Annotated in this window: 52 protein-coding genes (1 of these 52 only partly in view); 29 read left to right on the forward strand and 23 right to left on the reverse strand. The window is 62.7% G+C overall.

Annotated elements, in window-relative coordinates; all coding sequences use genetic code 11:
* Window positions 1-649 precede the first annotated feature (649 nt).
* Both AC1DLT_RS19690 and AC1DLT_RS19695 read right to left on the reverse strand, forming a co-directional pair.
* Window positions 650-1,213 (reverse strand): YdeI/OmpD-associated family protein, encoded by a 564-nt coding sequence (locus tag AC1DLT_RS19690; RefSeq protein ID WP_477487846.1) that lies wholly within the window; start codon window positions 1,211-1,213, stop codon window positions 650-652.
* 108 nt (window positions 1,214-1,321) lie between these two features.
* Window positions 1,322-1,651: a hypothetical protein gene (locus AC1DLT_RS19695; protein ID WP_477487847.1), complete on the reverse strand. Its 330-nt coding sequence runs from the start codon at window positions 1,649-1,651 to the stop codon at window positions 1,322-1,324.
* A 536-nt stretch (window positions 1,652-2,187) separates the two neighbouring features.
* On the opposite strand from AC1DLT_RS19695, the gene AC1DLT_RS19700 reads away from it, so the two are divergent.
* Complete coding sequence (locus tag AC1DLT_RS19700; protein ID WP_247039640.1) at window positions 2,188-2,490, forward strand: BrnT family toxin; 303 nt, start codon at window positions 2,188-2,190, stop codon at window positions 2,488-2,490.
* Window positions 2,474-2,752: a BrnA antitoxin family protein gene (locus AC1DLT_RS19705; RefSeq protein ID WP_040124488.1), complete on the forward strand. Its 279-nt coding sequence runs from the start codon at window positions 2,474-2,476 to the stop codon at window positions 2,750-2,752. Before AC1DLT_RS19700 ends, AC1DLT_RS19705 begins: the two co-directional genes overlap by 17 nt.
* Before the next feature lie 187 nt (window positions 2,753-2,939).
* Here the strand turns inward: AC1DLT_RS19705 and AC1DLT_RS19710 are convergent, their stop codons facing one another.
* The 4 genes from AC1DLT_RS19710 to AC1DLT_RS19725 all read right to left on the reverse strand — a co-directional run bounded on the left by AC1DLT_RS19710 (window position 2,940) and on the right by AC1DLT_RS19725 (window position 8,649).
* The gene (locus AC1DLT_RS19710) at window positions 2,940-5,156 is read right to left on the reverse strand and encodes an FAD-dependent oxidoreductase (protein WP_477487848.1); all 2,217 of its coding nucleotides are present in this window, start codon (window positions 5,154-5,156) and stop codon (window positions 2,940-2,942) included.
* A 175-nt stretch (window positions 5,157-5,331) separates the two neighbouring features.
* Window positions 5,332-6,540 carry an acetyl-CoA C-acetyltransferase gene (locus tag AC1DLT_RS19715; protein WP_477487849.1) on the reverse strand — a complete coding sequence of 403 codons (1,209 nt, stop codon included), beginning with the start codon at window positions 6,538-6,540 and terminating at the stop codon, window positions 5,332-5,334.
* 55 nt (window positions 6,541-6,595) lie between these two features.
* Window positions 6,596-6,787 (reverse strand): AbrB/MazE/SpoVT family DNA-binding domain-containing protein, encoded by a 192-nt coding sequence (locus tag AC1DLT_RS19720; protein ID WP_477487850.1) that lies wholly within the window; start codon window positions 6,785-6,787, stop codon window positions 6,596-6,598.
* Window positions 6,788-6,855: 68 nt separating this feature from the next.
* Complete coding sequence (locus tag AC1DLT_RS19725) at window positions 6,856-8,649, reverse strand: acyl-CoA dehydrogenase C-terminal domain-containing protein (RefSeq protein WP_477487851.1); 1,794 nt, start codon at window positions 8,647-8,649, stop codon at window positions 6,856-6,858.
* Window positions 8,650-9,142: 493 nt separating this feature from the next.
* Between AC1DLT_RS19725 and AC1DLT_RS19730 the strand changes: the two genes are divergently transcribed.
* The 3 genes from AC1DLT_RS19730 (at window position 9,143) to AC1DLT_RS19740 (ending at window position 15,044) form a co-directional block, all read left to right on the forward strand.
* Complete coding sequence (locus AC1DLT_RS19730) at window positions 9,143-13,066, forward strand: peptidoglycan-binding protein (RefSeq protein WP_477487852.1); 3,924 nt, start codon at window positions 9,143-9,145, stop codon at window positions 13,064-13,066.
* Window positions 13,067-13,314: 248 nt separating this feature from the next.
* The gene (locus AC1DLT_RS19735; RefSeq protein WP_040124482.1) at window positions 13,315-14,241 is read left to right on the forward strand and encodes a sulfite exporter TauE/SafE family protein; all 927 of its coding nucleotides are present in this window, start codon (window positions 13,315-13,317) and stop codon (window positions 14,239-14,241) included.
* Entirely contained in the window at window positions 14,241-15,044 is an 804-nt protein-coding gene (locus AC1DLT_RS19740; protein ID WP_477487853.1) for a TIGR02186 family protein, read from the forward strand. Before AC1DLT_RS19735 ends, AC1DLT_RS19740 begins: the two co-directional genes overlap by 1 nt.
* Here AC1DLT_RS19740 and AC1DLT_RS19745 read toward each other — a convergent pair whose 3' ends face one another.
* Window positions 15,045-15,563 carry a winged helix-turn-helix transcriptional regulator gene (locus tag AC1DLT_RS19745; RefSeq protein ID WP_477487854.1) on the reverse strand — a complete coding sequence of 173 codons (519 nt, stop codon included), beginning with the start codon at window positions 15,561-15,563 and terminating at the stop codon, window positions 15,045-15,047.
* Between the two features lie 94 nt (window positions 15,564-15,657).
* Between AC1DLT_RS19745 and AC1DLT_RS19750 the strand changes: the two genes are divergently transcribed.
* The 5 genes from AC1DLT_RS19750 (at window position 15,658) to AC1DLT_RS19770 (ending at window position 20,022) form a co-directional block, all read left to right on the forward strand.
* Window positions 15,658-16,218: a dihydrofolate reductase family protein gene (locus AC1DLT_RS19750; RefSeq protein ID WP_477487855.1), complete on the forward strand. Its 561-nt coding sequence runs from the start codon at window positions 15,658-15,660 to the stop codon at window positions 16,216-16,218.
* 90 nt (window positions 16,219-16,308) lie between these two features.
* The gene (locus AC1DLT_RS19755) at window positions 16,309-18,099 is read left to right on the forward strand and encodes a chloride channel protein (protein WP_477487856.1); all 1,791 of its coding nucleotides are present in this window, start codon (window positions 16,309-16,311) and stop codon (window positions 18,097-18,099) included.
* A gap of 72 nt (window positions 18,100-18,171) precedes the next feature.
* Window positions 18,172-19,131, forward strand: a complete 960-nt coding sequence (locus tag AC1DLT_RS19760; protein ID WP_477487857.1) for an alpha/beta hydrolase family protein — start codon at window positions 18,172-18,174, stop codon at window positions 19,129-19,131.
* Window positions 19,132-19,216: 85 nt separating this feature from the next.
* Window positions 19,217-19,654, forward strand: a complete 438-nt coding sequence (locus AC1DLT_RS19765) for a universal stress protein (protein WP_477481933.1) — start codon at window positions 19,217-19,219, stop codon at window positions 19,652-19,654.
* A 116-nt stretch (window positions 19,655-19,770) separates the two neighbouring features.
* Window positions 19,771-20,022 (forward strand): hypothetical protein, encoded by a 252-nt coding sequence (locus AC1DLT_RS19770; protein WP_041364525.1) that lies wholly within the window; start codon window positions 19,771-19,773, stop codon window positions 20,020-20,022.
* A 244-nt stretch (window positions 20,023-20,266) separates the two neighbouring features.
* Here the strand turns inward: AC1DLT_RS19770 and pdeM are convergent, their stop codons facing one another.
* Together pdeM and AC1DLT_RS19780 are read right to left on the reverse strand one after the other, a co-directional pair.
* Window positions 20,267-21,007, reverse strand: a complete 741-nt coding sequence (gene pdeM, locus AC1DLT_RS19775; RefSeq protein ID WP_293404566.1) for a ligase-associated DNA damage response endonuclease PdeM — start codon at window positions 21,005-21,007, stop codon at window positions 20,267-20,269.
* Window positions 21,008-21,039: 32 nt separating this feature from the next.
* Entirely contained in the window at window positions 21,040-23,562 is a 2,523-nt protein-coding gene (locus AC1DLT_RS19780; protein ID WP_477487858.1) for a ligase-associated DNA damage response DEXH box helicase, read from the reverse strand.
* Between the two features lie 95 nt (window positions 23,563-23,657).
* Between AC1DLT_RS19780 and AC1DLT_RS19785 the strand changes: the two genes are divergently transcribed.
* Both AC1DLT_RS19785 and AC1DLT_RS19790 read left to right on the forward strand, forming a co-directional pair.
* A complete protein-coding gene (locus AC1DLT_RS19785; protein ID WP_477487859.1) occupies window positions 23,658-24,158 on the forward strand; it encodes an RrF2 family transcriptional regulator in 501 nt (166 codons plus the stop codon).
* Between the two features lie 47 nt (window positions 24,159-24,205).
* Window positions 24,206-24,670, forward strand: a complete 465-nt coding sequence (locus AC1DLT_RS19790) for a carboxymuconolactone decarboxylase family protein (RefSeq protein ID WP_477487860.1) — start codon at window positions 24,206-24,208, stop codon at window positions 24,668-24,670.
* Between the two features lie 18 nt (window positions 24,671-24,688).
* Here AC1DLT_RS19790 and AC1DLT_RS19795 read toward each other — a convergent pair whose 3' ends face one another.
* Both AC1DLT_RS19795 and AC1DLT_RS19800 read right to left on the reverse strand, forming a co-directional pair.
* A complete protein-coding gene (locus tag AC1DLT_RS19795) occupies window positions 24,689-25,330 on the reverse strand; it encodes a YitT family protein (RefSeq protein ID WP_007767958.1) in 642 nt (213 codons plus the stop codon).
* A gap of 105 nt (window positions 25,331-25,435) precedes the next feature.
* On the reverse strand, window positions 25,436-26,374 hold the full coding sequence (locus AC1DLT_RS19800) for a class I SAM-dependent DNA methyltransferase (protein ID WP_477487861.1): 939 nt from the start codon (window positions 26,372-26,374) through the stop codon (window positions 25,436-25,438).
* Window positions 26,375-26,502: 128 nt separating this feature from the next.
* Between AC1DLT_RS19800 and AC1DLT_RS19805 the strand changes: the two genes are divergently transcribed.
* The 3 genes from AC1DLT_RS19805 to AC1DLT_RS19815 are packed head-to-tail and all read left to right on the forward strand — an operon-like array spanning window position 26,503 to window position 28,621.
* Window positions 26,503-26,769 carry a DUF6460 domain-containing protein gene (locus AC1DLT_RS19805; protein WP_477487862.1) on the forward strand — a complete coding sequence of 89 codons (267 nt, stop codon included), beginning with the start codon at window positions 26,503-26,505 and terminating at the stop codon, window positions 26,767-26,769.
* 1 nt (window position 26,770) lies between these two features.
* Complete coding sequence (locus AC1DLT_RS19810; RefSeq protein ID WP_477487863.1) at window positions 26,771-27,259, forward strand: CAP domain-containing protein; 489 nt, start codon at window positions 26,771-26,773, stop codon at window positions 27,257-27,259.
* 3 nt (window positions 27,260-27,262) lie between these two features.
* The gene (locus AC1DLT_RS19815; protein WP_477487864.1) at window positions 27,263-28,621 is read left to right on the forward strand and encodes an MATE family efflux transporter; all 1,359 of its coding nucleotides are present in this window, start codon (window positions 27,263-27,265) and stop codon (window positions 28,619-28,621) included.
* On the opposite strand, the gene AC1DLT_RS19820 is transcribed toward AC1DLT_RS19815, so the two are convergent.
* Window positions 28,597-29,688: a quinone-dependent dihydroorotate dehydrogenase gene (locus tag AC1DLT_RS19820; protein ID WP_477487865.1), complete on the reverse strand. Its 1,092-nt coding sequence runs from the start codon at window positions 29,686-29,688 to the stop codon at window positions 28,597-28,599. The genes AC1DLT_RS19815 and AC1DLT_RS19820 overlap by 25 nt on opposite strands.
* On the reverse strand, window positions 29,685-30,035 hold the full coding sequence (locus tag AC1DLT_RS19825; protein WP_477487866.1) for a DUF952 domain-containing protein: 351 nt from the start codon (window positions 30,033-30,035) through the stop codon (window positions 29,685-29,687). The genes AC1DLT_RS19820 and AC1DLT_RS19825 overlap by 4 nt, the downstream gene beginning before the upstream one ends.
* Before the next feature lie 82 nt (window positions 30,036-30,117).
* On the opposite strand from AC1DLT_RS19825, the gene AC1DLT_RS19830 reads away from it, so the two are divergent.
* From AC1DLT_RS19830 to AC1DLT_RS19840, 3 genes are all read left to right on the forward strand, one after another.
* Window positions 30,118-30,537, forward strand: coding sequence for a hypothetical protein (locus tag AC1DLT_RS19830; protein WP_477487867.1), 420 nt, complete (start codon window positions 30,118-30,120; stop codon window positions 30,535-30,537).
* Between the two features lie 87 nt (window positions 30,538-30,624).
* On the forward strand, window positions 30,625-31,272 hold the full coding sequence (locus AC1DLT_RS19835) for a response regulator (protein ID WP_040124457.1): 648 nt from the start codon (window positions 30,625-30,627) through the stop codon (window positions 31,270-31,272).
* A 217-nt stretch (window positions 31,273-31,489) separates the two neighbouring features.
* Complete coding sequence (locus AC1DLT_RS19840; RefSeq protein ID WP_040124456.1) at window positions 31,490-32,155, forward strand: S24 family peptidase; 666 nt, start codon at window positions 31,490-31,492, stop codon at window positions 32,153-32,155.
* Window positions 32,156-32,196: 41 nt separating this feature from the next.
* Here the strand turns inward: AC1DLT_RS19840 and AC1DLT_RS19845 are convergent, their stop codons facing one another.
* Entirely contained in the window at window positions 32,197-33,081 is an 885-nt protein-coding gene (locus AC1DLT_RS19845; RefSeq protein ID WP_477487868.1) for a transporter substrate-binding domain-containing protein, read from the reverse strand.
* 59 nt (window positions 33,082-33,140) lie between these two features.
* On the opposite strand from AC1DLT_RS19845, the gene AC1DLT_RS19850 reads away from it, so the two are divergent.
* A complete protein-coding gene (locus tag AC1DLT_RS19850) occupies window positions 33,141-35,063 on the forward strand; it encodes a glycosyltransferase family 2 protein (protein ID WP_477487869.1) in 1,923 nt (640 codons plus the stop codon).
* A 79-nt stretch (window positions 35,064-35,142) separates the two neighbouring features.
* Window positions 35,143-35,412 (forward strand): hypothetical protein, encoded by a 270-nt coding sequence (locus tag AC1DLT_RS19855; protein ID WP_040124451.1) that lies wholly within the window; start codon window positions 35,143-35,145, stop codon window positions 35,410-35,412.
* A gap of 95 nt (window positions 35,413-35,507) precedes the next feature.
* Here the strand turns inward: AC1DLT_RS19855 and AC1DLT_RS19860 are convergent, their stop codons facing one another.
* Both AC1DLT_RS19860 and AC1DLT_RS19865 read right to left on the reverse strand, forming a co-directional pair.
* Window positions 35,508-37,046 (reverse strand): tannase/feruloyl esterase family alpha/beta hydrolase, encoded by a 1,539-nt coding sequence (locus AC1DLT_RS19860; protein WP_477487870.1) that lies wholly within the window; start codon window positions 37,044-37,046, stop codon window positions 35,508-35,510.
* A gap of 105 nt (window positions 37,047-37,151) precedes the next feature.
* Window positions 37,152-38,123 carry a LysR family transcriptional regulator gene (locus tag AC1DLT_RS19865; RefSeq protein WP_477487871.1) on the reverse strand — a complete coding sequence of 324 codons (972 nt, stop codon included), beginning with the start codon at window positions 38,121-38,123 and terminating at the stop codon, window positions 37,152-37,154.
* A 124-nt stretch (window positions 38,124-38,247) separates the two neighbouring features.
* Between AC1DLT_RS19865 and AC1DLT_RS19870 the strand changes: the two genes are divergently transcribed.
* From AC1DLT_RS19870 to AC1DLT_RS19905, 8 genes are read left to right on the forward strand one after another with little or no spacing between them, the layout of a single operon-like run.
* Window positions 38,248-39,168 carry an ABC transporter permease gene (locus tag AC1DLT_RS19870; protein WP_247137809.1) on the forward strand — a complete coding sequence of 307 codons (921 nt, stop codon included), beginning with the start codon at window positions 38,248-38,250 and terminating at the stop codon, window positions 39,166-39,168.
* Window positions 39,169-39,178: 10 nt separating this feature from the next.
* Window positions 39,179-40,018, forward strand: a complete 840-nt coding sequence (locus AC1DLT_RS19875; protein WP_040124449.1) for an ABC transporter permease — start codon at window positions 39,179-39,181, stop codon at window positions 40,016-40,018.
* Between the two features lie 41 nt (window positions 40,019-40,059).
* The gene (locus AC1DLT_RS19880; protein ID WP_040124447.1) at window positions 40,060-41,637 is read left to right on the forward strand and encodes an ABC transporter substrate-binding protein; all 1,578 of its coding nucleotides are present in this window, start codon (window positions 40,060-40,062) and stop codon (window positions 41,635-41,637) included.
* On the forward strand, window positions 41,634-42,473 hold the full coding sequence (locus AC1DLT_RS19885; RefSeq protein ID WP_477487872.1) for a creatininase family protein: 840 nt from the start codon (window positions 41,634-41,636) through the stop codon (window positions 42,471-42,473). The genes AC1DLT_RS19880 and AC1DLT_RS19885 overlap by 4 nt, the downstream gene beginning before the upstream one ends.
* Entirely contained in the window at window positions 42,470-44,122 is a 1,653-nt protein-coding gene (locus tag AC1DLT_RS19890) for an ABC transporter ATP-binding protein (RefSeq protein WP_477487873.1), read from the forward strand. Before AC1DLT_RS19885 ends, AC1DLT_RS19890 begins: the two co-directional genes overlap by 4 nt.
* Window positions 44,119-44,796: an RraA family protein gene (locus AC1DLT_RS19895; RefSeq protein ID WP_477487874.1), complete on the forward strand. Its 678-nt coding sequence runs from the start codon at window positions 44,119-44,121 to the stop codon at window positions 44,794-44,796. The genes AC1DLT_RS19890 and AC1DLT_RS19895 overlap by 4 nt, the downstream gene beginning before the upstream one ends.
* A complete protein-coding gene (locus AC1DLT_RS19900; RefSeq protein WP_477487875.1) occupies window positions 44,793-46,343 on the forward strand; it encodes a gamma-glutamyltransferase in 1,551 nt (516 codons plus the stop codon). The genes AC1DLT_RS19895 and AC1DLT_RS19900 overlap by 4 nt, the downstream gene beginning before the upstream one ends.
* 11 nt (window positions 46,344-46,354) lie before the next feature.
* Window positions 46,355-47,227: an N-formylglutamate amidohydrolase gene (locus AC1DLT_RS19905; RefSeq protein ID WP_477487876.1), complete on the forward strand. Its 873-nt coding sequence runs from the start codon at window positions 46,355-46,357 to the stop codon at window positions 47,225-47,227.
* An 86-nt stretch (window positions 47,228-47,313) separates the two neighbouring features.
* Here the strand turns inward: AC1DLT_RS19905 and AC1DLT_RS19910 are convergent, their stop codons facing one another.
* Window positions 47,314-48,072 (reverse strand): SDR family oxidoreductase, encoded by a 759-nt coding sequence (locus AC1DLT_RS19910; RefSeq protein WP_477487877.1) that lies wholly within the window; start codon window positions 48,070-48,072, stop codon window positions 47,314-47,316.
* A gap of 102 nt (window positions 48,073-48,174) precedes the next feature.
* On the opposite strand from AC1DLT_RS19910, the gene AC1DLT_RS19915 reads away from it, so the two are divergent.
* On the forward strand, window positions 48,175-49,074 hold the full coding sequence (locus AC1DLT_RS19915) for an AraC family transcriptional regulator (protein WP_477487878.1): 900 nt from the start codon (window positions 48,175-48,177) through the stop codon (window positions 49,072-49,074).
* 88 nt (window positions 49,075-49,162) lie between these two features.
* Here the strand turns inward: AC1DLT_RS19915 and AC1DLT_RS19920 are convergent, their stop codons facing one another.
* The 6 genes from AC1DLT_RS19920 to AC1DLT_RS19945 all read right to left on the reverse strand — a co-directional run.
* Window positions 49,163-50,449, reverse strand: coding sequence for an SGNH/GDSL hydrolase family protein (locus AC1DLT_RS19920; protein WP_477487879.1), 1,287 nt, complete (start codon window positions 50,447-50,449; stop codon window positions 49,163-49,165).
* Between the two features lie 11 nt (window positions 50,450-50,460).
* Complete coding sequence (locus AC1DLT_RS19925) at window positions 50,461-51,210, reverse strand: SDR family NAD(P)-dependent oxidoreductase (protein ID WP_477487880.1); 750 nt, start codon at window positions 51,208-51,210, stop codon at window positions 50,461-50,463.
* Window positions 51,211-51,228: 18 nt separating this feature from the next.
* A complete protein-coding gene (locus AC1DLT_RS19930; RefSeq protein ID WP_477487881.1) occupies window positions 51,229-53,553 on the reverse strand; it encodes a DUF4962 domain-containing protein in 2,325 nt (774 codons plus the stop codon).
* Window positions 53,554-53,615: 62 nt separating this feature from the next.
* A complete protein-coding gene (locus AC1DLT_RS19935) occupies window positions 53,616-55,184 on the reverse strand; it encodes an extracellular solute-binding protein (RefSeq protein WP_477487882.1) in 1,569 nt (522 codons plus the stop codon).
* Between the two features lie 39 nt (window positions 55,185-55,223).
* Window positions 55,224-56,105, reverse strand: a complete 882-nt coding sequence (locus AC1DLT_RS19940) for a carbohydrate ABC transporter permease (protein WP_477487883.1) — start codon at window positions 56,103-56,105, stop codon at window positions 55,224-55,226.
* 4 nt (window positions 56,106-56,109) lie between these two features.
* Window positions 56,110-56,583 carry the 3' portion of an ABC transporter permease gene (locus AC1DLT_RS19945; protein WP_477487884.1) on the reverse strand. 456 nt of this gene lie beyond the right edge of the window, so only the last 474 of its 930 coding nucleotides appear in the window; the start codon falls outside the window, past its right edge; it ends in the stop codon at window positions 56,110-56,112.

Genomic DNA, 56,583 nt, shown 5'->3' on the forward strand with positions numbered 1-56,583 from the left:
TCGCGTGGCCTTCGGCGTCTTGTCGGGGCTTCCGGCCCCTACAGGTGATCATCTCGCCTCGCTGCGTGGCTTTATTCGCGCCCATCCTTTCGGGACAGGCCTGCCACTTGCACGGCTCAACCGAACCGGACATGGCTGTCCGGGGGAGGTTTGATAGGAATGTTCGTCTTTCGACGCGCACTCCATGGCTTTCACCTCTTCCACCATCCCCGCACGTTACGGTTTTGATGAAAGCGCCGGCTCCCGCCTGCCCGCGAACGTCTCGCGAAACACTCCGGCGACGGAAGCGGGAGGATTGTAGGCATGGTGGTGAGGGGCGGGGATGAACAATCGGGCAAGTTATTGAAAATGCCGGAAGGAGGCAGCTGTTTGTCCTCGGGTAAGGCATCAGCGTGACGATGTTGAAGGGTGTGCCGTGGGATACCCCCCTCTGCCCTGCCGGGCATCTCCCCCTCAAGTGGGGAGATCGAAGGAGGCGTGCTCAGCGGCCCCTCTCTGATTTGTGCGACGGCAGGAGCTGGCCAAGGAGTGGAGTTCGGCAAACTCAAGGCTTTTTGTCAGGTAGGCCTGCCTTGCTTCTGGCCGATCTCCCCCCTTGAGGGGGAGATGTCCGGCAGGACAGAGGGGGGTGCCTCGGTAGAAACCGCCTCTATTTGTCTGCTGCCAGCTTCACCACCGCCTTCGCCACCCGCGCGGCCCGAACCTCCGGCGTGGTTGCCTTCAACAGCGGAAGCACCACCGCATATTGGCCGGTCTTGTCGAGCTTTTCGAAGGCAGCGCCGGCGGCGGCATTTTCAGCGAGCGCGGCCATCAGGTCGTCCGGCAGGCCGGCTTCGCGCTGCGGCGCGTAGGCGACCGCCCAGCGCCCGTCGGCCTTGGCCGCCTCGACTTCTGCCAGCCCCGCCGGCCGCATCCGCCCGGCCTGCGTCAGTGCCGCCACCCGATCGACATTGAGCTTCGACCACGGGCTTTTGGTGCGGCGCGGCGAATACCGCTGCAGATAGGAGGTGGCGTCGAAGCCCTTGCGCTGGCTGTCGATCCAGCCATGGCAGAGCGCCACATCCAGCGCCTCGTCAATGGTGATCAGGGTCCGCTTCGGGTTCTTCTTGCCGATCTGCAGCCAGACGCCGGACGAGGTGGCATGGTGGGCGGAGAGCCAGGAGGCCCAATCCGCGGGATCGGTGAAGACGAGGGCTTCGGTGGCAAGGTCCATGGGCGGCTCCCGGTTGGCGAACTGCCGATCCAGTTGGTGGCTATCGCTCGTTGCGTTGCCAGGATCGGCGAGTGGCCGCCGGATGAAAAGCTCCGGCGCCTGGCGCGATCAGTGGTAGCCGAGCGACTTCAAGGTCATGTCCATCCAGAAGAAGCCCGCGGTCGCGGCCACAGCGACGATCGCAAACAAGATCCACCCTGCCGTCGTCAACGTGCTGCGCTCGACATCGCGATAGGGATAACGGTTGCCAGTGAACAGAAAATAGAGACCGAAAACCGCGCAGACCGCCAGCAGAACAACGATGCGCGGCATCCACGTGACGGTATCTGCGCCCAACTCCGCCTGGTGAAGCGGCTGCCATATCGCCGACCACCCCACGGCCGCCCCGACAACCAGGACCAGCAAGCCACCCAGACGATATTTTACCTCTCCAAACATGACCCCTCCTGCAACCTGAGCTTGATGAATGCGAGGGACGATAGAAGGAAAAATGGGATTGGGGAAGCGGGGTGGGTGGCAAAATCGGGTGACCTTGGCTTGGGCAGCCGCTGCCGGAATGGGACAGCCAGAACGGGCTTCTTGATGGCGAGATCGCCGTCATCGCCCGGCCGCAGGAGTTCCTTCCGGTTTGGGTGGAAGGAGCCCATGGCTCCAGCCTTCCGTCCAACATCACGATCCGACGGTTGTGGATCGGCGCGACATCCGGCCTTGGCGCGGCGGTCAACATGATGAGAAAGGGCGGCTGCTTGCCTATTGCGAACCGCCAGAAGCCGGCGCCAGGAAGGCAGGCTCAATGTCAGTAAAAGCAAGCCGCGAGGACGCGATGGAGACGACGTGGCATTCAAGCAGGTCTGCCGACTTTGATACCGCGGTTGAGCCGCAGCTGCGCTGGAAGGGCCGGTTTGGAAAAGCATTTTCCTCCTTCATCATTCTTCCTGCCTTGAACCCCGCGTATATTATGGCAATATACATCAATGATCGATTGGGAACGGATTGTCGGATTCGAGTGGGACGAAGGAAATGTCCGCAAGAGTGCCGACAAACACGACGTCAGCCAGAGCGAAGCTGAGCAGGTGTTCTTTAACGAGCCGCTGCTGATGGTGCCCGATCTGAGACATAGCTTTAGCGAGCAGCGCATTCATGCGCTCGGTCGGACCGATGACGGAAGGTTGCTCCATATCACCTTCACGCTTCGGGCAAACGAAACAAGAATCCGGGTGATTTCCGCCCGGGATATGAGCCGGAAGGAGCGGAGCTATTATGAGCAGAAAGCCTGATCCCGTCCCGCACTTCAGTACGGAAGCCGAAGAGCGGACCTATTGGGAACATCATGATTCCGCTGATCATGTCGACTGGAGCAAAGCCGCGAACGTGCGATTGCCGAACCTGAAGCCGTCATCCACGTCGATCTCCTTGCGTCTGCCCAACTCGCTTCTGGAACAGATCAAGGTTGCCGCTGGCAAGCGTGATGTCCCATACCAGTCGCTGATCAAGATCTGGCTTGCCGAGAAGATCGATACATCTGGAGCAAAGCGATGATCTCTCCTCAAGCCGGCGTGTGACATGGCAATGAAGGACCCCGTCGGCCAGGACATGGTGGGCAGAAGCCCCTACCCTGAGAAGCTGAGATAGGTGGGCCGTGAGCGCGACTTTGCTTCCAAAGGTGCGCTTCCGCCACTCCATAGCCCGGTCCGGGCGGGCCTGCCCTTGGAACCGCTTTCGGAGCCTAAGCCGCCCTCCCCACCTTCACATAGGGATCAAACCGCCCGTAAAACGTCTCGCCCTTCGCCGCCATGTCTTTGAGCAGCGGCGTTGGCTTGAAGTGCGGGCCGTAGCTTGCGGCCAGCTTTTCGCAGAGCGCGACAAAGTTCTTCACGCCCATGCCGTCGATGTAGGAGAGCGTGCCGCCGGTATAGGGGGCGAAGCCGAAGCCGAGGATGGAGCCGACATCGGCTTCGCGCGGATCGGTGACGATGCCTTCCTCGACGGTGCGGGCGGCTTCGAGCGCGATCGTCACCAGCAGGCGCTGTTTCAGGACGTTAACATCCACCTCGTCAGCCTTTTTCTGCGGGTAGAGGGTCTTCAGCTCGGGCCAGAGGAATTTCTTGGCGGGCTTGGCCGGGTATTCGTAAAAGCCCTTGGAGTTCTTGCGGCCGCGGCGGTCGAACACGTCGACCATCTGGTCGACCAGCGCCATGTGCTCCGGCTTGACCGCATTGGGGCCAAGATCGGCGATCGAAGCCTTCATGATCTTCTGGGACAGATCGACGGCGACCTCGTCGTTGAGCGACAGCGGGCCGACCGGCATGCCGGCCATTTTTGCGGCATTTTCGATCATCGCCGCCGGCACGCCTTCGATCAGCATGTCATAGGCCTCGTTGATATAGCGGAAGACGCAGCGGTTGACATAAAAGCCGCGGGTATCGTTGACGACGATCGGGGTCTTCTTGATCGCGGCGACGAAATCGAGCGCCACGGCCAGCGCCTTGTCACCTGATTTTTCGCCGAGGATGACCTCGGTCAGCATCATCTTTTCGACCGGCGAGAAGAAATGCACGCCTATGAACTGGTCGGAACGCTTCGAATTCTCGGCAAGGCCGGTGATCGGCAGGGTGGACGTGTTGGAGGCAAAGATGGTGGTTTGCGGGATGACCGCTTCGACCGCCTCGATGACCGCCTTCTTGACGGTGCGATCCTCGAACACCGCCTCGACGACCAGGCTTGCATCGGACAGCGCCTGGTAATCCGGGGTGGGGGTGATCAGGAGCAACAGCTTTTCGCCCTCCTCCTTGGTCATCCGGCCCTTGCCTACCTGGTCCGCCACCAGCTTTTCGGAATGGGCCTTGCCCTTGTCGGCGGCCTCCTGGTCCCGGTCGATGAGGGTGACGGGAATGCCGGCGGCGGCCGTCACATAGGCAATCGAGGCGCCCATGAAGCCGGCGCCGACGACGCCGATCTTGGAGAATTCCGTCTTCGGGATACCGGCCGGGCGGCGGGCGCCCTTGCCGAGCTCCTGCATGGAGACGAACAGCGAGCGGATCATCGAAAACGCTTCGGTGGTGCGCAGAATTTCGGTGAAATACCGCTGCTCGACCTTGAGGCCCGTATCGAAGGGAAGCTGCAGGCCTTCATAGACGCATTTGAGGATGGCGAGCGCACCCGGATAGTTGCCGGCGCTTTCGCGGCGCAGGATGGCGGGGGCGGCCGGCCAGAGCTGGGCTGCGGCCGGCGTCCAGATGCCGCCGCCGGGGACCTTGAAACCCTTCTCGTCCCAGGGGGCGACCGGTTTCAGGCCGTCCTTGATCATCTGCCTGGCGGCGTTGATCAGCTCGGCGGGCTCGACGACCTGGTGCACGAGGCCCATGGCCTTGGCGCGCTGGGCGGTCAGCGATGAGCCCGTGGTCATCATCTGCAGGGCATCCTGGGCGTTCGCCAGCCGCGGTACGCGCTGGGTGCCGCCGGCGCCCGGGAAGATGCCGACCTTGACTTCCGGGAGCGCGATTTTAACCGACTTGGAATTGGCGGCGACGCGGCCGTGGCAGGCGAGCGACAGCTCGAACGCGCCGCCCATGCAGGTGCCGTTGATCGCCGAGACCCAGGGTTTGCCGTTCAACTCGACCTTGCGCCACAGCCACGACATGCGGCCGGCGGCATCGAACAGCTTTTGCGCGGCGGTCGCCGGGTCCTTGGCCTGTTCCTCGGCGAGCATCGAGAACATCGACTTGATCATGGTAAGATCGGCGCCGCCGGAGAAGGACGACTTGCCGGAGGTGAAGACGACGCCCTTGACGGCGGCATCCGCGACAGTCGCGTCGACGATAGCGTCGATCTCCTCCATCACCTCCATGGTGAAGACGTTCATGGATTTGTCCGGCATGTCCCAGGTGACGAGAGCAATGCCGTCCGCGTCGGTTTCGACGGTGAAGTTCTTGTAGGTGCTCATGATGGGATTTCCTCTTCCCTGAAATTTCTGTGGCGTGCCGAACCGCCCCCTCACCCGGCCTCCGCTTCGCTCGGCCACCCTCTCCCCAAGGGGAGAGGAGGATCGGAGGCGTTGCGGCAATCCCTCTTCTCCCCTCGGGGAGAAGGTGCCGGCAGGCGGATGAGGGGGTTTCCCCTCAAACTCTCTCGATAATCGTCGCGGTGCCCATGCCGGCGCCGATGCAGAGCGTGACCAGCGCGGTGTTGAGATCGCGGCGTTCCAATTCGTCCAGGACGGTGCCCAGGATCATCGCGCCGGTGGCGCCGAGCGGGTGGCCCATGGCGATGGCGCCGCCGTTGACGTTGATCTTGTCGTGGCTGATCTCGAAGGCCTGCATATAGCGCAGCACAACGGCGGCGAAGGCTTCGTTGAGCTCGAAGAGGTCGATATCGGCAATCTTCATGCCGGAGCGCGCAAGCAGCTTTTCGGTGACGTCGACCGGGCCGGTCAGCATCAGCGCCGGATCGGAGCCGATATTGGCGAAGTGGCGGATGCGGGCGCGGGGTTTCAGGTTCATGGCTTCACCGCCGGCCTTGGAGCCGATCAGCACGGCTGCCGCACCATCGACGATGCCCGAGGAATTGCCGGCGTGGTGGACGTAATTGATCCGCTCGATTTCCGGATGGGCCTGGATGCCGACCGCTTCGAAACCGCCCATCTCGCCCGGCATCTGGAACGACGGGTTGAGCGAGGCCAGCGATTGCATGTCGGTGGTCGGCCGCATGTGCTCGTCGCGGTCAAGGATGGTCAGGCCGTTCTGGTCCTTGACCGGAATGACCGAGTTCTTGAAGTAGCCGGCGTCCCAGGCGCTGGCCGCGCGCCTCTGGCTCTCGACGGCATAGGCGTCGACGTCGTCGCGGGAAAAACCGTATTTCGTGGCGATCAGGTCGGCCGAGACGCCCTGCGGCATGAAGTAGGCGGGGAAGTTGACGGACGGGTCCATGTACCAGGAGCCGCCGGACATGCCCATGCCCACGCGCGACATGCTCTCGACGCCGCCGGCAATGACGATGTCGTCGGAACCGGCCGCGACCTTGCCGGCCGCAAGATTGACCGCATCGAGGCCCGAGGAGCAGAAACGGGAAATCTGCATGCCGGGCGCCCTGGTGGAATATCCGGCCTCGAAGGCAGCGGCCTTGGGAATGACGGCGCCGGCATCCATGACCGGATCGACGCAACCCATGATGATGTCGTCGACATAAGACGTGTCGAGGGCGTTGCGGTCGCGGATCGCTTCCAGCGTCTTGGCCGCGAGGCGCACGGACGGCACTTCGTGCAGCGCCCCATCCTTCTTGCCGCGACCGCGCGGCGTGCGGACGTGGTCGTAAATGAAGACTTCGGTCATGGTATCATCTCCCTGGGTGGCGCATGCGCGCCGGCAATTTTGGCTTATAAACGCATTATCTGCAGGTAACGGACGGTTCCTCTTGATCACTTGGGTTCGCGAGAAGCTGAATGACAAGTCGCCCATTCTCGGCGCGGACATCCACATCAGCACCGATATTCAGACCGACTTCCTCCAGAAGTTCTTCAGGAAGCGGCATAACGATATCTCCTGCGACTTCCTGAAGCGTGACATAAGTCTTCTTCACCTGCGCCTCCTCATCCGGCGATTGAATAGAGGGCCAAGATTCCCTCCCCACAAGGGGAGGGAATCTGTTCAAAACGCGTCGGCGGCGAGTTCCATCACGCTGTCGGCGCCGGCTTCGATGCGGACTTTACGCATCGCGGTTTCCGGCATGATCTTTTCCATGAAGAACTTCGCCGTCACCAGCTTGTTCTTCAGGTAGTCGGCGCGGGCGTCGCCGGTGGCAAGTCCGGTCTGGGCCGCCTTGGCGATCTTGGCCCACATGTAGCCGAGTGTCACGATCCCGAAGAGGTGCATATAGTCGGTCGAGCCGGCGCCGGCATTGTCGGGCTTGGCCATGGCGTTCTGCATGAACCACATGGTGGAGGCCTGCAGGTCGTTCAAGCCCTTCTTGAGACCCTTGGTGAAAGGAGCCATCGCTTCATCGGCGCGGTTTTCCTCGCAGAAATCGCCGATCTCCTTGAACATCGCCATCACGGCGCGGCCGCCGTTCAGCGCCAGCTTGCGGCCGACGAGGTCGAGCGCCTGGATGCCGTTGGCGCCTTCGTAGATCATGGTGATGCGGGCATCACGGACATACTGGCTCATACCGTGTTCCTCGATATAACCGTGGCCGCCAAACACCTGCTGGGCCATGACGGCATGTTCGAAGCCCTTGTCGGTCATCACGCCCTTGAGGATCGGGGTCGCGAGGCCGAGGAGATCGTCGGCGTTCTGGCGCTCGGCCGCATCCGGAGAGCGGTGGGCGATATCGGATTTCAGCGCGGTCCACAGCAGGAAGGCGCGGCCGGCCTCGTTGAAGGCGCGAATGGTCATCAGCGAGCGGCGGATATCCGGATGAACGATGATCGGGTCGGCCTTTTTATCCGGCGCCTTGGTACCGGAGAGCGAGCGACCCTGAATGCGCTCGCGGGCATAAGCGACGGCGTTCTGGTAAGCCGTCTCGGCGATCGACAGGCCCTGCAGGCCGACGCCGAGGCGGGCTTCGTTCATCATCACGAACATGGCGGCAAGGCCCTTGTTTTCAGCGCCGATCAGGTAACCGGTCGCCTCGTCATAGTTCATGACGCAGGTGGAGTTGCCGTGGATGCCCATCTTGTGTTCGATCGCACCGCAGGTAGCGCCGTTGCGCTTGCCCAGCGATCCATCGGCATTGACCATGAACTTCGGCACGATGAAGAGCGAGATGCCCTTGGTGCCCTCCGGCGCGCCTTCGATGCGGGCGAGCACCAGGTGGACGATATTGTCGGTCATGCCGTGCTCGCCGGCCGAGATGAAGATCTTCTGGCCGGAAATCTTGTACGATCCGTCGCCTTGAGGCACCGCCTTCGAGCGCAGAAGGCCGAGATCGGTGCCGCAATGGGGTTCGGTGAGGTTCATGGTACCCGACCAGGTACCTGCAACCATGTTCGGCAGGTATGTCCTCTTCTGCTCGTCGGAACCATGCACGAGGATCGCGGCGATCGCGCCCTGGGTCAGGCCCGGATACATCATCAGCGACATGTTGGCCGACGACATGTATTCGCCGACGGCGGCATGCAGCGTATAGGGCAGCCCCTGGCCTCCAAATTCCTCCGGCACGGCAAGGCCGATCCAGCCGGCCTGGCAATACTGGTCATAGGCCTGCTTGAAACCCTTCGGCACCGAAACCGTGCCGTCGTCGTGGCGGGTGCAGCCTTCCTGGTCGCCGGAAAGATTGAGCGGAAAGAGCACGTCCTCGGCCACCTTGGCGGCCTCTCCGATGATCGCTTCCAGCATGTCCGGAGTGGCATCGGCAAAGCCCGGCAGGTTGCCGTAGCGTTCCAGGCCGAGCACATCGTTGAGAATGAAAAGCGTATCGTTTACCGGGGCCTTGTACACGGGCATGGTCGAGCTTCCTCCAAATCCTCGTCGGTGAATTCCGCCCCGGGCCTTTGGCTCACGAGAGAATCCGCATTCTTTCTATCACAAATAATTGACGTTCGCGTAAACGTCAATTACGCGCGTCTGGAACTTTGCCGATCTCCACCGTCGCCATTCCTCCGTCCCGATCACAGTCTTAACGGGCAGAGCAGTTGCGAGGCTGGAGGGGGAAAGCAGGAAGATAGGGCCGGCAGGCGCTACGTCATCACCGCAAAGCAAACCGAACGCATCGAAAAGGTTAAAATTTTCGTCCCGGTTAACGAGTTGTTTACTACGTTTAAGGAAATAGTGGGCTCTTAAGCGACGCAGTACATTTACCTCAAGACGTCCCGCGTGCGCTGAAATGGCAAGTCCTGCGTAAGGCATTTCTAATATATGGCCGAATGACGGGATGCCCTATCCCTGAACACGGCCCGTTACGAGAGCCCGCAGGTACAACGTCGAAACGAGCGAGCACATGAACGGATCACGATCGACCCCTTCCCGTCCCGGCGACCGCTCTTCCCTGGATGCGTTGAACCGCACCATCGAAGGGCTCGAGGCGCGTATCGAGGGGTTGATGTCAGGCACGTCGCGTGATGGCCAGCCGCCGAAAGCCAACGATCCGCGCCACGACCGCCGGCCGGCCGCAGCGTCCGCCTATCGCGAACCGCAATTCGCAAGCGACCCCCTTGCCGAGATCCGCGAACGCCAGCGCATGCTCGATGCCAGCCGTGACCGCAGCGTTCGGCCCGAGCGCCAGCGTGCGCCGGAGCGGCGACAGGAGAGCCTGCGCCGGGAGGAGCCACGGTATGCCGAGCCCCGCCGAACCGAACTGCGCCCGCCGGAAGCTTACCGCCCGCCGGCTCGCCAGGCGCCCGTGCGCGCGGAAGCACCCCGTTACGCCGAACAGCGCCCGATCGCGCCGGCCCCGCGCCGCGAGGAACCCCGCCGTCCGGCCCCACAGCCCCCGCGCATACCGGTGCCGCAGCCGCCGCAGGCAGATAATGGCATGCGCGACATCGCCCAGGCGCTGGTCAGCCTGCGCCAGGAGCTGAAGCAGGATATTTCCGAAAGCGTCGCCCGCGAAATGAGCGCGTTGCGCTCCGAGATCCGCTCGATCAAATCCATTGCCGAAGACCAGAACTTCAGCGAGGATCTGCGCGGCGACCTTGCCCGGCTTGCCGAAGGCATCAGCCAACTCGGCTACCAGGCGACGCCGGAGGCGGCCGGCCTGCGCCGCGAATTCGAGGAACTGCGCGCCGTCATGGACGGCCTCGCCCGCGAGGATTCGGTACGGCGGATGGAAACCCGCTGGCAGGGTCTCGAAGATCGTATGCACGATCTCGACTCCACGGCGCTGCGCGAGGAGCTCGTCTCGCTCGCCTACCGGATCGACGACATCAAGGGCCAGCTCGGCGAGATGAGCGACAGCCCGGTCATCCGCGCGCTCGAACAGAAGCTGATCACGGTCGCGAGCGCCATGGAGCAGCTCGGCTCACGCATGCAGCCGAACGATTCGGTCATTGCCGAACAGTTCGCGACATTGGACGAGCGGCTGGACGAAATCAGCCGCGCGATTGCCGCAGGCAGCCGTGCCTCGGCCTCAGCCTCGATCGACCAGTCCTTCCTGCAGCGTCTGGATGGCCGCATCAGCGCGCTTGCCGACCAGATCGAAGCCATAGGCCGGGTAACCCACACCCAGACCGACCCGGCCGAAATGCTCTCCGCCCGCATCGAAGCGCTGACCGGCCGGATCGAGGAGCTCACCGACGAACAGGCGGCCATGCGCTTGGAAGAGCGGCTCGAGCAGCTTTCGCTGATCCTCGAACAGGCCCAGAAGCCCTCCCAGGACCCAGAGCTTTCTGCCTATCTCGCCGATATTTCCCGCAAGATCGACGGGTTGGAACAGGGCAGTGTCAACGACGTGCTCGCCGAACGGCTCGACTATCTCGCCCGCCGGATCGAGGAGATCGGTTATCAGCCGCATGCCCAGTCGGCGATGGACGAAAACGCCTTCGGACGCATCGAAGACCGGCTGACCGACATTGCCGCCCGGCTTGACGAGGCGACGGCTTCGCCGCGTGGCGACGACGGCGCGCTTCGCAGTCTCGAAGACCAGATCGCCCATCTTTCGGTGCTGATCAGCCAGCCGCAGCATGGCGCCGGCGCTCTTCCCGCCGAATTCGAAAACCGCATGACGGCGCTCGAAAGCTATATGGCGACCAATGACGAATACATCATCGAGGCTGCCCGCCAGGCCGCCGAGACGGTGGTGGAAGCCTATTCCCGCAATGGCATGGCAGGCGGGCCGGGTGTCGCTGCCGACATGGCGGCACTGTCTGCGCTTGCGGACGACCTTCGCCATCTCGAAGACCTGACGCGCCATTCGGACGACCGCACCCACCAGACCTTCGAAGCCCTGCACGGCACCCTGGTGCAGATCGCCGACCGGCTGGACGGCATGGAAGAACGGCTCGTCTCCTCCGCCCACGCGGAGCGGGATCGTTATCATGAAGAACCGGCGCGTTACGAGAGCCGCCCTGCCCCGGCCATGCCGGCAGCCGCACAGCTTTCCGTCGCCGCTGCCGAAGAGCTGATGAGCTACGAGCTCGCGGAGGCAGAGGCGAACGAGCAACCGGCCGCAACCTTCGGCCATCGCGCAAAGGCCCCTGAAGAAGCGCCTTCCGACGAGACCGTACTTCGCGCCGATCATGTCGTCACCAAGGACAGCCCCGCCAGGGACAGAGCCGCCAAGACCAGCCTGCTGACCGAACTTTCCCGCCGCTTCCTGCCGGGCGGCAAGGGCGAGGCGCCGAAGGGCGGCCGCACCGTGATCGATCCGACACCGTCGCTCGATCCTTCCGACGTGCTGCCGGCGGATCGCCAGAACGATCTTCTGGAGCCGGGATCCGGCGCCCCCGACGTCAAGAAGATCCTCGAGCGGGTTCGCGCCAGCCAGGCCGCCGGCGAATTCGACACAGACCGGACGAGTGCCGCCGAACGCGCCGACTATATCGCCGCCGCCCGCCGCGCCGCCAAGGCCGCTGCCCAGGAAACCGATCCCTCGCAGATCGGCTCGTCGTCCAAGGAAATGCGCAAGGCCGCCAAGGCATCCGCCAACAAGGGCTTCGGCGCCATGCTTTCGCAGCATCGCCGGCCGATCCTGATGGCTGTCGGTGCCGTCCTTCTGGTGCTGATGGCGATGCCGCTCGCCAAGACGCTGACCAGCGGCACGAAGGCTCCAGCAGTACCGGCCGCGACGATCCAGGCGCCGGCGCGGCCGGTTGCACCGGCCAACGTCACCGGCAGCAACGAGGTCCCGACGGTCGAAGACCAGGCCGCGACCGATGGCGCCGACGGCGACACGAACACCGCAGCCGCGCCGACGCAACCCGTCGAACAGGCCCCAGCGGTTGCCGCAAACCATCTGACCGATCCTCGGCCGGCGTCGGGCGCTCCTTCCGTCATGGATCAGTCGGGCAATGCGCCGGCTACCGCGAACACATTCGCCGCCGCCCCCAAGGTCACGGCTCCGGCTGCGATCGTGGTGCCCGTCGGCATCGAACCCAAGTCGCTGGCCGACGCCGCCGCTGGCGGCGATGCGAACGCCCTCTTTGAGATCGGCGCACGCTTTACCGATGGAAAGGGCGTCAAGAGCGATCTGTCGGAGGCCGCCAACTGGTACAAGCTTGCCGCCGACCGCGGCCTGGCACCGGCGCAATACCGGCTCGCCAATATCTTCGAAAAGGGCACGGGCGTCTCCCGCGACCTGACCAAGGCGATGACCTACTACAAGCAGGCCGCTGATGCCGGCAATGCCAGCGCCATGCACAACCTCGCCGTGCTCTATGCATCGGGCGCAGCCGGCCAGCCGGACTATGCCGCCGCCGTCACCTGGTTCCGCCAGGCCGCCGACTTCGGCGTCGCCGACAGCCAGTTCAACCTCGCCATCCTGCTTGCCCGCGGCAACGGCGTGAAGCAGGATCTCGAGGAATCCTACAAGTGGTTCGCGGTTGCGGCCAAGGGAGGCGACAAGGACGCCGCCCAGAAGCGCGACGAAGTGGGCAACGCGATGCGCAAGGAACAGCTCGAAAGCGCCCGCACCAAGGTCGACCAGTGGAAGGTGAAGCCGCTCGACCCGAAGGCCAACTCCGTCAATCTTCCGGACGAATGGGCTTCCGGCAAGCCGCTCACCACGGGCTCGGTCGACATGGAAAAGGCGATCCGCAACATCCAGGCGATCCTGAACAAGAGCGGTTTTGACGCCGGCACCGCCGACGGCAAGATGGGCGCCAAGACCGTGACCGCGATCAAGGCCTTCCAGACCTCGGTCGGCCAGGAGCCGAACGGCAGGATCACCGACGCGCTGGTCAAGGAACTACTTGCGAAGAACAAGTAAGTCGACTTACCCGACCGATATAGGGGAGTTGCGGGATATTAATCACGCCCGCACAAAAACGGCAAAATTGCCGCATTATCTGACACTTGCGAATTGACTTGCGGCCAAGCCCGGGCGCATGACGGATGAAGTCCTTCATGCCCTGTTCACATGGCATGTGAGATCACGTTTCCTTCGCCGCACCGGGCGGACAACCACATCGCGAACGCCCGCGAGGGCGTCGCTTTTTGCCGTGTCGAGGTTCTGCCGTGACTGTCTACCTGCCGATCGCAGAGCTGTCGGTGAACATCTTCATTATTCTGGGCATGGGCGCGGCCGTCGGCTTTCTCTCCGGCATGTTCGGCGTTGGCGGCGGATTCCTGATCACGCCGCTGCTGATCTTCTACAACATCCCGCCCGTCGTGGCGGTCGCGACCGGCGCCAACCAGGTGGTCGCTTCGTCGATCTCTGGCGCGATCACCCATTTCAGGCGCGGCACGCTCGACATGAAGCTCGGTTCGGTGCTGCTGGTCGGCGGTCTGGCGGGGGCGACGGCGGGCGTCTGGGTCTTCTCCTGGCTCCGGCGCGTCGGCCAGCTCGATCTGTTCATCTCGATCCTCTACGTCGTGCTGCTCGGCTCGATCGGGGCGCTGATGCTGCAGGAGAGCCTGCGCGCGCTCCGGCGGGCAAAGAACAAGGAGCCGCTGCCGTTGAAACGGCCGGGCCAGCACAACTGGGTGCACCGGCTGCCGCTGAAGATGCGGTTCAAGAAGTCGAAGATCTACCTTTCCGCCATTCCGATCGTCGGGCTCGGCTTCGGCATCGGCGTGCTCACCTCGATCATGGGTGTCGGCGGCGGCTTCATCATGGTGCCGGCGATGATCTATCTCTTACGCATCCCGACCAATGTCGTCGTCGGGACCTCGCTGTTCCAGATCATCTTCGTCACCGCCTACACGACCATGGTGCAGGCGGCGACCAACTATTCGGTCGACATCGTGCTCGCCACGATCCTGATGGTGGCCGGCGTGATCGGCGCGCAATACGGGGTCCGCGTCGGGCAGAAGCTGCGCGGCGAACAGCTGCGCGCGCTCCTGGCGCTGCTCGTGCTTGCGGTCGGCATCCGCCTGGCGATCGGGCTGATCGTCACGCCGGACGACGTCTATTCGGTCGCGGTCGGGGGGATGTCCTACTGATGCGCCGGCTTCTCCGCACTCTCCTTCTGCTGCCGCTTCTGGCGCTCTCCTTGCCGGCCGCGGCGCAGGTGCCGTTCGGGCAGGCATCGGCGGTCAAGGAAGGGCTGGAGATCGGCGCCTCGACCAGCGAAATCGCCATCACGTCTGATTTCCGCGGCGCCGACCTCACCATCTTCGGGGCGCTCACCAATGCGGACGAGCTGTTCCTGGCGATCGGCCAGTATGACGTGGTGGTGACGCTCGAAGGGCCGAAGGACTACGCGACAGTGCGCAAGAAGGAGCGCGTCTTCGGGATCTGGATGAACACCGAGGGCATGACCTTCGAACAGGTACCGGAAAGTTATTCGCTGGCCAGCACCCGGATGATCGACACCATCGACGAGGCACCGAGCCTCAACAATATCGGCGTCGGCATCGACCACCTGGCGCTGAACCCGGTCGGCTATATCCCCGATTCCGGCATGATCGGTGAGTTCCGCGACGCCTATCGGCGCCTGAAGCTGACAAACGGGCTTTACCAGCGCGACACGAGCGGCGTGCGCTTCGTTTCGTCGAGCCTGTTTCGCGCCTCGCTGAAACTGCCGGCCAACATCCCCGACGGGATGCATATGGTGCGCGCCTACCTGTTCAAGAGCGGTGAGCTGATCAATCAGCGGGAAATGCCGCTGCGCGTCGTCAAGACCGGCATCGAACAGGCGATCACCGACGCGGCCCACGACCGTCCGTTCGCCTACGGTTTCCTCTGCGTGCTGATCGCCGTGATCACCGGCTGGGGCGCCAGCATCGTCTTCCGCAAGGACTGATCATTCCGCAGCGTCAGCCGCCGCCGCGTTGCGGGCGACGACTTCGAGATAGGCGGCGCGCAGGCGGTCGAAGACGGAAGGCTTGGCGGGATCGCGCGGGACATGCAGGTGCAGGACGCGCAGTTCGTCCATGAAATCCTCCCAGAGCGGCCGGCCACCCTCCTCCAGCAATTGCGCCCGGATCGAGAGATCTTCGGACACCGGCATGAACCGGCGGCCCCAGGCGCCCATTTCCGCAAAAATAGGCACCAGCCGGATCGACATTTCCGTGAGGCTGTAGATCCCCTTCTGCTTGTGGCTCGGATCGTCCTCCCGGGAAAGCAGGCCCCGTTCCACCAGCCGCTTCAGCCGGTCGGCAAGGATGTTGGAAGCGATGCCTTCCTCGGAATTCTGCAGCAGTTCGCGAAAGTGGCGGCGATTGCCGAACATGATGTCGCGGATGACGATCAGGCTCCAACGGTCTCCGAGAACCTCCAGCGTCAGATTGATCGGGCAACCCGACCGATATGTGTCGTTCATTTTTTTCTCCAATACCGCTTGCATTCTACAATCAGTTTGGTTAGCTTTCAACTGCTTGCTTTTTGCAACCGGTTTAAACGCGACGGAGGATGACATGAGAAAGCTGGTAGTCTGGAACCTGATGAGTCTCGACGGTTATTTTGAGGGAGAGAAGCCATGGGACCTCGCCTTCCACAACTATGCCTGGGGGCCGGAGCTGGAAAAGCTCTCCGAACAATTCGGCGAGGAAGGTGACCTGCTGGTGTTCGGCCGCAAGACCTATGAGGGCATGGCAGCCTATTGGCCGACCGCCGAGGAAGGCGGCAAGGTCAAGAACTACATGAACAATATCGCCAAGATCGCCGTGTCGAAGACGATAAAGGACGCCGCCTGGAACAATACCCGGGTCGTCAGCGATCCCGTCGCCGAGCTCAACAGGCTGAAGGCCGAGGACGGCAAGACGATCTTCATCTTCGGCAGCGCCGAACTTGTGGCCTCGCTGATGAAAGAAGGCCTCGTCGACGAATACCGGCTCTGCATCGCGCCGGTGGTTCTCGGCTCCGGCAATCCGCTCTTCAAGAAAACCGGGCACCAGAGCGAGCTCAAACTGTTGAGCTCCAGCGCAGCGGCCAACGGCGCGGTGATCCTCACCTACGCGGTGGGCAAGGCGGCCTGACGCCGCAGGCGAAGGGCATCAAGGGATTGATTATTGGCCTGAAGGGATATTTGCGCTAGAGACGCGCCAACTCGTTTCTGCAAGATGTTCATGTTCAGCCGGCTCTCATCCCTCCTGCCCTCCGCCCGGGTTCTTCTCAATCCGGGCCAGCTGCGGGTACTCGTCCGGCGCAGCGAATTCGGGCTCATCGCCGTTGCGGCCCTGGTCGGCGCGCTCTCCGGGCTGGCGATCGCCGGCATGAGTTTCGTCTCCCAGGAAATGCACCGGGCGATCTTCGAACTTGGCGGCGGCGAGAGGCTGAGCTCGGCAACCGATATCAACCGGCTGGCCATTCTGCTCGCACCGATCTGTGGCGGCGCCCTTCTTGGCTTGTTGTTCCTGATCTTGCGGCGCTGGCGCAAGAAGCCGATGGTCGATCCGATCGAGGCGAACGCGCTGCATGGCGGACGCCTGTCCCTGACCGACAGCATCCTCGTCGCGATCCAGAACCTGGTTTCGAACGGTTTTGGCGCGTCCGTCGGGCTGGAGGCTGGATATACGCAGCTCTCTTCCGGAATCGCGTCAAAGATCGGGCTGCTACTGCAATTGCGCCGGTCGGATCTGCGCATCCTCGTCGGCTGCGGTGCGTCCGGCGCGATCGCTGCCGCCTTCAACGCGCCGCTGACAGGTGCCTTTTATGCCTTCGAGCTGATCATCGGCACCTATACGATCATGAGCCTGACGCCGGTCGTCGTCTCCGCGCTGGTCGCGACGATCGTTACCCGGCTGTTCTACGGCGAGGAATTCCTGATCGACGTCGGCGATTTCGGCGCTGTCGTGCCGGCGGATTACCTGCCGGCGATCCTGCTCGGCGCCTTCTGTGCAGGCGGCGGCATCCTGCTCATGAAAGGCGTCACCTTCGTCGAGGAGACGGCGCGCAAGAGCTCGCTTTCCCCGGCCTTCCGGCCGGCGATCGGCGGCATCCTGATCGGGCTCCTGGGGCTGGCCGACCAGCAGGTGATGGCGGCCGGCCATGGCGCGCTGCATCTCAATCTCAGCCAGAACCCGACGATCCCGGCGCTGCTTGCAATCCTGGCGCTGAAATCGCTGGCATCGGCGGTGTCTATCGGTTCCGGCTTTCGTGGCGGCCTATTCTTCGCGTCCCTGTTCATGGGAGCGTTGCTCGGCAAGATCTTCGCCTATTCGGCGCCCCATATTTTCGCCCACGCGACGCTGACGCCGGTCATCTATGCGGTCGTCGGCATGAGCGCGATGGCGGTGGCGGTGATCGGCGGGCCGTTGACCATGACCTTCCTGGCGCTCGAAATCACCGGCGACTTTCCGATCACCGTACTGGCGCTTGCGGCTGTGATCACCTCGTCGCTGACCGTCCGCAACACGTTCGGTTATTCGTTCGCCACCTGGCGCTTCCATCTGCGCGGGGAAAGCATCCGCAGCGCCCATGACATCGGCTGGATCCGCAACCTGACCGTTGAACGGATGATGCGCGCCGACATCCGCACCGCGCCGATTTCCATGAGCATCGAGCAATTCCGCAACGACTTCCCGCTCGGCTCGACCCAGCGCGTCATCCTCGTCGACGATGCGGAGAAATATGCCGGCATGGTGCTTCTGCCGGACATTTACGCGGCGCCGACCGAGGATGCGGCGGAAAAACCGACACTTGCCTCCTTCGTCAAATACAAGAACGACGTGCTGCTGCGATCGATGAACGCCAAGCAGGCGGCGGCGATCTTCGACAGGCTGGAGGCGGAAGCGCTGGCGGTGGTCAACAACCAGGTCGAACGCAAGGTCGTGGGGCAGCTCAGCGAAAGCCACACGCTGCGGCGCTACGCGGAAGAACTCGACCGGCGACGGCGCGAGGTTTCCGGGGAGATCTGAGCCGTCTTCTCCCTTCGGCTAATTGCACCTCGCGAAGCGCGATATATTGTCCCCCTTCCAGGGAGAAGGACGATGGCCAATACGGAATGCGAAGCGCCCGCGGTTCTGGAAAGCGACGGCAGTGCCCGATCGTCGCGTCCCGCCGGGGAGCCGGTCGGCATGGCCTGCCGGGACGGCATCGTTCTCCACGGACACCTCTGGCCGGCCCGGTCCTCCGCCGTCGGCAGCGTCATCGTCAATCCGGCAACCGGGGTGCTCGCCCGTTATTACCACTATTACGCCGACTTCCTGGCCGGCGGAGGTTTCGACGTTCTGACCTACGACTATCGCGGCATCGGCCTCTCGCGCCCCGAAAGCCTGAAAGGATGCGGCTATCGGTGGCGGGAATGGGGCGAGCAGGATTTCGACGCGGCGCTGAGGTTCATGGATGCCATCCGGCCGGGGCAACCGCTCTATGTGGTCGGCCACAGTATCGGCGGTTATCTGCCGGGGCTCTCAGCCAAGGCCGATCGCATCGACCGGATGCTGACCATGGGCGCGCAATATGCCTACTGGCCGGACTATGCCAGCGGCCATCGCCTGCGGCTGTTTCTGAAATGGCACGTGGTGATGCCGGCGCTGACGGCGATATTCGGCTATTTCCCCGGAAAGCGTCTCGGATGGCTGGAGGACCTGCCGGCGGGCGTCGCCAACGAATGGAGTTTTCGCGGGGCACGGATGGAGCTGACCCATCCGGCCAAGGAGCGAAGCGATGTTCTGCGGCGGTTCGAGGCGGTGACGGCGCCTATCCTGGCGGTGACGATATCGGACGACGATATCGGCACCGTGGCGGCGATCCGGCGGACGCTCCATTATTACCGCAATGCCCAGGTGACGCAGGTGCTGCTGAACCCGGAGGATTACGGTCTGGCTGCCATCGGGCATTTCAGCCTGTTCCACTCCCGGCACAGGCAAGGCTTCTGGCAGGATACCGTTCGCTGGCTGCGGGACGGCATCAATCCTTGGTCCGGGCATGGGATTGCATCCTTCTGAGCATGTGGCCGTTGCGGCTTGCTTTGGATCAATGAATAATCCCCGGGGAACTGCGATGATGCCACCAACTTAGAAGGAGGAACAGATGTTCAAACACGTTCTCATTCCGACCGACGGCTCTCCGCTTTCGACCAGTTCGCTGGAAAAGGCACTCGACTTTGCCCACGAAATCGGTGCGGAAGCCACCGTTCTGGTGGTGATGGAGCCGCTACAGGTCTTCACGCTCAATCCGACCGGCATGGAAGTCGCCTATGCGGAATATGACCGGCAGAACAACGAGGCGGCCGACCGCATTCTCGCCGAAGCCAAGGAGGCGGCGAAACAACGGCTGGTCGCCTGCGAAACGGTGAAGCTTGGCAGCGTCGACCCCGCAAGCGCCATCATCGAGACCGCCGGCACCTATAATTGCGACGTCATCGCCATGGCCTCGCACGGCCGCTCCGGCTTCAAGGCTTTCATGCTCGGCAGCGTGACGATGAAGGTGCTGGCACATTCCAAGACGCCGGTGCTGGTTTATCGGTGAGATCTGGTCTACGCCGGCGCTGGCTGCGGATGTTCGTTCAAAACCGGCCGGTCATGCGATGCTTTACACCTTCGATATTGCGGCGCACAATGCTCCCTTGGCCCGGGGGACAGCAAATGATGACCGTATTTGAAGGCCTAAAAGGGGAACTCGCCGCCGGCACGACAGTCTTGGCGCTGGTCGACTACAATGTCACCGAATTTCGCGACGGCGACAGTTGCCGTTATGTCGGGCACGTCCGCACCAAACCGTCCATTCTACGAACTGCACTGAACGCTCCGACCCTCCGGCTCGGCGGTCACCGCATAACCCTCAATGCGGTCGAGCATGAGGATTGGGTATCGTTTCATCTGGACAGGTTTCCTTAGAGCGGAACGCTGGTTGTTGAATCTGGTGAGATCGTAATCGTTGTCAGTCCAGCCTGTTCGGCGTCGTCAGGGCTGTCGATGATGGATGGCATCCGCGTCCGCGCATGTGGTAGGGCGCTTGGACAGGTTTAAACCAAAGCATGTCGCGCAAAAGTGTGCAGCGGTTTTGCGATAACGACATGCGTAAAACAAAGACTTGAAGGGTGTCGAGCGAATCCGAAGGATCGCGGCACGCTTTAGACGGTCAACCGATCAGATTGCCGTAGCGGACCGAATAGATGCGGTCGCGGCCGAGAAGGTGCGCGACCAGAGCCTCGCGGTCGAACAGGCCGTGCATGGCACGATGGCGCAGATCGAGGCCGCCGGCCAGCACGCCGAAGGCCGGCATGAGGAGGCGGTTGCCGTCGCTTGCGAAACACGGGCGGCGGACGGATTTTTCGCGGCGCCGGACGGTGGCCGACGGATGCAGGTGGCCGGCGATCTCGCCTTTGCTCCCGCCTGGCCCGGAAATCAGGCTCGGCTCGTGGCGGAAGACGAGGCCGCCATAAAAGAGTTCGTCAGTGCAGGTGCCGGGCAGGTCGACCGTGCCGTCCGGATCATGGTTGCCGTTGATCCAGATCCAATCGCGGCCCCGCGCCATGGTCGTGATCAGCGAACGCAGGTCGGGGGGAAGATGTTCCGAGCCCTTGCGATCGTGGAAATTGTCGCCGAGCGAGACGACGATCTTCGGATCATAGCGGGCGATGACGGCCGACAGGATGTTGAGCGTGGCGATCGTATCGTAGGGCGGCAGCATCATGCCGCGACGGGCAAAGGCAGCACCCTTTTCCAGATGCAGGTCGGAGACGACGAGCAGGCCGGTCTCGGGCAGGTAAAGGCCTCCGAGCGGATCGCAGACGGCGATGACGCCGTTCACGACGATCTCTTCCGCACCGGTTGCGGCAGGTCCCCCTGTGATCGTTCGCGCCAAAGCGAGGCGGTGCATCAATTCAATGTCTTCCAGTCCAGAATACCGCATCAGCCAAGCGCCTCCGCGATCAGTTCGTCGGCGGCTTCCTGCAGCACCGCGTCATGCGCCTCGCCCGGTACCGGCTCTTTGCCGATCTCCAGCATGATCGGGATGGCGAGCGGCGAAACGTGGTCGAGATCGCGGTGGGTGATGTGCCCCCTGATTCGCGCCAGCATATCGCCTAATCGGGCAAGATCCAAAAGACCGGATGCCGCATCCCGCCGCGTCGCCTCCAAAAGCACGTGATCCGGCTCGTGACTGCGCAGCACGTCGTAGATCAGATCGGTCGAGACGGTGACCTGCCGTCCGGTCTTTTCCTTGCCCGGATGGCGGCGCTCGATCAAGCCGGAAATCACCGCGCAATTGCGGAAGGTGCGCTTCAGCATATAGCTTTCGTCAAGCCAGGCTTCGAGATCGTCGCCGAGCATGTCCTCGTCGAAAAGGTCGGAGAGGCTCAGGCGACCAGCGCGGATCATCGCGCCGATGTCGTTGAGGCCCCAGATGGCCAGCGAATAATCGGTGGCGACGAAACCGAGCGGGTAGGCGCCCATGCGTTCCAGACGGCGTGTCAGCAGCATGCCGAGCGTCTGGTGCGCCAATCGCCCTTCGAAACAATAGGCGATCATGAAGAACCGTTTCCCGCGCGGAAAGGTCTCGATAAGAAGCTCATCCTTGGCCGGCAGCATGGAGCGCTCACGCTGGATGTTCAGCCAGTCGCGGACCTGGTCCGGCAGCACGCCCCAGCGATCGGGATCGGCGAGCATGCCGCGCACCTGGTCGGCGAGATAGGTGGAGAGCGGAAATTTTCCGCCGGCATAGGCGGGGATCTTCGGATCGAGTGAGAAGGCGTTGGAGACCAAGCATTCGTTCTCACGGATGCCCTCGAAACGCAGGACCTTGCCGGCGAACAGAAACGTATCGCCCTGCACCAGCTGTTCGAGAAAATATTCCTCGACCTTGCCGAGCGACATGCCGCCCCGGCCGACCGTACCCTTTGCGTTACGCTTCACCAGCCGGACATTGAGCTCGGTCGCCTCGACGATCGTGCCGAGGTTCAGGCGGTATTGCTGGGCGACGGCCGGGTTGGAGACCCGCCAACGGCCTTCCTTGGTCTTGCGGATCTTGGCGTAGCGCTCATAGGAGCGCAGCGCGTAACCGCCGGTCGCGACGAAATCGACGATGCGCTCGAACATTTCCCAGGAGAGGGTGGCATAGGGCGAGGCGCTGGTAATCTCGTCGTAGAGTTCGACAGGGTCGAAAGGGTCGGCGCAGGCCATGCCGAGCACGTGCTGGGCGAGCACATCGAGCGCGCCCTCGCCGACCGGCGGCGTATCCTGGGCGCCGAGATAGTTGGCGTCGAGCGCCGCCTGGCATTCCATCACCTCGAACCTGTTGGCCGGCACCAGGATTGCCTTCGACGGTTCATCCATCCGGTGGTTGGAACGGCCGATGCGCTGGGCGAGCCGCGAGGCGCCCTTCGGCGCGCCGACATGCACCACGAGATCGACATCGCCCCAGTCCATGCCGAGATCGAGCGTGGAAGTGGCGACGACGGCGCGCAACTTGTTGGCCGCCATGGCGGCCTCGACCTTGCGGCGCTGCCCGGCATCGAGCGAGCCGTGGTGGAGCGCGATCGGAAGGTTATCCTCGTTGATGGTCCAAAGCGTCTGGAACAGCAGCTCCGCCTGGAAGCGGGTATTGACGAAGATCAGCGTCGTCTTGTGGCGCTTGATCTCCTCGTAGACCTCGGGGATCGCGTAGGTGGAGACATGGCCGGACCAGGGGATACGGTCCTCGGTGCGCATGATGGTGATATCGGGCGCGGCACCGCCTGTGACATGCACGAGGCCGGCGGGCTGGGCCGGGTTTTCGCCCTGCGAGACCAGCCAGCGCTGCAGGTCCATGGGATCGGAGACGGTGGCGGACAGGCCGATCGTGCGCATGTGTGGCGCGTGCTTGCGGACGCGGGCGAGGCCGAGCGACAGGAGATGGCCGCGCTTGGAGGTGACCAGCGAATGCAGCTCGTCGAGGACCACGTATTTCAGGTCCTTGAAGAAACGTTCGGCCTCCTTGTTGGCGAGCAGCAGCGCCACCTGTTCCGGAGTGGTCAGCAAGATATCCGGCGGATTGAGCTTCTGGCGCTGGCGTTTGGCCTGCGGCGTGTCGCCGGTGCGGTTCTCGATCGAAATTTCCAGGCCCATTTCGAAGACCGGCTTCATCAGATTGCGCTCGATATCGACCGCGAGCGCCTTCAAAGGCGAAATGTAGAGCGTGTGGATGCCGGTGAAGGCGGAGCCCTGCGGGATCCTGCCGCGCCGCGTCAGATCGGTCAGCGACGGCAGGAAACCGGCGAGCGTCTTGCCGGCGCCGGTCGGGGCGATCAGCAGCATGTTTTCGCCGGATGTGGAGCGCGACAGCAATTCCAACTGATGGGCGCGCGGCTGCCAGCCCTTCTCCGCGAACCATTTCTGGAACGGCCGGGGCAGAAGCGCGGCGTCACGGCCGGAGGAATGGGTTTCGACGATATCCACGCCGCTAAGTTAAGAGAAAGCGCGCGAAAAAGAAGGGGCTTGACGACGTCCCCACAATCGTGGATAAATTTTATCCACGATATGGAGATCAAGCGATGAAACTCGGCGACGGCGTCGAACAGGCGATCCACAGCATCAGCATGATGTCCAGCCTTACCGAAGGCGGGGTCCTGTCGGCCGCGGCGTTGGCGGAATTCCACGGGGTTTCGACCAGCTATCTGCTGAAACATCTGCAGGCGCTTTCCGGCGCCAGGCTGGTGGAAACGGTGCCGGGTCCGAAGGGCGGTTACCGGCTGGCGAAGAAGCCGGCGGAGATCACGCTTCTCGACATCGTGCTCGCCGTCGAAGGACCGGCGCCGGCCTTCCGCTGCGCCGAAATCCGCCAGCGCGGGCCGAACCCGCTGCCGCGCCGCTACTTCACCAGACCCTGCGGCATCAATGCCGCAATGCTGAAGGCCGAAAAGGCCTATCGCGCCGAACTCGCCAAGGTGACGATCGCCGACATCCTGGCGGACCTCAACGCAACCGACGACGGCGGCATCGCCGCGCGCGGCTGCGCCTTCCTGGAAATCAATGAACGCAGAACCGCCCGGTAACCGGGCCATAGGCACGCCGAAGGCGGCCAAACCCCAAGGAGAAGAACATGCAGCCTCGTCTGAATTTCGCCAAAGCCTCCGAAGAGGCCTACAAGGCCGTACTCGCCCTGGAAACCTATGTTCAGAAATCCGGCCTAGAACGCCGCTTTATCCATCTGATCAAGCTCAGGGCCTCGATCATCAATCATTGCGCCTATTGCATCGACATGCACGTCAAGGAAAGCCGTCACGACGGCCTCTCCGAGCAATGGATCAACCTGATGAGCGCCTGGGAGGAATCGCCGATCTATGACGAAAAGGAACGAGCCCTTCTGACATGGGTGGATTCGGTCACTAGGGTTGCCGAAACTCATGTCCCGGACAGCGCCTACGAGAAACTGCAGGCGCATTTCACCGAAGAGGAAATGACGAAGATCACGGTGGCGATCGGCGCCATCAACGTCTGGAACCGGCTCTGCGTCGGCTTCCGCGCCATGCACCCGGTCGACAAGCCGGCCAGCCAGGCCGCCTGAGCGAACCTCCCGCCTCGATCACCGCGCGACGATATACCGGTCGGAGCGGTGATTGATGGCGAGCACAAGATTGAGCACGACGGCGCCCAGCACCGACCATGCGACGGTGATGGGCGAAACCACGGCAAAGGCGCAGAGCATGACGCAAAGATCGAAGGCGAGCTGGATGAGGCCTGCCTGGATGCCGAAGCGCTCCTGGATATAGATCGCCAGGATGCCGACGCCGCCGAGCGAGGCGCGGTGGCGATAAAGCCCGAGCAGGCCGTAACCGAGCACCAGTCCGCCGAGAAGGGCTGCCCAGAACGGGTGCAGGTACTGGATCAGGAAAAAATGGCTTTCCACCTCGGTGATGACCGAGACCAGCGCGATGGCGATGAAGGTTTTCAGCGAGAAGGCGAGGCCGAGGCGCTTGAACGACAGATAATAGAACGGCAGGTTGACGATGAAGAACAGCAGGCCGAACGAAATGCCGAACGCATAATGAAGCAGGAAGGCGACGCCCGCCGTGCCGCCGGTCAGAAGGCCGACCTCGTTCAAGAAATAGAAGCCGAGCGCCGACACCATGGCGCCGATGAACAGGCCTTGCCCATCTTCCAGCAGCGTGTGTTGTGCCGGATCGGCGCTGTAAAATCCGAGACCGCGCCTCTGCTGCTCAGCCAATTTGAACCCCTCAGGTTTTCAGTGATATTGCACTGCAATAAAACCGTCGGCAAGGGTCTTCAAGCGATCATCGGCGGGCACTGAAAAAAGCAAGAAACGGCAGGTTCAGCCGCGCTTTCGCGACAGAAACAGAATGCCATGGACGGGTTTTCCGGCATCCATGCGAATGACGGTGTTTTCCACCTTGAGCAAATCAAGGCCGAAGCGGGAAAGCAGCATGCGGATGTAAGCTTGCGAATGGGCGTAACGCAGGGAATCCCGCAGCCCGAAACCAGCCCCCTCGCCCGCATCCTCCACCGAGAACGCGAAGAGGCCAGCCTGCGACAACAGCTCAAGCACCAGCGGGAAGACGGTTTCGAGCGAGCCCAGATACATCAGCACGTCGGCCGCGGAGACCAGATCGGCGCGGTGGGCCGCCAGGTCGCCGAAGAGGCCGGATTCGTTCGATGCGAGACTGAGGTCGGACTGGCCGAGATGGTCGTAAAGGCCCTTGGCCCGCGCCTTGGCGAGCATGTTGGTTGAAAGATCGAAACCTTCAAGGCGCTCGGTCCTGCCACGGATTTCGGCACCGAACAGGCCGGTACCGCAGCCGAGATCGACCGTATTGCGGAAAGGTCCGTGCGGTGTGACCAGCGCCGCCAGCTTGCCGGGCACGGAATAGCCCAGCTTTTCCACCAGAGCCGTGTCGAACCGGTCGGCATAGTCATCGAACAGGCCTTCGACGTAACGGCTCGGCGGCCGGTCGGGCGTCTGCTCTGCCCCGATCAGCGCGAGCTTCAGGCCGGCACCAAAAACATCGTCCGGCCGCAGGGTCAAGGTCTGACGGTAGGCGTCCGCGGCCGTGCCGAGACCAGCCTTGTCGCGATATTCGCCGAGCCGGAACCAGCCGGCGGCCCAGCCGGGCGTCAGTTCGAGCGCCTGTTCGACCAGCTCCGCCGCAGCCGCGAAATCTCCGCCCTCCCCCAGCATGCGGGCGTAATCGGCGCGGCGATCGGCGGTGGCATCGCCCGAGGAGAATTGGCTGGAAAACGGGCTGGGCGACATGGATGATCCTCGGAGGTGGAGGTTCTTTGCCGAAGCCACAAAAAAACTCAAGTTCTATCTGAGGGGAAACGCTTGCGGTGGCAACGGCTGCCGACTATCTCTCTTTTGCAATTTGGAGAAGGACAAGGATGGCGGACGGGGTCAACAAGTTCCTGGGCGATACGCCGGCTCGCACGATCGTCAAGCTGATCGTGGTGTGCCTGATTGTCGGTTTCGTTTTACATATCTGGGGTTTCAGGCCACAGACAATTTTGGGTGACATTCGAGAATTTTTCCAAAATATTGTGAGTCAGGGTTTCCAAGCATTTGGCGATGTTGGGACCTACCTTGTGCTCGGCGCGATCATCGTCATTCCGATCTTCGTCATCCTGCGCCTGATGAGCTACCGCCGCTGACATGACTTCACTGATCAAACCTTCGCGGCGGGACCTTCTCGTCTTTTCCGGCATGGCGCTGGTGCTTGCCGGCTGTTCCACCACATCAGTCCTGACGCCGACGGCCGGCGCCGAGGACGAGACCCAGGCCGCACTTCCGATGGTCAACAAGCTGCGGCAGAGCCGCGGCCTGTCCACGCTGACGCTCGACATGCCGGCGCGCAAGGCGGCGGCCCGCCAGGCGGTTCGTATGGCGAAAGCCAACGAAATGAAGCACCTGATCGGTTTCGGCGACGATTTTGGCGCCCGGATGAAGAGCAATGACGTGGCGCTGCCGGCAGCCGAAAACATCGCCAGCGGGCAGGATACGGTCGCGGCCGCCGTTCAGGCCTGGATCGATTCGCCGAAACATCTCGAAAACATGCTCGGCTCCTACCGGGGGCTCGGGGTTGCCATGGCACGCACCTCCACTGGCGCCCGGCCCTATTGGGCCATGGTCCTTTCCGGCTGACCGATGGAGAGCGGGGGGCGTAACCACGAGACTGGGTCAATAAAGCCGTTCGATGTAACGCACCGGCTGGTGCTCGGCATCGCCATTCCGATGACGCTCGGGTTCCTGACGACGCCGCTGCTCGGCCTCACCGATACCGCGGTTGTCGGGCAGCTCGGCCAAGCCGAGGCGCTTGCGGGTCTGGCGATCGGCGCCATCCTCTTCGACCTCATCTATGGCAGCCTCAGCTTTTTCCGCACCTCGACCACCGGACTGGTGGCGCAGGCCTTCGGCCGAGGAGACAATAGAGAACAGCAGGCAGTATTCTGGCGGGCGTTTTTGAGCGCGCTCGGCCTTGGGGTGATCATGCTGGCGCTCTCGCCGCTGATCCTTCGATATGCGCCGGACCTGATGACCAGCGATCCGACCGTCGCCGAGGTGACGCGGCGTTATTTCGCGATTCGGGTGCTGACCAGCCCGGCGACCTTCGCTAACTTCGCGATCCTCGGCTTCGTCCTCGGGCGGGGCCAGGGCGTGCTCGGGCTGACGCTGCAGATCATCCTCAACGGCACAAATATCGTGCTCGCCATCCTGTTCGGCCTGGTGTTGGGCTGGGGTGTGGCGGGCGTTGCCTGGGCGACCGCGGCGGCAGAAGTGACCGCCGTGGTGATCGGCCTCGTCATCGTCAGCCGGCAGTTTTCCGCCACTTACCGGCCGACGCGGGCGGACATTTTCGATACGGCCAAGCTGCGCCAGCTTTTCCAGCTCAATGCCGACATCCTGATCCGCTCGCTGATATTGAACGGCGCATTTGCGGTGCTGACCCGCGTCGGGTCGAGCTTCGGGGCGGTGACGCTGGCGGCGAATGCGGTGCTGATGAACATCTTCATGCTCTCGGCCTTCTTCCTCGACGGGCTCGCGGGCGCCGCCGAACAGCTCGCCGGCCGGGCGGTGGGCGCGAAGTACCGACCGTCCTTCGATCGGGCGCTGAAACTGACCGGCCTCTGGTCCTTCGTGATGGCGGGCGTGGTCGGGCTGTTCTTCGTGGTCTTCGGCCAGCCGATCATCGAGCTTCTGACCACCTCGCAAGACGTGCGGCAGGAGGCTTATGTCTATCTCGGCTGGGCGGCCGTGACCGGCTTGTCCGGCGCGCTCGCCTTCCAGATGGATGGGGTGTTCATTGGCGCCACCTGGTCACGCGAGATGCGCAACATGATGCTCGTCTCATTCGCGGGCTATTGCGTCAGTCTCGCCGTGCTCGTGCCGATGATCGGCAACCACGGGCTCTGGTTGTCGCTCAACCTGTTCCTGCTGATGCGCGGCTTTTTCCTGGCAGCCATGGTGCCGCGCAAGGCGCGTCAGAGTTTCGTCTCCGCCCATTGATCGAGGCGGCTATCGCGCAGCTCGCGGATCGAGGAGACCTTTTCCCGGTCGAGAAGGGCCGAAAGCCCCTTGACGATCGTCGCCGGCAGGCCGGGGCCTTCATAGACCATGCAGGAATAGAGCTGCACGAGGTCGGCACCGGCGCGGATCTTCTCAAGCGCATCCGCCGCACTCGAAATGCCGCCGACGCCGATGACGGCGAGATCCGGCCCGACGCGCTTGCGGACTTTTGCGAGGACGGTCGTCGAGCGCTTGAAGAGCGGCCCGCCGGAAAGACCACCCGCTTCCTTCGCCTGGGCCTGATCCTTCAGTCCATCTCGGGCAAGTGTCGTGTTGGAAACGATCAGCCCGTCGAGCGGGTGCGCGGTCGCCTCGGCCGCGATGTCGTCGAGGCCCTCCTCGGTCAGATCGGGTGCGATCTTCAGGAAGACCGGAACGGTGCGGCCATGGCGCAGCGCCTCTTCCGCGCGGGCAGCAAGAACGGCCTCAAGCAGCGCCTTCAGGCTGTCGCGCGCCTGCAGGTCGCGCAGGCCCGGCGTATTGGGCGAGGAGATGTTGACGGTAAAGTAGGTGGCGAGCGCATAGAACTTTCGGATGCCCGCGACATAGTCGGCGATCCGGTCGGCGGCATCCTTGTTGGCGCCGATATTGACGCCGACGATGCCCGGCGCGTTGCGCCGCGCGGTCAGGCGCGTGAACGCCGCCTCATGGCCCTCGTTGTTGAAGCCGAGCCGGTTGATGACACCGCGGTCCTCCACCAGGCGGAAGATGCGCGGCTTGTCGTTGCCGGCCTGAGCCTTCGGCGTCACGGTGCCTATCTCGGTAAAACCGAAGCCGAGCTTCAGCATCGCATCCGGGACCTCGGCATTCTTGTCGTAACCGGCGGCAAGCCCGACCGGATTTGCAAAACGGATACCGACGACGGTCTGGGTAAGCCGCGGATCGGCGGCCAAGCGGCAAGCGGGCACGAGACCCGTCTTCAGCGCGGCGATCGACAGGCCGTGGGCGGTTTCCGGATCGAAAACGAAGAGGCTGCGCGAAGCAAGTCCGGCGAAGGGGCCGATCATGGCATCTTCTCCGGAAAGGCATGCAGGCCATCGACGCCGATCAGCAACGGCATCTCCCAGAGGACCGAGGACACCGGAAGCGTGCCGTAAAGATGCGGGAAAAGATCGCCGCCGCGCGAGGCTTCATATCTCAGTTCCTCGCCGAGGAGGGTCGCATCGACTGCAACCAGCATCAGGCCCGAGACGCCGGCGAAATGCAGCCTGGCGGTCTCCTTGGCCTGTGTCCCGGTCGAAAAATGGATAAAGCCGTCCTTCAGGTCGATTTCGGCGCCTTCGAAGACACCTTTCTGCTTTGCCTGACGCCAAAGCGTTTCCGGCACGATCTTGTACACTATATCCGTCATCATCAACTCTCGGAGACCTGCTATTCTCCGACCGTTTGCCGCAAAGCCCGGCGCTTGTCCACCGTTACAGCAGGAGGACCACAACATGAAAACGCTCGCATTGACGACTTGCGCACTGCTCTTGCCGCTCGCCGCCTCGGCGCAGCAGCCGCAGACCAACCGTTTCCAGCTTCAGCGCACCGAAACCGGCATCGTCCGGCTCGATACCGAAACCGGCGCGATGACGCTCTGCCGCGACGAGAACGGCACGCTCGCCTGCCGCATGCAGCCCGACGAAAGGGCGGCCTACGAACAGGAACTCGACCGGCTGGCAAAACGGGTCACCGCGCTCGAGGAGCGGCTCAGCAACATCCCGCCGGACATCTTGCCGAAAGCGCTGCCGAGCGACGCGGAAGTCGACCGGTCGCTATCGATCATGGAGAAGTTCATGCGGCGCTTCATGGCGATCGTCGGTGAGTTCGCGAACGAAAAAGAACCCGATAAACCACAGCCCAATCGTACGTGATTTCCCGCACTTGTTTCGGGTCTGGGAGAGGTTTACAACCTACTAAGATTCATTGGCACGACTATGCTCTTGGGAGGGGGCGTGGAAATGCAGACACTCACGATCATCATCGCAGACGACCACCCGCTGTTTCGCGGCGCGCTCAGCCATTCGGTGCGGGGCATTGCCGAAGAACTCGTGATCATCGAGGCTGGCGATTTCGAGGCGGCGCGACGGGCGGCCGAAAACAATCCCGATGCCGACCTGATGCTGCTCGACTTGGCGATGCCAGGGGTCAGCGGCTTTTCCGGCCTGATGTCGCTCCGCGCCGAATTTTCAGGCCTGCCGATCGTCATCGTCTCGGCCAGCGACGATTGCGCCACCATCCGCAGGGCGCTGGAACTCGGCGCCTCCGGCTTCATCTCGAAATCCTCCGGGCTCGACGATATCCGCGCCGGCATCCAGGCGGTGCTGAGAGGCGACATCTGGGTGCCGGAAGGTTACCTCACCGCACCGGACGAAGATCCGGGCCTCACCGAGATCATCGAGCGGCTGAAGACGCTGACGCCGCAGCAGAACCGCGTGCTTTCCATGCTCGGCGAGGGGCTGCTCAACAAGCAGATCGCCTATGAACTCGGCGTCTCCGAGGCGACCATCAAGGCACATGTGTCGGCAATCCTCCTGAAGCTCAATGTCGACAGCCGCACCCAGGCGGTGATCAAGCTCGGCAAGATCAACATGGCGCTGGTGGCCTGACGAGGGCCGCCGCGGGAACAGGATTTTATTCCTCTCGTCCCTTTACGCGAAGCTGCGGTTCCGTTAAAATTCGGGGTGTGCGCGCGAGCCGGCAGCCCGCTGGAACGGAGCGTTCGAGAGTCTGGTCGACAAAAGTCTGATCGGTCAAGGGCGAGAGGTTCGCAGAGCGCTGGCTTGTCCGGCTTGTCTCGCGCACCGGTCACGGGTACGGACGACGATGCTGTCACATGATACGATCTGGAGCGCCATCGATACGCTCGCCCAACGCCACCAGCTGACGCCCTCCGGACTGGCGCGACGCGCCGGCCTTGATCCTACCTCGTTCAACAAGTCGAAGCGGCTCGGACCGGACGGGCGGCTGCGCTGGCCCTCGACCGAATCGATCGCCAAGGTGCTCGAAGCGACGGGTGCCACGATCGACCAGTTCATGAGCTATCTGCCCGCCGTTCCCGGCCGCTCCTCGATACCGGACGGCAATTTCCCGCCGCAGGGCGGCTCCATCCCGCTGCTCGGATTTGCGCAGGCCGGCGCCGGCGGCTTTTTCGACGATGGCGGGTTTCCGGCCGGCCAGGGCTGGGACGTGGTGGAATTTCCGGTCGACCCGTCCCGCAAGGCCGGCGTCTATGCGCTGGAAATCCAGGGCGAATCGATGATGCCGCTTTATCGCGACGGCGACGTGCTGATCGTCGAACCGGGCGCCCAGGTGCGCCGCGGCGACCGGGTGGTGCTGAAGACCAAGGAAGGCGAGGTGATGGCAAAAGTGCTCGCCCGCCAGAGCGCCCGGACTGTGGAATTGCTCTCGCTCAACCCGGAACATCCGAACCGCAGCTTCGATCTCTCCGACGTGGAATGGATCGCCCGCATCATCTGGGCGAGCCAGTAGGCGCAGGCAGCGGGTAGGAAACTGCTCCTACCGGTGGCCGATCAGTAAAGCCCGTTCGGGAAATAACGCAGGTAGATATCCTGCAGGCGGCCGTTGCGCGACAGAACGCTGAGTGCCTGGTCGACGGCGGCCGCCAGGAGCGGGTCGTTCTTGCGCAGCATGATCGACAGGCCTTCGCCGAGGAATTTCTCCGAGAGATAGGGACCATCGAAGAGGGCGCAGCATTTCGCCGAGCCTTCGCCGGCGACCCAGAAGGGCAGTCTCAGGCCATCGGAAAAGATGGCATCCACCTTGCCAATCTTCAAAGCCTCCAGCATCGCCTCGTAAGTGTCGAACGGCGTGGCGGTGACCTTCGGAAAAAACGCCTTCAGCATCAGCTCGTGGGCGGTGCCCCGGACGACGCCGACCGGCTTGCCGGAAAGCGCTGCCGCCGTATCGCCGTCGATCCTGGCCTTCAGGTTGCGGGCGAAACGCGCGGGCACGCCGAGATAAGGCCGCGAGAAGGCAAACCGCTGGCGCCGCTCCGGCGTCACGGCAATGCCGGCGATGACGGCTTCGCCGGCCCCGCCTTCCAGGGTCTTTTCCAACTCGTCGAAGGGCAGCGCCTGGATCTGGCACTTCGCCTCGATCTTCAGTTCGGAACAGATTTCACGGGCGAGGTCGATATTGAAGCCGGCAAGCCGGCCGGTCTGGTCGGCGAAATTGAACGGCGGGAAATCGACGCTCGTCAGGATCCGCACCCGGATGATCGTGGAAAGATCAGGGCGGGCGAGCCGCTCCTTGGCATCGAACATCAAAGGCAGCGGATTGCTGCCTTCGGCGGCACGGGCCGGGATTGCGGCGGAAACGATCCCGCCGGCTACAAGGCAAAGCTGCAGAAGATTGAAAACCCCCTTGATTTTCGGGGATGCAATCATGGGATGCATCTCTATGATCCAGATCGGGACAGGTTGGGGCGTTCGCTTGCGGGCGGTGTAGCAGAAACATGCGGTTAGGGGAATATCCGCCAGCAACGCTGCCGGTGCAAGACGATGCGCGGCATAATCCGGCGCTGATCGGAGACCTGCCGACCGACCAGGGCACTGCTGCCGACGATCCGGAACTCGTCGCCCTTTCGGCGCTCGGCTTCTCGAAGCCATTGCTTGCGACGCTCACTGACAGGGCACGGCGCAACGGCACCAGCATCGAAAGCGAGCTGCTTCACGGCCGTCAGGTTGATGAGGCGGCCTATTACGGCGCCATGGCGCGCTACCTTCGCCTACCCTTCATCGCGGAGATCGATCCGGGCTCAGTCGCCGATATGCCGGGGCTCGACACGCAGTTGCAACGCCCGAACCAGATCAGGATCAACCATCGGCACAAGGCGCCGCAGGTGGCGGTCGTGCCCGAAGCGATGCGGCTTGCCGACCTCAAGGCGGCACTGCTTGCAATGCCGCTGCTCGGGCAGGACCTTGCGATCACCACTCCATCGGCAATCCGCGGAGCTGTCTGGAGAACCGGCGCGGCGCGGCGCGTGCGCGAGACGATTGACGGGCTTTTCGACCGCTTTCCCGAGTTCTCGGCCCGCATCGTGCTCTCCGGTTCTCAGGGTTTTTATGCCGGGCTTGGACTTGCCGCCCTTATCTCTGCGCTGATCGCAGTGCCGATCGAGACCCTGCTTTTCCTGCATATTCTTCTGTCGCTGATCTATTTCGCGTCCCTCGTCCTGCGGCTCGCCGCCTTCGCCCGGCAACAATTCGCAGGGCCGATCCCGCCAGCCGCGCCGCCTCGAGAGGATGCGCTTCCCTGTTACACGGTGATGGTTGCGCTCTACCGGGAAGCTGCGGTGGCAGAACAGCTGATAGCCAGCCTCGGGCGGCTCGACTGGCCGCCTTCCCTGCTCGACATCAAGCTCGTCTGCGAGGCAGACGACCAGGAAACGATTGCGGCGCTGAAGGTGCTGAAGCCCGCCTCACATTTCGAGATCGTCGAGGTACCGCCCGCGACGCCGCGCACGAAACCCAAGGCGCTCAGCTATGCATTGATGGCTGCTCGAGGCGAGTTTCTGGTGATCTACGACGCAGAGGACAGGCCGCATCCGCAGCAATTGCGCGAGGCCTATGCACGCTTCCGCGCCTCGGCAGCGGAAGTCGCCTGCCTTCAGGCGCCGCTGATCATCACCAATGCCCAGGAATCCTGGATCAGCGCGTTGTTTTCGCTCGAATATTGCGGCCTCTTCCGCGGGCTGCTGCCGATGCTGGCGCGCAGACAGATGCCGCTGCCGCTCGGCGGCACGTCCAATCATTTCCGAACCCAAGCGCTGCGTGCCGCCGGCGGCTGGGATCCCTTCAACGTCACCGAGGACGCCGATCTCGGTTTTCGCCTGTACCGCCTCGGTTATCGCTCGGATGTCATCACTCGCCAGACGCTCGAAGACGCGCCGACCACGATGCGCGTGTGGACGGGCCAGCGCAGCCGCTGGTTCAAAGGCTGGCTGCAGACCTGGCTGGTGCTGATGCGCGACCCGCGCCGGCTGATCGGCGAGATGGGGTTTCCAGCCTTCTGCATCTTTCAGCTGATGATCGGTGGCATGCTGGTCTCGTCGCTCCTGCATCCGCTGATCATCATTTTCATGGGCGTTGGCACTTATTCCATGCTGGAAGCACCGGCGGACGGCATTCCAGCCGGGGTGCTTTTGCTTTTCATCATCGACACCGTCAACATCCTCGGCAGTTATCTGATCTTCCTCGGGCTCGGGAGAGGACCGATGGTCGAGCACGAACGGCGGCTGGTCGGCTGGCGCTGGACCGGTGTGCCAGTCTACTGGATGATGACCTCGGCCGCCGCCTGGCGGGCGGTGATCGAACTGCGGTCAAAACCTTTCTTCTGGAACAAGACGCCGCACCGGCCGACCGGCAAAAGGACCTGATCCACGATCACGCCTCGCACGCCGGAACATTTCCGCTCCCCGGACGTCAGGTATAAGGCTCTGACTATGGAGGAGACCCATGCATACCTATTACCGTTATCACGGCGGCGCCCCCGCGCCCGGCGCTCTCATCATCAAGTTCTATCACTCCGGCGACCAGATCCGTGGCTTCATTCGCAAGATCGCCGAGCCCTCCGAAGACGACGCGATTTTTCCGGGAGAGGAGATGGAGCCCGAAGCCGCCTTCCGAATGGCTGAAAACAAGAACCGCGGACCGGACAAGCCGCCGATCTTCGTCGAGCTTTCCGAAGGGGTGCAGTGGGACCCGGCCTGGGGCAGGTTGATGTGACGTCGGCGGGGACGACAGACCGTAAATTTACACGCAGCCGCGCTATTCACATTAAGGTCCGACCGCTGCGCGGGCATCTCATGGACGCGCCCGCGTCAGTTATTGCGGCACTCAAAGCTTGCCGCGCTGTCGGCACTCCCCTCTCCCTTGTACTGCGCGTGCGACGGGTAGGGGCAAAGCGGTCGCGTGCGGTTCGGAAAAGCCTTGCCCGACGCTTCGACGCTTTGTGGAGCTTCATCTTTTTCCACCCAGTCGATCAGCCTGGTCAACATGTCGAACTGGTCGAGACCGGCTGGTCCGCCGCTGCAATGGCTCATGCCCGGAACGAGATAGAGCTTGGCCCAGTCCTCCACCGGCTTACCTGTCTTGGTCGCAGTGCTCATCCGGCTGAAGAAACCGACCGTATCGTTGGAGGAAAACCATGGATCGCTCACCCCATGGAAGAAGATGATCTTGCTTCCTTGGGCGGCAAAGGAACTGAGATCCGCCCATTGATCGGCGTTGATCAACCGCTGTTGCGGATCGCCGATATCGGCTTTCTCGACGGCATCGTCCACATCGAAACTCATGGCGTTGTTCTTGAACTGCCGATTGCGCTTGTCATCAAAGCGCATGAGTCCCGGAATGGGATCTGTCGTACTCATGACGCCGGTATCGTAGGGAAACGCCACATAGGCCGGCCGGCTCGATGCATCAAGCGTCGGCGAAAACGTCTCGGCCACGACGTCGGCCTGCTGCTTCGTGAGACAACCGTCGACTTTACCGGCAGGGCAGACAAGGCTCGCCGGATCAAACTTGCATGCGCCCGGATTTGCGATCATTCCGTCCTCCAGGCCATCAAGGCCATCGCAGGCCTTCAGTATTCCCTTGAGGACCAGATCGCGGTCGCCGTCCGAAAAGGCTTTCGAGCGGTCCGGCGCGCCATCGGCGCCGGCCGGAGATATCTTGTTCATCGCTACGTTCTTGGCGGCGAGCGACATGTTCGAACGGCTTGTGCGCATGGCAGGAGCCCCGGCGATGATGCCGTCGAACAATGTGGGAAAGCGTTGCGCCGAGGCCATCGCCTCGCGGCCGCCGGTCGAGCATCCCGCAAAATAGGAGCGATCGGCGCCCTTGCCGTAGTAGGCGGCGACCAATGCCTTGCCGAGGGCCGTGACCTTCTCGACCGACCAGCCGGCGAAATTCAGCGTGGCAATCTGGTCCGCCCTGAAGGAGGCGTCCCATGCCTCGCCCTTGTGGCCGCTGTCATGGGAAATGACGGCGAAACCGCGGGAAAGAGCATTTTTCCCTCCGGAGGCCACGTCCCCCACCGCCGGCCGCACGACGCCATTCAGGCCCCCGCCGCCCTGCACCAGAAACCTTCCGCTCCAATTGTCCGGCAAGGCGATCGAAAACCCGATCGCATAAGGCTTGCCGTCCGCGCCGGTCCGGTGCTCGAACGACCCGCTGACGAGACAATGCGCTGGTCCCTTGTCCTTGACGTGATCGGCGCTCGCGACCTTCATGTCGAAAGTCGGCAGCTGAAGGTTCTTCGCCGCCGAGCATTGGGCTTCGGGCGAAGAATCCGCGGCGACGGCCGGCGTCAAGCCGGGCATGAGGGCAACAAAAGCCGTGGCTACAAGCAGCTTGACCATATCCGATCCTCCTCCGTGACGCAGCCTCCTCAAGCCGCGCGGCGATCGCACCAGATTTCAGGCTCCCTGTCAATCAAGGCTGCGCGATGTGTCTGGCCGAATCGATTACCGTCCGTCGACCGATTCCAATTGGGTCGGCGGGATAGACTTGATCGGCCACCTGATCGCGGTTCTCACATCCTTCATTGCTGCAACCCGACGCGTCGTCTCGACGAAATCGAGCACGATCTTCGATTTTTCCTCCGCATGCCAGGCGACGAGCAATTCGACTTCGGCGGGGATGTCGTCGAGCCGCCGGTAGACGAGATATGGGCTGGGATTGTGAGCGAGCCAGGACGGCGCAATCGCAATCCCGACGCCGGCCGCCACCAAGGTGCCGATCGCCAAAGTGTGCGAGACCTCCTGCACGATGACCGGATAGACGCCGGCGCGGCGCAACGCACCCATGATCGCGTGATAGTAGCTCGCTCCGACAGTCGGGGCATAGGTGATGACGGGTTCGCCGGCAAAATCCTTGACGGTCAGGTTTTCCTTCTGCGCCAGCCGATGCTCCCTGGGCAGCACCGCCACGAAACCTTCCTGCAGGATATGCTCGGTCTTCAGAAAGCCTGCCGGATTGGTCGGGCGGATGAAGGCCACCTGAACCTTGTTGTTCTGGAGCAGTTCGAGCTGCTGTGCCGTGCCGAGCACCTGCACGTCGACGGTCATCGCCGGATAGCGCTTTCGAAAGTCCGAAATTACCGGCGGCAGGACATGCGATAACGCCACATGCACGCCGCTGACGGAAATCGTTCCGCTATCATCACCGGAAATGGAACGGGTATGCGTGACCGCCCTGTCAATCCCGCCTAGGATTTCCTGGGCGTGGCGCAGGAAGATTTCGCCTGCCGGCGTCAGTTTTACGCGCCGCGTCGTGCGGCGGAAGAGCTTGGTGCCGAGGCGATCTTCGAGCTGACGGATCTGCTGGCTGAGCGGAGCCTGCGCCATGCCGAGCTTGTCTGCGGCTCGGCTGAAATGCAGCTCTTCGGCGACGCAGGCGAAATAGTGGAGGTGACGAAACTCGATGCCGTATTTCATATCTAAAACATATCAATGGTCGCTCGATTTTGTAATAGATAATAATCTATTCCCGTGATTAGTTTTCAAAAAAAAGACGATAAAGTTGGAACAGCTGGAGCTTCGGCTCCCGGAACGGAGCGTGATGACGCGTTTCTGGGTATTAAAAATTCTGCGCACCGTGCTGACGCTTTGGTTCGTGGTGACTTTCGCATTCGTGGTACTGAGAACTTCCGGGGATCCGGTCGTGGCACTTGTCGGCGCCGATGCCACACCTGAGGAGGTCGAACAGTTCCGCCAGCTCTGGCGTCTCGACGATCCACTCTGGATTCAGTATTTCCGCTACGTTATCCAGATGGCGACCGGCCAGTTCGGCATTTCCTACCGCGACGGCCGCGAAGTCATCGACATCATCGTCGAGCGCGTTCCCTGGACGCTGATCCTCGGCCTGTTCTCCTATATCGGCGCCATCCTGATCGGCGTTCCGGCCGGCATCATCGCTGCCATCAAGCGCGGCTCGACCTTCGACAATCTGATCATGGCGACCGCCGTGTTCGGTTTCGCCCTGCCGAACTTCTTCCTCGGCATCCTGATGATCCTGCTCTTTTCGCTTAGCCTGCAATGGCTGCCGAGCTCCGGAACAGGAACCATCTGGCATCTGATCATGCCCGCCATCACGCTTGCGACCTTCACGGCCGGAACGCTGGCGCGGTTCACCCGCTCGGCCATGCTGGAAGTGCTGGACAAGCTCTATATCCGCGCCGCGGCCGCCAAGGGCGTCGGTTACTGGAAACGGATCATCTTCCACGCGCTGCCGAATGCCAGCATCCCGCTCGTCACCATTATCGGTCTCAATCTCGGCGAGCTGATCGGCGGCGCCATCGTCGTCGAAACCGTGTTTGCCTGGCCGGGCGTCGGGCGCCTGCTGGTGACGGCCGTCTCCTCGCGCGACCTTGCGGTCGTTCAAGGGCTGGTGCTGATCATGGCGGTGACGATGGTTCTCGCAAACCTCGTCGTCGACCTGCTCTACGGCCTCCTCGACCCGCGCATCCGCGTGCAGAATTGAAGGCCGGCAAATGAAGCGCGTTTCCCCCATTCTCGTTCTCGCCATCATTATCCTGGCGGCCGCCGTGACCGTCGCGATCGTCGGCAATGTCTTCACGTCGCATGGCATGTCGCAGCAGAACCTGCTCGCCCGCCTGAAGCCCCCGGCCTTCATGACCGGCAGCAATCCGAGCTTCCCGCTCGGCACCGACCGCATCGGCCGCGACATGGTGGCAAGGGTGATCGCCGGCCTGCGGATGTCGCTTTCGGTGGCGATCGCCGGGACGATCATCGGCGCTGTCGTCGGCTCCGCGATCGGCTTCATCGCCGCGCATTTCCGCGGCTGGGTCGAAGAAGGACTGATGATGCTGGTCGACTTCCAGGCATCGCTGCCCTTCATCCTCATCACGCTGACGCTGCTTGCCTTCTTCGGCAACAGCATGACGCTGTTCATTATCCTGATGGGCCTGTTCGGATGGGAAAAATACGCCCGCCTGTCGCGCGGCGTGGTGCTGTCGGCGATCAACCAGCCTTACGCCAAGGCGATTGTCGCGCTCGGCGCCGGCAACGGCCGGCTCTACCTCAAACATGTGCTGCCGAACGTGGCGAGCGCCCTGATCGTCCAGGTGACGCTGACATTCCCGCAGATCATCCTGCTGGAAACCTCGCTCAGCTTCCTGGGTCTCGGCATCCAGGCGCCGCAGACCAGCCTCGGCCAGATCCTCGGCGACGGCCGCGATTATCTCTCGACCGCCTGGTGGATTTCGGTCTGGCCCGGCTTGGTCATTTTTCTCGTCACTCTTTCGATGAGCATCGTCGGCGACTGGCTGCGTGACCGCCTTGATCCGATGCTGCGTGCCCGAACAACCTGAAAATGCCGCTCGAATATAAATGAACAAGGGAAGGTGGAACGATGTTTACAAGACGTGAAGTGGGAAGTCTCATCCTCGGAGCGGGGGCCCTGTCGATGGTGGGCAACCTTCCGAAAGCAAACGCGGCGGAAAGGCCGTCGCTCAATATCGCGGTCGACAATCTCTGGGCCAATATGGCGACGATCAACGGCATCTCGACGACGTCGCGCCGTATCTTCCCGAATTTCTACGACAACCTCGTCGACCGCGACTACATCAAGGACGAGAACGGCCTGATCTTTGCGCCGAAGCTCGCCACCAAGTGGGAGCAGAACGGCAACATCTGGAAGTTCACCCTGCGCGAAGGCGTCAAGTTCCATGACGGCACGGAGATGACGGCGGAAGACGCGGTCTTCACGCTATCGCCGGAACGCCTCTGGGGCGCAAAACCCTTCGAGCCGCGCGGCAAGACTTTCACCGCCGGCTTCAAGCGCGTCGAGGCGACCGGCAAATATACGTTCGAGATCGAGACCGAACGGCCGGACCCGAACATTCCGAGCAAGCTCACCGGTTATATCGGCTTCGTCGTGCCGAAGAAGTACTATATGGAAGTCGGCGTCGACGCGTTCGGCCAGAAACCGATTGGCACCGGTCCCTACAAGGTAACGACCTTCCGCTCCGGCGAAATCATGGTTCTCGAAGCCTTCGACGACTATTGGGACGGCCCGCCGCCGGTCAAGCAGATCTCCTGGAAGATCGTTCCCGAATTCGCCGCCCGCATGGCAGGCCTGGTCTCCAAGGAATTCGACTTCATCGTCAACATTCCGACCGACCAGGAAGCGGCGCTCGAAAAATACCAGGGCGTGACGCTGAAGCGGGTTCTGGCCGACAACTACCCGGCTCTCGCCTTCAACACCCGTCCGGACCCGGTTGATAACCCGCTGGTCGATCCGAACCTGCGCTACGCCATGGTCCAGGCGATCGACATGAACGCGATCGTCCAGGCGCTCTTCAACGGCACCACGGAACATCCGGCAGTGCCCTTCAACTTCACGGAATACGGCAAATTCTATGACCCGAACTTGCCGGTGAAGCTCCCCTACGATGTCGCCGCCGCCAAGGCGCTTGTCGCCAAGACCAAATACAAGGGAGAAAAGCTCCTCTGGCATATCACCCGCCAGTATTATCCGAACTACGAGGCGGCAGCCGAAATCATGGTCGAGCAATGGCGCGAGGTCGGCATCAATGTCGAGGCGCAGATCCTCGACAATTTCGAACTCGTCTACCGCCGCCCCTACCACCTGATGAACATGTCGATGAGCTCGGATTTCATCCCCGGCGATCCCTATCAGCCGCTGTGGCTCGATTGGGGCCCGACCGCATCACGCTCCACCGCCACCTGGAAGACTTGGGATCCGACGCCGGAATATCTGGCCGCCGGCAAGAAGTTCGACGAGGCGATCGAGTTCGAGGACCGCAGACGAGCCTATCTGGAACTTTCGGACGCTTGGCAGAAGGTGACGCCCGGCTACTACATGTGGAAGAGCGTCTATAACTGCGCCCACCGCGCCGGCATCCAGTTCAAGTTCAAGCCGAACGGCGAGATGCGCATCTACGGCGATTATTTCAAGTTCGTATGATGAGCATCAAACGCAAGCATGCGCTGAAGGACATGACGTTCGCGGAGTTCCGCGAACGTCTTTCCGAAAAGCCGGTCATCCTGCTGCCCTTCGGCAGCCAGGAGGAACAGGGACCCCACGCCCCGATGGGCGATTTCATGCTGACCGAAGCGGTGGCGGCAAAGGTGGCGGAAGCCTCCGACGCGATCGTCGCGCCGATCATCCCGTTTGGTTATGCCGATTTCTTCAAGACCATTCCCGGCGGCATCCAGTTCCGGGCCTCGACCTTCTCGGCCGTGGTCGAGGACACCGTAACCGCTTTCCTCGATCACGGCATCGAGCATATCCTGATCCTGAACGGCCATACCAGCAATGCGCCGCTCTTCGACCAGACGCTTCGCCGCATCCGCGCCGAGCGCGGCGTTTCCGTCGCCTTCATCAATCTCTGGCAGGCAATCCCGGATACCCTCTGGAAGGAGCTGCACGGCTCTTCTGCCGCCGCAGCCCGTGGCCATGGCGGCGATCCGCTGACGTCGATCTACCTGCATCTCTTCCCCGAATTGATGCGCATGGATCTCGCCCGCCCCTCGGTGCGCGAAAAAGCCTTCGGCCTGCCGACCGGCGGCGTCAACAACGTCCAGTTCGAAGGCATGCCGGTGCATGTGCCGCTCAATTGCGATGAGGTGAATGCCGATGGCATGCTCGGCGGCGATCCGCTGCTCGCCAGTGCCGAAAAGGGAGAGAAAATGGTCGAACATCTCGTCGGCTTCTGCGCTCGCTTCGTCGAGCACCTGCGCCGCTGCGACATGCGCTCGGTGACGGCCTTTTCACCGCAGACGGACAAGGCGGCTTCATGAGCAACGAGCGGCTTTCCATCGAACATCTGAACGTGCCGCTGCCACGCGGCGCCGATCGCGCCTTTGCGGTTGAAGACCTGTCGCTGTCGGTCAGCAAGGGCGAAATCCTCTGCATCGTCGGCGAATCCGGCTCCGGCAAATCGCTGACCGCACTCGCCACAATGGGGCTCCTGCCCCGCAACCTCGGGCGGCCGGCGGGCAAGGTGATGTTCGAGGGCAAGGACCTGCTGACCCTCGACGAGGCGACCCGCCGGAACATTACCGGCCGGCGCATCGCGATGATCTTCCAGGAGCCGACGGCGGCGCTCAACCCGATCTTCCGGGTTGGCGAACAGGTGTCGGAGACGTTCCGCATACACACGTCGCTGAGTGGGGCCGAGATCCGCAAGAAGGTGATCGATCTCTTCCGCGAAGTTCAGCTCCCAAATCCCGAGCAGATCTACCATTCCTATCCGCATCAGCTTTCCGGCGGTCAGTGCCAGCGGGTGATGATCGCCACCGCGCTCGCCCTCGATCCGTCGGTGCTGATCGCCGATGAGCCGACCACCGCGCTCGATGTCACCACCCAGGCGCAGATCCTCAAGCTGATGCTGGAGCTTCGCGCCAAACACGATACCGGCATCATCTTCATCACCCATGATTTCGGCGTCGTCGCCGAGATCGCCGATCGCGTCGCCGTCATGCAGACAGGCAAGCTGGTCGAGATCGGCACGCGTGACGAGATCCTCAACCACCCCAGGCAAGACTATACCCGTCGCCTGCTCGCTGCCGTGCCGACGCTGACGCCGCGGAAAGAACGCGAGGGCCTCGGCAACCCCGTGTTGATCGCCAGGAACATCGTCAAGACATTCGCCCGCTCCGGCCTGTTCGGCGGTGGACGCACCGTGAAGGCGGTGGACGACGTCGACATCACCATCCGCCGCGGCGAGACGCTGGGCTTGGTCGGCGAATCCGGTTCCGGCAAGTCGACGCTGGCGCAATGCGTCATCCGCCTCGTGCAGCCGGAAAGCGGCGACATCCTGATCTCCGGCGGAGATTTCGCCGGCCTCAACGGCAAGGCGCTGCGCGAAGCGCGCCGCAAGGTGCAGATCGTCTTCCAGGATCCGTACACCGCGCTCGATCCGCGCCAGAAGGTCGGCGATTCCATCGCCGAAGGTCCGGTCATCCACGGCCTCGACCGCAAGGCGGCGATGGCGCGCGCCCTCGACCTGCTCGAAGCCTGCGGCCTCGACCGGGCTTCGGCCACCCGTTTCCCGCACGAGTTCTCCGGCGGCCAGAGGCAGCGCATCTGCATCGCCCGCGCACTCGCGGTCGAACCGGAATTGCTGATCGCCGACGAGAGTGTCTCCGCCCTCGACGTCTCAGTGCAGGCGCAGGTGCTGAAACTGCTGGCCGACATGCAGGAGAGGCTTGGGTTCGGCATCCTGTTCATCACCCACGACCTCAGGGTCGCGAGCCAGATCTGCGACAACATCGCGGTGATGCGCAACGGACGGATCGTCGAACGAGGCGATCCGGCCTCGCTGTTCGGTGCGCCGAAGGAAACCTACACGAAGGAACTGCTCGCCGCCGTGCCCGGCAAGGGCTGGCAGCGTCACGCCAGTGAAAACGAGGCCGGGACAGTCAAATCCCGGGAGGAAACCCCATGAAGAAATATCACATCGGCAGCGTGCCGAAACAGGTCGACCCGGAACTGATCGCCAAATTCGAAAGCGTCGAGGTCGCGACCATCGGCCATTTTCGCCACCGCGGTTTCGTGCATCATTCGATTTCCCCCGTTGTCGAGCCGGGCAGGACGCTGGTCGGCACGGCGGTAACGGTGGCGATCCCGGCAACCGACTCCACCCTTCTCCACCACGCGATCGGTTTCATCCGCCCCGGCGATTTCCTGTTCGTCGACAGGCTCGGTGACGACCGGCATGCCTGCATCGGCGGCGGCGTCGCCTTCGCGATCAAGACCGCCGGCGCCATCGGCGTCGTGCTCGACGGTCCCTGCACCGATGTCGAGGAAATTCTTGAACTCGATCTGCCGTTCTGGTCACGCGGTGTCTCCGGTATCACCACACGGCTCAACGATCTCGGCGGCTCGCTCAACCTGCCGATCTCTTGCGGCAACGTCCCGGTCCTGCCGGGCGATATCGTGGTTGCCGATGCAAGCGGCATCGTGGTGATCCCTGTCGACGAGGCCGAGGAAGTCGTCGAGGAGGCAATCGCAAGGCAGGCACGCGCGGGCCGCAACAAGGACAAGATCGCAGCCGGCGAAAAGCTCGGCGACCTCTCCGGCGCCAGCCGTCTGGTTGCCGCCGCCCTGGAGAGCAAATGATGGAAAATCCGCAATACAATCATCTCCGCGTCGAGCGCGGCATCTCTCGCAAGGTCGCCGGCGCCAGCGAACGCGGCGTCGTTACCTCCCAGCACTACGCGGCGGCCGAGGCTGGGGCGGCGGTCCTGTCAGCGGGCGGCAATGCCGTCGACGCTGCCGTGACCGCCGCCTTCACCTTGCAGACCGTCGAACCCTGGATGACCAGCCTCGCCGCCTGCGGCTACATGCTCATCGCCCAGCCGGACGGAAAGGTCGAGGTCGTCGAATTCACAGGGCGCGTACCTTCCACTTTCGACGAGGAATTCTATAAGCCCGATCCCAGCATCAAGACCTTCATCGGCCACCCGGCTTCGATCGACAACCGCAATGTCCGCGGCTTTACCGCGGCCGTCGTGCCCGGATGCGTGCGCGGCTTCGCGGAAGCGCTGAAGCGTTACGGCACGATCGGCTTCGACCGGGCGCTGACCCCGGCGATCGAGCGTGCCCGCAAGGGCATGTATGTCGACTGGCACACGACGCTGGCCATCGCGATCGCCGAAGGCGAGCTTGGCATGGATCCCGGCGCCCGTTCGATCTTCCTGCCGAGCGGCCACGCACCGGAACCCGGCTCCACCCTGCCGCTCGAGCAGCTTGCGAAGACATTGGAGCAGCTGGCCAACGAAGGCCCGGATTCGCTCTATGGCGGCGCGATCGGCGAGAAGCTGGTCGCCAACCTCAATGCCGGCGGCAGTTCGATCACCCTGGAGGACTTGGCCAGTTACGCCCCCCTCCTCTACCCGTCCCGGACCATGCCATTACAGGGCAAAACCGTGCATGTGGCGGGGGAGACCAGCGCCGGCCAGCGGCTCTTCGACGCGCTCGATCACTTCGACAGGAAGCGCGGAAAAGGCCCGGTCGACGCTGGTTTCTTTACCGCCATGGCCGAAGCCCTCTGGGAAAGTTTCGGCGCCCATCGCAAACGCCTCAATCCGGCCGAGACCACCAACAAGACCAGCACCACGCAGGTCAATGCGGTGGATTCCGAAGGTCGGATGGTCGCGATCACCTTCACGCTGCTCAACCGTTTTGGCGCCCGCGCCCTATCGCCCTCGACCGGTATCCTCTTGAACAACGGCATGTCATGGTTCGACCCGACGCCCGGCCGCGCCAACTCGCTGACGCCGAACGCCTATGCGCCGAGCAACATGTGCCCGGTGGCGATCACCGACGAGAACGGCGCTTTCGCGGCCTTCGGCGCTGCCGGCGGCAACCAGATCGTGCCGTCGCTAGCACAGTTGACAGGCATGATCCTGCATGCCGGCCTCGACATCGAGGAGGCGATGAACCTGCCGCGCATGACCACCGGCCCGCACAACGACATCATCGTCAATGTCGATATGCCCGCCGAGCAGATCGAGGCACTCGAAAAGATCGCCAAGGTGAAGCCCGCCGCAGCCGTCGTCTATCCCCGGCCCTTCGCTGCTCCCGGCATGGTGGGAAGGCGCGGCAATGCCTTCATCGGCATGCCCGACATCACCTATCCGGCCGCATACGCCGCCACAGCCTGAACGAGACCAAGATGACAGAGCTGACTTTTGCCCCCGTCGAGATCGACGGCGTTCTGAAGATCATTCCGCCGACGGCACCGGCCGTCCCGCTGGTGTTCGACTCGCCGCATAGCGGCCTGACACTGCCGGATTTCGAGCGAACAGTTTCAGACGAACTGGTGCGCGTCGCCTCCGACACCTATGTGGACGACCTTTTCGGCTTTGCGCCGTCGCTCGGCGCGCCGCTGCTGATCGCCCATTTTCCGCGCAGTTTCCTCGATCTCAACCGGTCGCTGAAGGATGTCGACCTGCAAATGGTCGAGGGGGAATGGCCTCACCCAACCCGCGACAGCGCCTCGGCTCGCCGCGGCATGGGGCTCACCTGGCGTTACGCCTGGGGCGATACGCCTATGTACGGCCGCAAGTTGACGGTGAAGGAGCTGGAAGACCGCATCGACACCTATTGGCGGCCCTACCACCGCGAAATGGTACGGCTGCTGGACGAGACCCATGCGGCCTTCGGCAAGGTCTATCACGTCAACTGCCACTCGATGCCGGCGATCGGCCATGTGCTCTCGCCCGATCCCGCCGGCACTGTCCGCAAGGATATCGTGGTCGGCGATTACGAGGGCGTGTCGAGCGAACCGGATTTCGTGAGACTGGTCGTCGAGACGCTGCAGGGGTTCGGCTATTCTGTATCGCTCAACGTGCCCTTCAAGGGCGCCGAACTGGTCTCGGCCTATTCCGCGCCGGCCAGGAACCGGCACAGTATCCAGATCGAACTCAATCGACGGTTATACATGAATGAGGAAACCCGCGAGAAGATCGAGGGCTATGACGAGGTGAAGGCCAATCTCGCCAAGCTCGGTGCGGTCATGCGCGACTACGTCATCCGCGGAAGCTGAGAAGTATCGTGCGGCGTCGGGAAGATCAGATCCGACACGCGCCTCGACGACCAGATCAAGTCGGCCCGGCTTTTAGCCGACATGCCTCAGCCGGCAGAGAGACCTGCTTCGCGGAACCATGTCCGCGCATCGGCGCCGGCGGCAATTCGCATCGGCGCGTCAGGTTCCGTCACCGCACGCCAGACAGCCTGCGCCACATCTCCCGGCGTCGTCACCTCGCTCCCGGAGCGCAGCTCCTGGAGATAGTTGTGAACAAATGCGCTGTAAGGCTCGGGAATATCCATTCCCATGCGCGCCATGGCATTCTTCCCGAACCCTGTCGTCGGCGCCGAACCGGGCAACACGAGCCGCGCACGCACACCGAACAATGCGGCCTCCAATGCCAGGCTTTCGGTAAAGGCGTTCAGCGCCGCCTTGCTGGCACTGTAGACGGAAAGCGCCGGCAGCGGCTTGATGGTGACGCTGGAACTGACATTGACGATGACGCCCGAACCGCGTGCGCGAAGCTGCGGCAGGACGGCCTTCGTCATGGCGATCGCGCCGAAGACGTTCGCCTCGAACAGCTCGCGGACTTTCCCCATGTCGGCGCCCTCCAGGACGTTCAGCATGCCGACCCCGGCATTGTTGACCAGAGCGTCGATGGCGCCCGCCGCTTCCACGGCCTTCGCGATGCTATCCGCGTCCGTGACGTCCAGGGGAAGGATGTTAAGCCGGTCGTGGCTCGGCAGCAGATCTTCGCGCGGTCTCCGCATGGTCGCGACGACCTCCCATCCCCCGGCCAGAAAGGTCTCCGCGATGGCGAGACCAAAACCGGAGGAGCATCCTGTAATGAGTATCTTGGACATCTGTGCTTGTTTCCCGATGATGTGTGCCCCTGAAGAGATGGACCAATCGGCATGGACTTTCTATATTCAATGATCCGACATTGATTAGTGAAAGTCCGAATTATGTCCGACCCTCTCGCTGAAGTGGTTTCCCTGCTGAAGCCGAGCCCGTCGATATCGAAGCTGGTGACGGGAGGCGGTCGCTGGATCGTCGAACGTACCGAACTTGGAAGCCCCTTCTACTGCGCCGTCGTCGAAGGCCGTTGCCGCCTGAGCATCGCCGATCGCCAGCCGATCCTGCTCACCGCGGGCGATTTCGTCCTGGTGCCGGATATCTACTCGTTCACGATGAGCAGCATGGACCCGCCATCTCGCGCTGCACCACCGCAGCGTCTCGAGACAAGTCCGGGCGTATTCCGACTGGGGGATCCTGAAGCTCCGGTTGAGGTCAGGGCCATGGTGGGACACTGTGCCTTCGCCGCTCGCGAGCGAACTCTGCTCGTCTCGCTGCTGCCGGAGGTAATCCATGTCCACGGCGAGGATCGGCTGACCACGCTGGTCGGGTTGATTCACGATGAAACGCGCAACGGCCGCGTCGCGCGCGACATGGTGCTCGGCCGGCTGCTTGAAGTGCTGCTCATCGAAGCTCTTCGCTCGTTCGGCGGTGAAACGGCTCCGCCGGGCCTGTTGCGCGGACTTGCCGATCTGCAACTGGCAGAGGCGCTGCGTCGTATTCACGACGATCCGGGCGGCAACATAACAGTGGCGGCCTTGGCGCGGGATGCGGCCATGTCGCGGTCCACTTTTTTTGACCGGTTCCGATGCGAGGTCGGCGTAGCACCGATGGAATATGTAACGACCTGGCGCATGGCGCTGGCGAAGAAACTCCTTCGTAATGATGTTGCGTTGGCCGACATCGCCCAACGCGTCGGCTACGGCTCGGCAAGCGCGTTCAGCGTGGCATTCAGCCGACATGTCGGCACATCGCCCGGGGCCTATTCGCGATACACTCCGGATGAATGAAGGCGGCGGCAACTGGCGTTGAACTCGCGCTCCAGGAGCCTGCTTCCAGCCATCGCCGCTTTAACGCGGCGGGGCGGCATTTGCCTTCCTAGAAGAGTGACGGTGGAACAACCTGTCGAAGGACAGGTGCGGCGAACCGCATGGTCGCACGCGAAGTCGATGGCGCGAGCTGCAGGCAAAGTCCGAGGCGCAGGCCGTGCATGGACGTCTTCAGCCGGATCGGCGGCGTTCGCAGCAAACCCTTCCAGGCTTCGCCGGGATAGGGGGCAAGTGTCCCCTCCCCGAGATCGAAGGGCGCGAGTGCCCGGGCGGTCAGCCCTTCCGGCGCCTGGTCTTGAAGCTCCAGCGAAATCTCGCGCCAGCCGTCATGCGCGTCGACCTCCACGAGGCAGCTTGCCTGAACCCAGGCGCCGGCCGCTAGTGGATTGCGATAGTCACGATCGAGAATATCGATGGAGGCCTGGCCTTCGGAAAGCGAAACTTGCCAACCGTCCTGGCCGTCCGTCGATCCCGCCAGTCGGTCGACCACCACATCGGATCCGGAAACGCTGATCTCGTCGCGAAGCGATCCGATGCCGCGGAGAGAAGGGTTGGGCAGAAGATTGCCCAGTGGATTATTGACCGGATCGAACCTGTCGTCCGGTGCCGAGCGTCGGACGCTTGGCGGGGAGAGGAAACCCGCCAGATAGGCGGCCAGCGCCTTGCCGACAGCGTAACCGCCCGGCACCGAGAAATGCGTCCCGTCGTCGGAAAACCCGGCCTGCGGAACCCCGTCGACCGAACTCCAGTCGACCCACGGCTCGTTCCAGTCGAAGACATGACACCCTGCCCGTTGCGCCGCAAAGGCCAGGCTCTTCTGGTTGATCCAATGCGCCTTTGCCCGTTCCGGACCACCGGCGGCCCATTTCTGCGTGCCGCGGGCGAGGATGGGCAGAAGGATGACCAGCTTGCCGGCGCAAAGCAGCCTGTCAACGATCATCTCGCGGGTCGCCTGGATCACTTCCTTGGTTTCGACCATCATGTCGTTCGTGCCGGCATCGACGATGATGAGGTCGAAGTCGAGCTTGAGCACGTCGTCCAGCCGGAGGGCGATGTCGCGGGCCTTCTGGCCCGAAACGCCGGCGTTCAATCCGCCGAAACCGCGGGTGACGCCGACCCTGCCGCTCGGTTCCCAGCCCGGATGCACGAGAGGGTCGTGAAACACGCCGATGTCGAGCCGTCCCGCCAAAAGCACCTCTGCCCACGTGGCCCAGCCGCGTGCCGACGACCAGATGTGTCGTTCGCCGGCATGGTGGTTCTGCTGGACGAGCGATGTTCCGAGCAACGCGATGCGGCGGCCGTTGATCGGGCCATTGGTCGGCAATGTGCGGGTCACGTCTGCCGGTCTCACGAGAACACGGTGCCGCCGTTGACGTCGTAGCAGGCGCCGGTAATGAAGGCTGCATCATCCGACATCAGAAAGGCGACGAGGCTTGCGACCTCTTGCGAACTGCCTTCGCGTTTCAAAGGCGTCGCCGCAGCGACGCGCTCTCGCACTTCGGGCTTGGTGAAGGTATCGTGGAAGGTTGTGGAGATCATGCCGGGGCAAACGGAATTGACCCGGATCTTTGGACCGAGTTCCTTTGCGAGGGCGCGCGTATAGGTCATCACCGCGCCTTTCGAGGTCGCATAGGCCAGCGCGCCGGGGCCGCCGCCGTCGCGCCCTGCCTGCGAGGCAAAGGTCACGATCGCGCCGCTGCCTCCCATCGCGGCCGCGGCCGCCTTCGTGGCGTTGAACAGCGAGGTGAGATTGAGGTCGATGACCTCCTGGAAGAAGGCCTGATCCATGTCCGCCAACGTCTTGCGTGCGACGATGCCGCCGGCGACGTGGACCAGCCCGTCGAGCCTGCCGAATTCCGACACTGCCCTGTCGACGGCAGCCTGCGCATCCGCAGCCTTGGTCATATCCGCCTTGATGGCGACGGCCTTTCCGCCTGTGGCAGCAATGGCCGCGATGCTGGCTTCCGCCCCGGCGGCCGAGCCGAAATAGGTCACCACCACCTGGGCGCCCTCCTCAGCCAGCCGTTCCGCACAGGCTCTGCCGATGTCGCGTCCGCCACCGGTCACCAGGATGACCTTGTCTTTCAATCCGTTCATGGGAAATTCCTTGCGCAATCAGAAGTTCTTCGGGATGACGATCCGCAGCTGGTTGTCGTCGACATCGGTGAAATAGATATCGGCGCTGAAGCCCTGGTCGTCGATGAAGTGGAAGACCCGCCTCGGTTCGTTCAGCGAATAAGGGACGAGGAGGGTCACGAGCGTGTGCTTGGTGGACGGGGGAAGGCTTGCCTCGATATGGAATTGCGTCGCCAGCCCCTCGACTTCGACCGGATCGACGCCCTTGAAGCCTTCCACCAGCCGAACTTCAGGCGCGCCGGACGTGGAGTGGACGAACTGTCCGTAGAGCCCGGCGCGCTCTCCGGTCAGCCGGAAGCTGTTGGAGCCGGCATCCATGGATCGGGTGGCATGGAACAGCCACTGGATCGACTTGGCCGTCGCGCATTCGACACGGTCGACGATCACCAGGAAATCGCTGTGCGAGAAATAGATATCTCGCTCGGCGCGCAGGACATCCGGATCGGCGGCATGGTAGGCGGCCGTCGCATCGCCGCTGATGAAGACATGTGTCTTTTCTTCCCGGACCGCGAGGATCCGGCCGCCGGCCTTCTTGGCGATCGTCTTGTCTCCGTCCGCATACTGGCCCCTGCCTTCGATCAGGACGGCGTTCTTGGAGATCGTCTGGCGCCGCCAGTTGCGGTGCATGGTGGAGTTGAAGGCGACATAATAGCCGCTCTGGATCGCCAGGTCCTCGCCGAAGGCATAAAGAAGGAAGGCGTTCTGGTCGCCGTGGCTGTGACTGAGGGAGCCGAAGGAACTGCTCTTGAACAGGAACTGGATATGTCGAGCAGGGTCGTCCATGTGTTTTTGGACGGCGACCCAGCCGATATCCTTGAACCACTTGACCGGCGGCAGGTCGGAGGGCGCCCTGGCTTCGACCGGCGGATAATCGTGGCGATAGACAAGATCGTCGAAATTGAGATCCCACCAGCCGTAATTGTAGAATTCCATCGCAGTGCCGGCCGCCCCGGCGTTCAGGCGTTCGTAATACCACTGGTAATAGGGGTTGCCCGTCACCCCGGCGAACTGACGGACATTGTATCCGACCTTGAGGCCCGGCGGATCGCCAAGTGTCGAGTCGTCTCCGAAGCAGGCGCGGCGCGTCCCCGGCGCCTTTGTGTAAAGCGGAAAATCGCCGGTCTTCTGGAAGAACGGCCGCTTGTAGAGATCGACCTTGAGAAAGGCGCGGATCAGATTGGCCGCCTCGGTCAGATAGGCGATCCCGGTCATCCAGTAATGCGGCCCCTCGGCCCAGCCGCCATCCTTGCCGCCCCAGGGGGAATAAAGGGTGAAGAGGAATTCGACCGTATAGTCCAGCCAGTCCTCCGCTTCCTTCTCCTCGCCGGCCAGCGCAATGCAGGCGGCCGTCAATGCCGCCGAAAGGGAGCGTACCGCATGGCTGTCATAGGGAAAGACATGGATGCGGGCACGCCACAGGACATGGTCGGCCACTTCGCGGGTGCGGGCAAGCAGCACCTTTCGGACCTGTTTGCGCTCATCCTCATCCAGATGGTCGTGTAGCCAGTCGTAACCCCAGGCGAGCGCGGTGACGACGCGGAAGGCCGCCTCGTCGTTGTAGGAGCGGCTCGTCGCGCCTTTCGGATCCCATGCGGCAACGGACAGAAGCCAGGTCTTGGCCATGGCAATCAGGGCGGGGTCATCCAGGATCACGCCGCCAATGGCCAGATGGCGGATGGCATAGATGACCTCCTGGCAGTCGATATACATCTGCCGCCACAGCGTTGCGATGCGGATATTGTCCGGATAGGGGGAAGGCTCGGAAATTATCGCGCGCGATCGCCAGGGTTCGACGGAATTGTTGAAGAAATTCTGCCAGCCGCAGTGATCGGGTGCCGACTTGAGCGTCTCCCGAAAGGCGACCACCCCATCGGGATTGAGCCATAGACGGGGATGGCGAAGGTCCCTCGCCTGAAGCCGGGCTTCAGCGCGCGGCAGCTGCGTTTGCGGCAGGTCGGGAGTGATGTCGAACGACCGGACGCTGCTCCACCCCGAGGCGACGCGTTTTGCTTTGTCGTCCCAGAGCGCGAACGCCCAGGAATAGGAGCCGGGCTCGAATATCACGTCGGGCGTGAAGAAGTTCCAGGCCAGATTGTCAAAGACGTGCGTGACCCTGGGCGCGAAGTCCGGATCGGACGAAACCTTCAGAACGTAACGGGCATCATCGTCAAGCGCCGGCAGCCAGCTGAAGCGCGGCGGGTTCTCCTGGATGGGGGCGCCGTCCGGCTGGTATGTGATCGTCAGCGTGCCGGGCTTCGGCTCGTCGAGATACTGCAAACGGGGGGCTTCGGCGATTTTGGGCATCGCAGTGAGGTCCTTTAAATCTAATAGAGAAGAGGGGCGCGGACCGGCCGCGCCCGGAGGCGTCAGTTTTTGCCGTACTGGCGGTCGTAAGCCGTCTGCATGACCTTGATCACCTTGGAGAGGCCGAGCTGTTCGAGACGGGTCTGGTAGGCGTCCCAGGACGCCGTGACGTCCTGCGCGCCCAGTACCCAGGTCTGCTGCATCTCGGTCATGTAGGTAAGCAGGCTCGGCCAGTACTTGTCGTAGGTGGCACGCTCCTTGGCATCCATGGAGACGCCGGTGAATTCCGGCTGCAGGAGGCCGGGCTCCTTTTTGTACATGGCGATGCCGTCGAGGGCCATCTTGTTGGTCCACTGCTCCTCGGACGGATAGGAGGCCCAGTAGCCGCGCGGTACACCGGCGCCGATCTCCCACATCTGGGCGTTTACGGGTTTCGGATTGTGCAGCACGCTGTCCTTGTAAAGGGGCTTGCCATCCTTCATGTCGTAATTGACGCCCTCGATACCCCAGTTGGACAGGATGCGGCCCTTCTCGGAGAACCAGAAGTCGAAATATTTGATCGTCTCGACCGGGTGCTTGTTGCTGTAGGAGATCGCCCATCCGGCCGGCTGCACGGTGGCGCGGCGGCTGTCTTCGAACCGTTTGCCGGAAACTGTCTTCGGCGGCAGCATCGGCGCAAAATTGATGCCGGGAACGCTGTCCTTCAGAGCTTCGGTATAGTTCGAGGTGCTGGCGAACCAGTCGTGCGTCATGCCGCCGATATTATTGCCGAGCATGTATTCCCGGTCACGCGCGCCGCGCGTGAAGATCTCGGTATCGATCAGGCCTTCCTTGAACCACTGGGCGACTTTGGAAATCCCGGTCTTGTAGTTCGGCGTCGTCCATGGATGGACGATCTTGCCGTTCTCGACCATGAAATCGCCATAACGCTCCGACCCCGAGACGCGAGCATCCCACATGTTGATCAACCGCACGGCCTCGATCGGCTCGCGGGCGAAATATGGAACCTCGTCCTTCTTGCCGTTGCCGTTCGGGTCCTTCTCGCGAAACGCCTTGAGCACCGTGTAGAGCTCGTCGACATTGTCGGGCTCCTTGAGGCCCAGCTTCTCAAGCCAGTCCTTGCGGATGAACCAGGCGCGCGAATATTCGCCCTCCGGGACATAAGGGATGAAATAGATATGGCCATCCGGCGCGCTGATTGTCTGGCGCACGACAGGGTGTTCGTCGAAGAACTTCTTCAGGTTGGGGGCATGTTCCGCGATGAGGTCGTCGAGCGGCTGGAATGCTCCTTCCATCCCGTAACGGATGAAATCGTCCTTCAGGCCGCCGGTGACGTCGCCGCCGACGATGTCCGGCAGGTTCCCGGATGCCATCAACAGGTTGAACGCGTCGCGGCTGTTGCTGGTGGCGAGAGAGGCCACGTTCTTGACGTGGATGCCGGTCCATTCGGCCGCCTTCTTCTCCACCGGCCAATTTTCCGTGTAGACGTATTTGTCACGAAAATGAAAGTGGATCGTCAGCTCGAGTGGATTGGTAACAATCTTGGTCGAGGCGTCCTGCGCATGGGCTCCGCCGACCTGCAGCAAGGCGCATGTGGCCAGCAGGGTAAGGCTTTTTCGAAAGTGTCTCATCCATTTCTCCTCCTTAAACAGATTTGGCTTTGACAGGCGTTATTCCTTCACCCCGCCAAGGGTGATGCCCTTGTTGAAGTATTTCTGGATGCTCGGATAAATGAGCAGGACCGGGATGATCGACGCGATCATGATCGCCGCCGTCACCGTCTCGAACGAATAGCGCGACGTCATCAGACTGCTGGCGAACTCGTCATTGGCGCTTAGGTCGACAATGATGCGCTTCAGGTAGAGCTGCAGCGGGATCTTCTCCTCGCCCCGCAGAAGCACCATGGCCCAGAAATAACTGTTCCAGCGCGACACGATGCAGAACAGGCCGACCGTGATGATCGCCGGCTTGGAGAGCGGAATGAAGACCTTCCAGAGCAGCTGGAACTCGCTTGCGCCGTCCATCTTGGCGGCTTCCTCGAATGATTTCGGGACGGCCTCGAAAAAATTGCGAAGCAGGATGACGTTGAAGGCGTTGCAGGCAAAGCCGATGATCAGCCCGAAGCGCGAGTCCAGCAGGCCGAGGTCGCGCATGTTCAGGAAGAACGGGATCATTCCCGCATTGAACCAGAGCGTGAACGCCACCATCAGGTTCAGGAACTTGCGGCCGCGCAGCCGTGAGCGGGACAGGGCATAGGCGCCGGGGATCATGATCGCGAGGCTGACCGCGGTGCCGCCGAACGTGTAGATGAAGGTATTGCCGTAGGCGATCCAGAACAGCCGGTCCGACAGCACGAACTCGTAGGCCGCAAGCGTCAGGTCCTTCGGGAAAAGGATGACCTGCCCCGAGGTGACCGCGGCGCCGGAGGAGACCGATACCGCCAGGATGTAAATGAACGGATAGAGCGTCGACAGGACGAAGATGCCGATCAGCGCCGCATTGGCATATCCGAAGATCCGGTCGCCCCGGGAATAGAGGTTGAAATGTGCCATGACATCACCAGAGCGAGGTTGACGAGACCTTCCGGCTGATCCGGTTGGCCGTGAAGACGAGAGCGAAGGCGATGACGGCGTTGAACAGGCCGGCCGCGGTTGCGAGATCGTATTGAGTTCCCTGCAGGCCGGTCCGGTAGACGTAGGTCGAGACGACGTCGGCGGTGCTATAGGTGGCAGGCTGATAGAGAAGGATGATATATTCGAACCCGACCTCGACGAGATTGCCGATGCGGATAATCAGCATGATGATGATCGTCGGCAAGATGCAGGGCAGCGTGATCCGCCACATCATCTGCCACCGCGAGGCGCCGTCCACCCGCGCCGATTCGTAGAGCGTCGGGCTGACGCCGGCGATCGCGGCCAGATAGACGATCGATTCGAAGCCTGCCTCTTTCCAGATGTTGGAACCAATGAACACCGACCGGAACCATTCCGGCTGGGTGAGGAAATAAACCGGCTCGAACCCCAGGCTGGA

The sequence above is a fragment of the Neorhizobium sp. 05N33 genome (assembly GCF_056397445.1).

Coding starts and splice junctions, on each gene's coding strand:
- AC1DLT_RS19690 (WP_477487846.1), bottom strand. CDS start 1,213: ATGGACCTTGCCACCGAAGCCCTCGTCTTCACCGATCCCGCGGATTGG.
- AC1DLT_RS19695 (WP_477487847.1), bottom strand. CDS start 1,651: ATGTTTGGAGAGGTAAAATATCGTCTGGGTGGCTTGCTGGTCCTGGTT.
- AC1DLT_RS19700 (WP_247039640.1), top strand. CDS start 2,188: ATGATCGATTGGGAACGGATTGTCGGATTCGAGTGGGACGAAGGAAAT.
- AC1DLT_RS19705 (WP_040124488.1), top strand. CDS start 2,474: ATGAGCAGAAAGCCTGATCCCGTCCCGCACTTCAGTACGGAAGCCGAA.
- AC1DLT_RS19710 (WP_477487848.1), bottom strand. CDS start 5,156: ATGAGCACCTACAAGAACTTCACCGTCGAAACCGACGCGGACGGCATT.
- AC1DLT_RS19715 (WP_477487849.1), bottom strand. CDS start 6,540: ATGACCGAAGTCTTCATTTACGACCACGTCCGCACGCCGCGCGGTCGC.
- AC1DLT_RS19725 (WP_477487851.1), bottom strand. CDS start 8,649: ATGCCCGTGTACAAGGCCCCGGTAAACGATACGCTTTTCATTCTCAAC.
- AC1DLT_RS19730 (WP_477487852.1), top strand. CDS start 9,143: ATGAACGGATCACGATCGACCCCTTCCCGTCCCGGCGACCGCTCTTCC.
- AC1DLT_RS19740 (WP_477487853.1), top strand. CDS start 14,241: ATGCGCCGGCTTCTCCGCACTCTCCTTCTGCTGCCGCTTCTGGCGCTC.
- AC1DLT_RS19745 (WP_477487854.1), bottom strand. CDS start 15,563: ATGAACGACACATATCGGTCGGGTTGCCCGATCAATCTGACGCTGGAG.
- AC1DLT_RS19750 (WP_477487855.1), top strand. CDS start 15,658: ATGAGAAAGCTGGTAGTCTGGAACCTGATGAGTCTCGACGGTTATTTT.
- AC1DLT_RS19755 (WP_477487856.1), top strand. CDS start 16,309: ATGTTCAGCCGGCTCTCATCCCTCCTGCCCTCCGCCCGGGTTCTTCTC.
- AC1DLT_RS19760 (WP_477487857.1), top strand. CDS start 18,172: ATGGCCAATACGGAATGCGAAGCGCCCGCGGTTCTGGAAAGCGACGGC.
- AC1DLT_RS19765 (WP_477481933.1), top strand. CDS start 19,217: ATGTTCAAACACGTTCTCATTCCGACCGACGGCTCTCCGCTTTCGACC.
- AC1DLT_RS19770 (WP_041364525.1), top strand. CDS start 19,771: ATGATGACCGTATTTGAAGGCCTAAAAGGGGAACTCGCCGCCGGCACG.
- pdeM (WP_293404566.1), bottom strand. CDS start 21,007: ATGCACCGCCTCGCTTTGGCGCGAACGATCACAGGGGGACCTGCCGCA.
- AC1DLT_RS19785 (WP_477487859.1), top strand. CDS start 23,658: ATGAAACTCGGCGACGGCGTCGAACAGGCGATCCACAGCATCAGCATG.
- AC1DLT_RS19790 (WP_477487860.1), top strand. CDS start 24,206: ATGCAGCCTCGTCTGAATTTCGCCAAAGCCTCCGAAGAGGCCTACAAG.
- AC1DLT_RS19800 (WP_477487861.1), bottom strand. CDS start 26,374: ATGTCGCCCAGCCCGTTTTCCAGCCAATTCTCCTCGGGCGATGCCACC.
- AC1DLT_RS19805 (WP_477487862.1), top strand. CDS start 26,503: ATGGCGGACGGGGTCAACAAGTTCCTGGGCGATACGCCGGCTCGCACG.
- AC1DLT_RS19810 (WP_477487863.1), top strand. CDS start 26,771: ATGACTTCACTGATCAAACCTTCGCGGCGGGACCTTCTCGTCTTTTCC.
- AC1DLT_RS19815 (WP_477487864.1), top strand. CDS start 27,263: ATGGAGAGCGGGGGGCGTAACCACGAGACTGGGTCAATAAAGCCGTTC.
- AC1DLT_RS19820 (WP_477487865.1), bottom strand. CDS start 29,688: ATGATCGGCCCCTTCGCCGGACTTGCTTCGCGCAGCCTCTTCGTTTTC.
- AC1DLT_RS19825 (WP_477487866.1), bottom strand. CDS start 30,035: ATGATGACGGATATAGTGTACAAGATCGTGCCGGAAACGCTTTGGCGT.
- AC1DLT_RS19830 (WP_477487867.1), top strand. CDS start 30,118: ATGAAAACGCTCGCATTGACGACTTGCGCACTGCTCTTGCCGCTCGCC.
- AC1DLT_RS19835 (WP_040124457.1), top strand. CDS start 30,625: ATGCAGACACTCACGATCATCATCGCAGACGACCACCCGCTGTTTCGC.
- AC1DLT_RS19840 (WP_040124456.1), top strand. CDS start 31,490: ATGCTGTCACATGATACGATCTGGAGCGCCATCGATACGCTCGCCCAA.
- AC1DLT_RS19845 (WP_477487868.1), bottom strand. CDS start 33,081: ATGCATCCCATGATTGCATCCCCGAAAATCAAGGGGGTTTTCAATCTT.
- AC1DLT_RS19850 (WP_477487869.1), top strand. CDS start 33,141: ATGCGGTTAGGGGAATATCCGCCAGCAACGCTGCCGGTGCAAGACGAT.
- AC1DLT_RS19855 (WP_040124451.1), top strand. CDS start 35,143: ATGCATACCTATTACCGTTATCACGGCGGCGCCCCCGCGCCCGGCGCT.
- AC1DLT_RS19860 (WP_477487870.1), bottom strand. CDS start 37,046: ATGGTCAAGCTGCTTGTAGCCACGGCTTTTGTTGCCCTCATGCCCGGC.
- AC1DLT_RS19865 (WP_477487871.1), bottom strand. CDS start 38,123: ATGAAATACGGCATCGAGTTTCGTCACCTCCACTATTTCGCCTGCGTC.
- AC1DLT_RS19870 (WP_247137809.1), top strand. CDS start 38,248: ATGACGCGTTTCTGGGTATTAAAAATTCTGCGCACCGTGCTGACGCTT.
- AC1DLT_RS19875 (WP_040124449.1), top strand. CDS start 39,179: ATGAAGCGCGTTTCCCCCATTCTCGTTCTCGCCATCATTATCCTGGCG.
- AC1DLT_RS19880 (WP_040124447.1), top strand. CDS start 40,060: ATGTTTACAAGACGTGAAGTGGGAAGTCTCATCCTCGGAGCGGGGGCC.
- AC1DLT_RS19885 (WP_477487872.1), top strand. CDS start 41,634: ATGATGAGCATCAAACGCAAGCATGCGCTGAAGGACATGACGTTCGCG.
- AC1DLT_RS19890 (WP_477487873.1), top strand. CDS start 42,470: ATGAGCAACGAGCGGCTTTCCATCGAACATCTGAACGTGCCGCTGCCA.
- AC1DLT_RS19895 (WP_477487874.1), top strand. CDS start 44,119: ATGAAGAAATATCACATCGGCAGCGTGCCGAAACAGGTCGACCCGGAA.
- AC1DLT_RS19900 (WP_477487875.1), top strand. CDS start 44,793: ATGATGGAAAATCCGCAATACAATCATCTCCGCGTCGAGCGCGGCATC.
- AC1DLT_RS19905 (WP_477487876.1), top strand. CDS start 46,355: ATGACAGAGCTGACTTTTGCCCCCGTCGAGATCGACGGCGTTCTGAAG.
- AC1DLT_RS19910 (WP_477487877.1), bottom strand. CDS start 48,072: ATGTCCAAGATACTCATTACAGGATGCTCCTCCGGTTTTGGTCTCGCC.
- AC1DLT_RS19915 (WP_477487878.1), top strand. CDS start 48,175: ATGTCCGACCCTCTCGCTGAAGTGGTTTCCCTGCTGAAGCCGAGCCCG.
- AC1DLT_RS19925 (WP_477487880.1), bottom strand. CDS start 51,210: ATGAACGGATTGAAAGACAAGGTCATCCTGGTGACCGGTGGCGGACGC.
- AC1DLT_RS19930 (WP_477487881.1), bottom strand. CDS start 53,553: ATGCCCAAAATCGCCGAAGCCCCCCGTTTGCAGTATCTCGACGAGCCG.
- AC1DLT_RS19935 (WP_477487882.1), bottom strand. CDS start 55,184: ATGAGACACTTTCGAAAAAGCCTTACCCTGCTGGCCACATGCGCCTTG.
- AC1DLT_RS19940 (WP_477487883.1), bottom strand. CDS start 56,105: ATGGCACATTTCAACCTCTATTCCCGGGGCGACCGGATCTTCGGATAT.